Origin of the sequence: Cupriavidus basilensis OR16 (genome assembly GCF_000243095.1) — a bacterium.
GTDB lineage: Bacteria > Pseudomonadota > Gammaproteobacteria > Burkholderiales > Burkholderiaceae > Cupriavidus > Cupriavidus basilensis_D.
Genome location: NZ_AHJE01000076.1, coordinates 1 through 51,333, shown reverse-complemented (window position 1 = coordinate 51,333; position 51,333 = coordinate 1). Strand labels below are relative to the sequence as shown.

Below are 51,333 nucleotides of genomic sequence, written 5' to 3'. Positions count from 1 at the left end.
ACAACTACCTTGACACACGCCGCGAGACAAGAAAGTAGGTCGCCGCCCCGCAGGGGGGGTGAAACTGCCGTTGAAGTTGTCTTTGACCTTAAGCCGTTGAAGCTGAAGTTGCAGCTGAAGTTACACCCACACCCACTAAACTCCCCCCGCAAACCCCGCCAAATACCGTACCCCGTTCACAGCCCGGCTCCCATACCACGAAACCATCTCCCCATCGATCAGCAGGACCTCCTTCCCAATCTGCCGCTCCAGCGCATCGACATGCGCCTCGGTAAACCGATAGGGCTCGCTGGAGAGCAGGACAAGGTCAATCTCCCGCACCAGCGCATCGCTCCACCGGAAGCTCGGATACCGCGTCTGCGGCGTATTCGGCCGGCTGCAATCGCCATCGGCACAAGCTTGCGGCATAGCCTGCGCCGAAGGCCACGTCTGCCAGTTAACCAGTGCCAGCATCTGGCTAATATAGGTATCGCGCGACACTGTCATCCACGGATCCTGCCAGATCGCATACAGCACCTTGCGCGCGGGCCACTGCCGGGAACGCACCTGCGCCAGTTCGGCATTCAGCGCCTCGCATAGCGGCTCAGCCTGCGCAAGGCGGCCGAAGACGCCTCCAAGCAGCCGGTAGAGCGCCAGGTTGTCCTCGGGTGCGCAGGGGTGCGTGACGATCACATGCGGTACAAACGCGCGGATCTCGTCCACCGTCTCGCGCCGGTTCTCGTCGATGTTGACCACCACGTGCGTGGGCGCCAATGCCCGCAGGCGCTCAAGATTGACGTCCTTGGTGCCGCCCACCTTGGCAACGGCGCGCACGGCGGGCTGGGGATGGATGCAAAAGCCGGTGCGCGCGACCATCAGCGGCCCCAGCCCGAGCGCAAACAGCAGCTCGGTGACGGAGGGCACCAGCGAGGCAATGCGTACCTCGCCCGTGGCCGGGCGATGCAGGACGCCGGTCGCGTCCTGCCAGCTCATGGCTGGTTGTCCTGGCTACCTCGCTGGCTGCGCGGCTTGCGCGGCGCGCGGGAGAAGATCGCGTCGTAGAGCCAGCGCGGCATCAGGTGCAGGATGGAGGCGACCACGCCCATCTGCCACGGGACCACCGCGAAGCGGCGCCCTGCGGCAATAGCACGCACCGCCTTGCGGGCGAATACGTCGGCGTCCATCAGGAAAGGCATGCGATAAGGGTTGTGCTCGGTCATCGGCGTGCGGATGTAGCCGGGCGCGATGGTGACCACGCGGATGCGTTCGCGGCGCTGTTCCAGGCGCAGGCTCTCCAGCAGCTTGATCACGGCGGACTTGGAGGCGCTGTAGGCGCCCCCGCCCGGCAGGCCGCGCACGCCGGCCACGCTGGCGATGCCGACCAGCGTGCCGCGCCAGCCGCCGGTGCCCGGATCACGCTCGCGCATGGGCTGCATGAAGGGCTGGAAGGTGGTGAGCACGCCGAACCAGTTGGTGTCCATCACCATGCGGAAGGCTTCGAGGTCCTCGCGCTCGCTGGCGACGGTCCCCACCGACACGCCGGCATTGGCGATCACCACATCGGGGCAACCAAAATGATCGAGGAAATCCTGGGCGGCCCGCTGCATGGCGTCGGCTTCGCGCACGTCCGCAGAGTCCGCTCGACGCGCCGGTAAGGAAGACTTTCTGTGCTCGCATCGGGAGGGTCCAGGGGTAAGCGCAACATGGTTCATGCCGACCGACCCGCCCTGGTGCGCGCCGGACACCGCGGCGCCACGCCGGCGCCGGCGGTGCCGGTCGACCGCCGGTGGCCGTCAGCTGGCTCGCACATGGCGAGCCGCAAGGCTGGCGGCCGCAGCCCGGGAATTACATCTTCTTGTCCCGCACCTGGCTGACCAGGTAATCCATGGTCTGGATGGCCGTGCCCTTGGTGCCGGCGATGGACGGCGAGGTCACGTACTTGCCCTGTACCACGATGGTCGGCACGCCGTCGATCTTGTAGGCGTCCGCGATCTTGTTGGCACGTTGCGAGTTGGTGGTCACCGAGAACGAGTTGTAGGCGTCGAGGAAGGCCTTGCGGTCGATGCCGTTCTTGGCCATGAAGTCGGCGATCTCATTCGGGTCCAGCATGCGCTTGCGGTCGACGTGAATGGCGTTGAAGACCTTGGTGTGCATGGCGTCCAGCTTGCCGATGGCTTCCAGCGCGTAGAAGATCTTGGTGTGCGGCAGCAGGTCGTCGCGGAAGGCAACCGGCACGCGCTTGAAGATGACATCCTTGCCCTGCTTGCCTACCCAGGCCTCGAGCTCGGGCTCGAAGTCAAAGCAGTGCGGGCAGCCGTACCAGAAGAACTCGGTGACTTCGATCTTGCCCGGCGCGACGGGCTGCGGCGCTTTCAGGACCTGGTATTCCTTGCCCGAGGTGGGCGCGGCGGCCTGGGCGGGCACGGTCATCAGGAAGCCGGTCACAGCGACCAGCGTGGCGAACAAGGCGGCGAGTTTCTTCATGTGGCGCGGCTTTCGAGAATGGGCAATTAGCGTATGACAGCGGCGGTGCGATCCGGTTCAGCGGATCGCACCGGGTTGTTACTGCTTGGTAAAGCGGATGACCGAAGCTTCGAAGCCCGACGCCTGCAGCCGGTCGCGCGAACGGTTCATGTCGTCAATCTTGTTGAACGGCCCCAGGCGCACGCGATAGAGCTTGACGCCGTTGACGTCGCGCTCGGTAACCTTGGCTTCGAACCCCTGCATGGCCAGGTTGGCCTTCTGGCGATCGGCGTCGTCCTGCGAGCGGAAGGCGCCTACCTGCAGCAGGTAGCCGACCTTGTTGGCATCGGCCTGAGCGATCTCGGCGATCGGGTCGGCGACGGGCTTCTCGGCCGGCTTCTCGGCTGGCTTTTCCGCCGGTTTCTGCGCGGGCTTGTCGACCGGCTTGTCCGCAGGCTTGTCCACGGGCCTTTCAGCGGGCTTCTCGATGGGGCGTTCCGCGGGCCGGTTGACGGCTACCGGCGGCTGACGCTCGGCCGGTTTCACTGTCGTCGGCGCCGGGCCGGCGGGCTGCTCGGGCTCGGCGGCTGGCCCGACGGGCTTGGCCGGCGTCTTGCTCCACAGCGGCTTGTTGGGATCGCTCGGGGCTTCCTGCGCCGGAGCGGGCAGGTTGCTGACGACATTGCCGGGCTCGGCCGGCTTCTGCGCGCCCTTTTGCTGGAACGGCGCCGGCGACTTGGTGATGTACAGGGCGACCACTACTGCGATCGCCAGGCCGACGATCAGGCCCAGCACCAGTCCCAGGAACGTACCTCCGCGCTGCGGGGCGCGGCTGGCATTGCGCGGGGTGCGCTTGCGTTGCTGTTGCATGAATTCCTCTAGCGTGATGGCGCGATTATAGAGCCTGCGCCGATCCCGGCATTACTGTCTGTGGTCTGGGCGATACGCGTGCCGTGCCGGGGCTTGCCCCCGGCACGGCACCGGCATGGCTTACATGCGCTGCGGCGCAGAGACACCGATCACCGCCAGCCCGTTGCGCAGCACCTGGCGGGTGGCGGCCAGCATCGCCAGGCGAGCCAGCTTGACCGCCTCGTCATCCACCAGCACGCGGTCGGAGTTGTAGAAGGCATGGAAATCGCCCGCCAGGTCGCGCAGGTAAAAGGCGACCGCATGCGGCGCCAGTTCCGTCGCCGCCGCCGCCAGCATGTCCGGGAAATCGGCCAGGCGCTGGCCCAGCGCGAGTGCCTGCGGGGTGGCGCCGGCGCCGGTCACGGGCGCCAGGTCGATGCCTGCCAGGGCGGGCAGCTTGGCCTCCCAGTCCGCACCGCCCCAGGATTCGAAGATCGAGCAGATGCGGGCATGGGCGTACTGCACGTAATACACCGGGTTCTCGTCGTTCTGCTTGAGGGCCAGGTCGACGTCGAAGATGAATTCCGTATCGGCCTTGCGCGACAGCAGGAAAAAGCGCACGGCGTCGCGCCCACGGGTGAAGTGCGCGGGCCAGTCGGCCACGCCGGCTTCCAGGCAGCCGCGGATGGTCTCGCCGCCTTCCGCGCCGTTGCTCCATTCGATCAGGTCGCGCACGGTCACGTAGGAGCCGGCGCGCTTGGAGATCTTGACCTCCTCGCCATTCTTCATGACGGTGACCATCTTGTGCAGGATGTAGTCGGGGTAGCCGTTGGGGATGCCGATGTCCAGCCCTTGCAGGCCGGCGCGCACGCGCGCGATGGTGCCGTGGTGGTCGCTGCCCTGCACGTTGATGACCTTGGCGAAGCCGCGCTCCCACTTGCTGGTGTGGTAGGCCACGTCCGGCACGAAGTACGTGTAGGTGCCGTCGCCCTTGCGCATGACGCGGTCCTTGTCGTCGCCTTCGTCGGTAGTGCGCAGCCACAGCGCGCCCTCGTTCTCGTAGGTCTTGCCCTTGGCCACCAGCGACTGCACTGCGGCCTCGACGCGGCCGTCGCTGTACAGCGAGGATTCCAGGTAGTAGCGGTCGAACTTGACGCCGAAGGCCCGCAGGTCGATGTCCTGCTCGTTGCGCAGGTAGGCCACGGCGAACTTGCGGATCGATTCGATGTCTTCGATGTCACCGGAGGCCGTCACGGCGTCGCCGTCGGAGGCGCGCACGGTCTTGCCAGCCAGGAAGTCGGCGGCGATGTCGGCGATGTAGTCGCCGTTGTAGGCCGATTCCGGCCAGGCGGCGTCACCCGGCTTGAAACCACGCGCGCGTGCCTGCACCGAAACGGCCAGGGTCTGGATCTGCACGCCGGCGTCGTTGTAATAGAACTCGCGATGCACGGCAAAGCCCTGCCAGTCCAGCAGGTTGGCCAGCGCATCGCCCAGTGCCGCCTGGCGGCCGTGGCCGACGTGCAGCGGGCCGGTCGGGTTGGCGGAGACGAACTCGACCAGCACCTTGCCGTGCACGCCCTGCTCCTTGGCGCCGTAACGGTTGCCCTGCTCCAGCACCGCGCGCAGCACGTCGGCCTTGGCGGCCGGCGTCAGGCGCAGGTTGATAAAGCCGGGGCCGGCGATTTCCAGGGCAGCCACCAGCCCGGCGGTACGCGCGTCGGCCTTGACCGCATCGACGATCTGCTGGGCCAGTTCCCGCGGGTTGCGCTTGAGCGTGCGGGCAACCTGCATGGCGAGATTGCAGGCCAGGTCGCCGTGGGCGGCGACCTTGGGACGCTCGAAGACGGCGTCGGGCAGGGCGGCGTCGGCCGGGGCGATTGCGCGCACCGCGTCATTGAACGCAGCGGCAAGATTGGTGGTCTGAACTGGCAGCATGGATGTCGTGGCCCTGAGGCGGTTGTCTGGTGCCGTCGCGGCGGTTCTGCCGCGGCGGCACCGTCACGGGCGGCATGTGGAGGCCGCGCCGCGTGGCAGGCAATGAATTGCAGAACGCAGAATTTTATCAGGTGCTATGCTGACATCATGCAGCAAGCCCAAAACCGGCTGTTGCGAGTCCCTTGCCCTGTGCCGGGACAAGCCGCGCGGCCATGGTTTTCGCCCATGTACTTCGCTGTACGCCAAGGAAAGGAAATATCATGCTGATTACCTTCAAATCCCACGCGGCGCAAGACCTCATCATGATGAGGGACCTTGCCGTCACGCTCCTGGGGATTATCGGCAAGCACCTGGGAGAGCGCGGCGTGATCACCACCGAGGAACTGCCCCGCTGCATCCATAAGCTGGAAGCCGCGGTGACGGATACCAAGAAGGTGCACCCGGCGGAATCATCGGTCCACCCCGGCAAGTATGAAGAGGACGAGGAAGAGCCGCTGCACCTGGGCCAGCGCGCCTACCCCTTCCTCGACATGCTGCGCGCATCCCAGCGCGAGAACACCGAGGTGATGTGGGGGGTGTAGGCAGCGCGCCGAGTCCGCGTAGATAGAAAATAGAAAGCAAGGTAGCCAGCCGGCTGCCTTGCCGGCCCTTCCGCTCCTCCGTTTTTCACTCCCTGCTTCTTGTCCGGCTTTTTCGCCCCCGCTTTTTCGGCCCCCCCGCTTTCCGGCCCGCCTGGTTTCCGTTCCCCTGCTTGCTCGCCCCTCCGCAAAAAAAATACCCGGCCGATGTTTCGGGCCGGGCGTGCCGGATCAGGGAGGGGATCCGAAAGGGGAAGGAATGGTGTTTCAGGGCGCGGAAAATGTGATTAGTGAGACGCGCGCAGCATTGCCAGCAAGGCTGGCGCCGTAGCGCCAGGCTTTGTCCAGCATGTCCGCGAGCGCGTCGGCGTGTTCTTCCATTGGGTCGGGCTCAATGCCTCGGTCAATCGCCGCGGGCGCGTCCGTTAGCCGCCAGCAGCAAGGCGACGAAAGCGCCCGCCGCCGCCGCGATGCCGAGCGCCGTCAATGGCGACGCCACCACGCGCTGCTGCACGCCGTGCACGGCGTAGCCGACACGCTCGCGGGCACGGCTCTTGAGTTGGTCGGCCAGCGCGCGTGAGCGGTCCTGCAACCGGCGCCCGGCTTGCACGGCCTCGGACGAACCTTCGCGCCCCAGCACTTCCATGGTTTGCTCGAGCTGGGCGATCAGTGCCCCGACCTCGCCGGCCACTGGCCCGGCGGCTTCGCGGGCGGCGCCACGCGTATCGCGCACGGCATGCCGGATCTGCCGCACCGTGCTTTCGGCCTGATCAGTCAGGTGATTCACTTCTTTTCGGATCTTCGGATTGTTGGTCAGCATCGGCTTATCTCCGTTTCGTCTGTTGACACGCTGTGACTGGGTTCGTGCTAGCTAGGTGCCAGGGCGCGCCGCGCCTGACACCTAGCGCCTGACCAGGCTGATCACGAAGGTCACCAGCGCAACCACCAGGAAGATGAAGAACAGCATCTTGGCAATCTCCACCGCGCCTGCCGCGATGCCCCCCCCCCAAAGCCAAATACCGCGGCGATCAGGGCGATGACAAAAAACACGAGTGCATAGTGCAACATGGCGATAGCTCCCAAAGTGGATTGGGCTGGCGGTGGCCCGGTGGACCGATGGCTATGGCCATTTCACCCCCTTGAACACGGTCACGCCCAGGACAAGGAACAGCACGAACAGCACCAGGAAGATGAAGAACAGGATCTTGGCAATGCCAGCCGCGCCGGCAGCAATACCTGTGAATCCCAGCAAGCCGGCGACCACGGAAACCACTGCAAGAATCAGCGCCCATTTCAGCATTGACGTTCTCCCTCTTCCCGAGCTGGCTTGGCGCAACGGCGCGCAAGCTCATGGAACCATGGTAGAAAGCGGACCTCCCCGCGGACACCGCAGCCGCACCGATTCGCTTGTCAGCCGATTCCTACAGCGCTAGCGCCGGCGCGGCCTAGCGGGCCATGCCTGCGGGCAGCAGGTTGACCGGGGAGCGTCAATGTGCTTCCATCGACGCCGAGAGGGTGCGTGTCGCGCCAGGCATCCGATATCGGGAAATGAACATGTTCACGCAGTCACTGTTGCGCTCGACCTTGCTCCTGGCGGGCGGCATCGTGCTTACCGTGGCGGTGCTGATCGCCTCCGAGGCGGGCAACATCCGCTTGCGCCAGGGCTATACGCAGGTCATCCAGTCGCAGCAGGTCCAGGGCCAGATCACCTCCCTGCTCGGCGAACTGGTCAACGCCGAAGCCGGCCAGCGCGGCTTCCTGCTGACCGGCAAGGAAAGCTACCTCCAGCCGTACTACCAGGCCGTGCCACGCATCAATGCGCTGTTGAGCACGCTGCGCAACCGCTATGCGGACGACCCGGAGGCGCTCAAGGTGTTCACCCAGGCCTCCACCGCCGTCAACCGCAAGCTGACCGAGATGGACCTGACGCTGATCTATGGCAAGCGCGACGTCGAGGTGGCGCTCGACCTGGTACGCACGGACTTTGGCAAGCAGACCATGGACAACGCGCGGCGCGGGCTGGAAGCCTTGCTCCAGCGCGAGGCCGCATCGGTGTCGCGAAGCCTGGAGTACGCCGACCGCGATCTCGCGCTGTCGCGCTACGGTATCGGCCTGCTGACCGCCGTCAATATCGTGCTGCTGATCGTGGTGGGCTTGCGGCATTCGCGACGCATGGCCGATTCGGAGGCCGCGCGCAGCGAGCTCGAAGAAGAAAGCGCGCGCCTGGATAACATGGTGCGCTCGCGCACGCGCCAGCTGTCCGCGCTGGCCTCCCACCTGCAGCGCGTGACCGAGGATGAGAAGACGCGGCTGGCACGCGAGCTGCACGACGAACTGGGTGCCATCCTGACCGCCTCCAAGCTCGACATGCACTGGGTGCGACGCCGCATCCAGGACACGCATCCGGACGTGGCGGAAAAGCTCACCCGCGTGATGCTGCATGTGGACCAGGGAATCCAGATCAAGCGCCGCCTGATCGAGGACCTGCGGCCCACCGTGCTGCTTAATCTGGGACTGAAGGAAGCCATTGGCCAGTTGGTGGAGGAAGTGGCCACGCGCAACCAGTGGGAGGCGGATGTGCAGCTGGTGGAGACGGTGCCACCGCTGCGCGACGACGCGGCCATCGCGCTTTACCGCATCGTGCAGGAGTCGCTCACCAACGCCAGCAAGTACGCCGAAGCCAAGCGCGTGTCCATCAAGCTCGATTGCGCCGACGGCGTGCTCTTGCTGGCAATCAGCGATAACGGGCGCGGGCTGCCGCCGGACTACGAATCGCGCCGCTCGGTGGGGCACCATGGCCTGCTGGGGATGGAGCAGCGCGTAATCGCCCTGGGTGGCACGCTGGAGCTCCAATCGGAACCCGGCGCCGGCGTCACCATCCGGGTGAAGGTGCCGCTCACCGACGCCATCGTGGCGCCGCCGCGAGACGAAAATGACGGGCTGGACGGTTTGGGCGACCCCGGCGAGCAGCCACAGGACGAGCCCAACAGCACGCCGCCGGTCAGCTGAGAGGCTGAGACGAGAGGCTGAGACGCCGAGAAAAGGAAAGGGGCTCGACGGGAGCCCCTTTCCTTTCATTTTGTCAGCCTGCCGCGCTACCGGCACCGCAGTTGGCACCTTACATCTTCTGCTTGGCGCTTTCGGCGGCGCCCTGCATTTTCTCGCCACCCTTCTCGATGTCCTTGCCGGCACCGGCCATTGTGTTGCAACCGGCTACCAGGACCATGCCTGCCAGGGCACACAGCGCCATCAGCTTCCTCATGATTCTCTCCTTGCTCTAGGTTGACACGGTCGTCGATGCGGATTCAGCGACCTGCCCGCGCATACTCCTCGATCACCCGGAACACCTGCTCCAGCTCGAGCGACTTGTCAAAGAAATAGTCCGCGCCGGCCTCGGCGCACTGCCGCCGGTAGGTAGGTACCTGGGCATGATTGGTGTACACGATGCGGATGCCCGACACCTCGGTTTTCTGCAAGGCGCGCAGTACATTGATCCCGTTGCCTTGCCGCAACTGCAGGTCGACGATGACGACCTCGTACTTGCCCGCCTGGCAGAGGCGCAGCGCGGTGCTTTCGGTATCCGCCCAATCCACGACTTCTATAAACGGAAACGCGTTCAGGTACTCAAGCAACATACCCCGCAGCACCGCTGAGTCCTCGATTAGAAGGACCCGCAGCGCTCGATTCGAAGGGGCCGCAGCTTGATCCGACATGATTCCATGGTAGCAACAGAGTATGGAGGGAGACTATCGGCGTCCGTCCTACAGCAGCGTCAGGCAAACGAGGCAGAATGCCGCGCATTGCGGCTTTGCCCTTGCCGCGCCTACTCCACCAGGCCGTTCTTGATCGCGTAGTAGGTCAGGTCGGCATTGGTCTTCATGCCCATCTTTTCCAGGATGCGCGAGCGATACGTGCTGACCGTCTTGACGCTCAGGAACAGCTCCTCGGCGATCACCGAGACCGACTGCCCGCGCGAGAGCTTGCAGAAGATCTGGAACTCACGCTTGGACAAGGTCTGGTGCAGCGGCTGGTTGGTGGGCTTGTCCAGCCCGCCGATGAGCAGGTCCGCCACGTTTGCGCTGACATAGCGCCGGCCCTGGGCCACGGTGCGGATGGCCTTGACGAGATCATCGGGCGCGCTTTCCTTGGTCAGGTAGCCGGAAGCGCCCGCGCGGATCAGGTTGATGGCGTACTGGTCTTCCGGGTAGGTGGAGAGAATCAGCACCGGCAGGTCGGGATGGCGCTGGCGCAGCAGCTTGAGCACGTCGATGCCGTTGCGGTCGGGCATGGAGATATCGAGCACCACGACATCGAACTCGAGTTCGCGCAGCCGAGTCATGACTTCGTCGCCGCTGGCAGCTTCCCCTTCCACCTGGATATCAGGCTCGTCGGAAATAAACTGCCGCAGACCGGCGCGCACGATCTGGTGATCGTCGGCGATCAAAACGCGAATCATGGATGACTCCCTGGGCATGAGCACCAGCTCTCGGGCGCGGCCGGGCTAATGCATTGTAGTTCTTGCAAAGCCGCGCGACTGTCGGTGTAAGGCTGACACGCTCCCTGCTGGCCGCGCCATAAAAAAAGGGACGGGGTGGACCCGTCCCTGTGTTCCAGCATGCCGGTCTTGCCGGTCTGGCTTACTGGACCTTGGCCGCCGCACCGGCGTCCGCGCTGGCGTCGGTTGCCGGCTCGCCCTTCTTGGTCTTGGTGTGGCTGCCGTGCTTCTTGGTCTTGGCGGTCGACTTGGCGTGCGTGTCGGTGGCGGCATCGGCGCCAGCCTTGGCGTCAACACCCTTGTCGGCGCTGGCCGAAGCGCCCAGGCCAGCGTTCACACCCGCGCTGGCGGCTGCACCCTTGTCGGCAGGCGCGCTGATCGCGGGCGCCGCCATGGCGCCGGTGGCGCCAGCCTTCGCATCAACGCCGGTTCCTTGTGCCATTGCCAGCGAGGAAGCGGCAGCGATCGAGAGAGCGGAAAGGGAGATCAGCAGTTTGTTCATGGAGAGGCTCCTAGCAGTTTGCGCCGCTGCGAAACATTCGCTGCGGTGTTCACTTGATGTGAGCCCTCAGTCTAGGGACGCAGAGCCGCGCGGTCTGTTAGGAGATGTAATGCCTTGTAAGGAGTGGTGAAGAACTTATAACGGCACATGGATGCGCGTGCAGAGGCTTTTCCCTGCTTGCCCAATGGCTTGCGGCGGCGCGGCGGCACAAAATGCGGCCGCGCCAGCATGCAAGCGGTTACAGGTTTGGCGCGAGCGCGCGCTCCAGCACGCTGCGTTCTTCGCCGCGGCGCGCCACCATGTCGTCGAGCTGGTCCTGGCCGATCTTGCCAACCGAGAAGTACGTGGACTCCGGATGCGCCAGGTAGAAGCCGCTCACCGAGGCCGCGGGCGTCATCGCCAGCGAGTCGGTGATGCCCATGCCGATCTCGGCCGTATTGAGATAGTCGAACATCGGGCCCTTGACGGTATGCTCCGGGCAGGCCGGATAGCCAGGGGCCGGACGGATGCCGCGATAGCCTTCGGCGATCAATTGCTCGTTGCTCAGCACCTCGGCGGCGTCGTAGCCCCACAGATCCTTGCGCACGCGTTCGTGCAGGCATTCGGCGAAGGCTTCAGCCAGGCGGTCGGCCAGCGACTTCAGCATGATCGCGCTGTAGTCGTCGTGGTCAGCCTCGAACTGGGCTTCCTTCTTGTCCACGCCGATGCCGGCGGTGACGGCGAACACGCCGATGTAGTCGGCGATGCCGCTGTCCTTGGGCGCGACGAAGTCCGCGAGGCAGCGGTTGGGCCGCATCACGCCGTCGATCACCGGGCGCTCGCTTTGCTGGCGCAGGTTGTGCCAGGTCAGCGCGACCTTGCTGCGGGTCTCGTCGGTATAGATCTCGATATCGTCGTCGTTGACCGTGTTGGCCGGCAGCAGCGACAGCACGCCGTTGGCGGTCAGCCAGCGGCCCTGGATCAGGCGCGACAGCATGGCCTTGCCGTCCGAGAACACGCGGCGGGCGGATTCGCCGACGATCTCGTCATTGAGGATGTCGGGGAATTTGCCGGCCAGGTCCCAGGTCTGGAAGAACGGCGCCCAGTCGATGTAGTTGGCGAGCTCCGTCAGGTCGTAGTTGCGGAAAATGCGCCGGCCGATGAATTTCGGCTTGGGCGGCACATAGGCGCTCCAGTCCACCGGCGTCTTGTTGGCGCGGGCCTTCGCCAGCGACACCATCGGCGTGGCCTTCTTGTTGGCGTGCTGATGGCGGATGCGCTCGTAGTCGGTCTTCAGCTCGTCCAGGTACCTGGCCGCGCCATCGTCCGACAGCAGGCTCGATGCCACGCTGACCGAGCGCGAGGCGTCTGGCACGTAGACCACCGGGCCTTCGTAGTGCGGCGCGATCTTGACCGCGGTGTGCACGCGCGAGGTGGTGGCGCCGCCGATCAGCAGGGGGATCTTCTTGATGCGGAAATAGTCATCGCGCTGCATCTCCGAGGCCACGTAGGCCATTTCCTCGAGCGACGGCGTGATCAGGCCGGACAGCCCGACGATGTCCGCGCCCTCGACCTTGGCGCGCGCCAGGATCTCGTTGCACGGGACCATCACGCCCATGTTGACCACTTCGAAGTTATTGCACTGGAGCACCACCGAGACGATGTTCTTGCCGATGTCGTGCACATCGCCCTTGACCGTGGCGATGACGATCTTGCCGCGCGCCTTGACTTCGCCGCCGGCCTCGGCCAGCAGGCGCTTTTCTTCTTCGATATAGGGCAGCAGGTGGGCCACGGCCTGCTTCATCACGCGGGCGCTCTTGACCACCTGCGGCAGGAACATCTTGCCGGCGCCGAACAGGTCGCCCACGATGTTCATGCCGTCCATCAGCGGGCCTTCGATCACCTCGATCGTGCGGCCGCCGCGTGCTTCCACCTGCTGGCGCACTTCCTCGGTGTCTTCCACGATGAAGGTGGTCAGGCCATGCACCAAGGCATGCGACAGGCGATCGGCCACCGGCACCGGGTTCTCCGGCGTGCCGCGCCACAGCAGGTTTTCTTCGCGCTTGGCGCCGCCGCCCTTGAAGCGGTCGGCGATTTCCAGCAGGCGGTCGGTACCGTCCTGGCGGCGGTTGAGCACTACATCTTCCACGCGCTCGCGCAGCTCGGGGTCGAGCTGGTCATACACGCCGAGCTGGCCGGCGTTGACGATGCCCATGTCCATGCCCGCCTTGATGGCGTGGTACAGGAACACGGTGTGGATGGCCTCGCGCACCGCGTCGTTGCCGCGGAACGAGAACGACACGTTGGACACGCCGCCGCTGACCTTGGCGTACGGCAGGTTCTGCTTGATCCAGGCGGTGGCTTCGATGAAGTCCACCGCGTAGTTGTTGTGTTCTTCGATGCCGGTCGCCACCGCGAAGATGTTCGGGTCGAAGATGATGTCTTCGGGCGGGAAGCCGACTTCATTGACCAGGATGTCGTAGCTGCGCTTGCAGATCTCGGTCTTGCGCGCGAAAGTATCCGCCTGGCCCTTCTCGTCGAAAGCCATCACCACGGAAGCCGCGCCGTAGCGGCGGATCAGCTCGGCGTGATGGCGGAACTGCTCCTCGCCTTCCTTGAGCGAGATCGAGTTGACCACGGGCTTGCCCTGCACGCACTTCAGGCCGGCCTCGATCACTTCCCACTTGGACGAGTCCAGCATGATGGGCACGCGCGCGATATCGGGCTCGGAGGCGATCAGGTTGAGGAACCTCACCATGGCCGCCTTGGAGTCCAGCATGGCCTCGTCCATGTTGATGTCGATGATCTGCGCGCCGTTCTCGACCTGCTGGCGGGCTACCACCAGCGCCTCGTCGAACTGGCCGTTCAGGATCATGCGGGCGAAGGCCTTGGAGCCGGTGACGTTGGTACGCTCGCCGACGTTGACGAAGAGCGTGTCTTCATCGATGGTGAAAGGCTCGAGGCCGGACAGGCGCATCGGACGCGGCGGCAGGGTATCGTTGGTCATGGCTTGATCTTGTTCTGTGGGCTCGCGATGCATGTTCAGGCGGCGGCGCGGTACTGGCTGGGCCAGGCGCGCGGCTTCTTGCTGGCCACGCGCTCGGCGATGGCGGCGATGTGCTCGGGCGTGGTGCCGCAGCAGCCGCCCACCAGGTTCACCAGGCCGGACGCGGCGAACTCCTCCACCAGCGCCGACGTGACCTCCGGGGTTTCATCGAAACCGGTATCGCTCATCGGGTTGGGCAGGCCGGCATTGGGGTAGCACGATACGGCCGCATCGCAGATCTTGGCCAGCTCGGCAATGTACGGACGCATCAGCGTGGCGCCGAGCGCGCAGTTCAGGCCGAAGGTGATCGGGCGGGCATGGCGCAGGCTGTTCCAGAACGCTTCCACCGTCTGGCCGGAGAGGATGCGGCCGGAGGCGTCGGTGACCGTGCCCGAGATCATCACGGGCAGGCGCTCGCCGGTGTCCTCGAAGAGCTGGTCGATGGCGAACAGCGCGGCCTTGGCGTTGAGCGTGTCGAAGATGGTTTCCACCAGGAACACGTCGGCGCCGCCTTCAAGCAAGCCCTTGCCCTGCTCGTAGTACGAGTGGCGCAGTTCCTCGAAGGTCACGTTGCGCGCGCCCGGGTCGTTCACGTCCGGCGAGATGCTGGCGGTCTTGGGCGTAGGCCCGAAGGCGCCGGCCACGAAGCGCGGCTTGTCGGGCGTGCTGTACTTGTCGCAGGCTTCGCGCGCCAGCCTGGCGGCAACGACGTTCATCTCGTACGCCAGGTCCGCCATCTTGTAGTCTTCCTGCGCCACGCCCGTCGCACCAAATGTATTGGTTTCGATCAGGTCGGCGCCGGCAGCCAGGTACTGCTCGTGGATCTCGCTGATGACCTGCGGGCGGCTCAGCAGCAACAGCTCGTTGTTGCCCTTGACGTCGACATGGTGCCCGGCGAAACGCTCGCCGCGGTAATCCGCTTCGGTCAGCTTGTAGCGCTGGATCATGGTGCCCATGGCACCGTCCAGGATCAGGATGCGCTCGCGCAGCAGGGCGGGCAGGTTGGCCGCCCGGGTGTAGGGGCGCGCGGGAGGAAGCGAGGCGGAACGTGGGGCGGCGCTCATGTGGGGCTCGACAGCAAGAGAAAAGACTGCGATTTTATCAGTTACATCAATGGTTTGCGGAATATCGGCAGCCGCCGGCCGGTGCCGCCGGCGACGCTCGCGGGTTGCCGCGCGACACCGCCCGGCCCTACACTGGGACACATTCCCCACATTGCCATCAACGGAAAGCCTTGCCCATGCAACACCTCAGCCCCGGCGACGCGCAGACGCTCCTCAGCGAGTCGCCCGACGCGCTCTTCATCGATTGCCGCAGCGAAATGGAGTACCTCTTCGTGGGGCACCCCAAGGGGGCGCATAACGTGCCCTGGAACGATGGCCCGGACTGGGAGGTGAACCCGCATTTCGTACAGTCGGTGAAGAAGCTCGCGGGACAGGCCTCGGCACGCCCGGTGCTGCTGATCTGCCGCAGCGGCAACCGCTCGACGGCCGCCGCGCGCGCCCTGGAGGGCGCCGGATTCTCCACCGTCTATAACGTGCTGCATGGCTTCGAAGGCGACCTGGACGCCGAGCGCCACCGCAACACCCTCAACGGCTGGCGTCACGCCGGGCTGCCCTGGGAGCAGTATTGAATGGCCGGAAGGCGGCCGGGAACGGATCCTGAAAGCAAGAAGCCCGCGCCATGCGCGGGCTTCTTGCTATTTTCTCCATGGGCTGGCTCGCCGGCCCGCCACTCGGCGGAAAGCCGGCAACGGCAGCCGTGGCGCCTAGTGCATCACTAGCGGGTGAATCATCACTGTGTCGAACTTGCCAAGGAAATCATCCACCTCTTCCACCGACGGCTCGCTTTCGATCAGACGTGTCACGTCCGCGCGAAAGCTCTCGGCCATCTGGCCACCGAGGAAAATCTCGCGTTTCAGATTCTTGTCCACGATTTCATAGCCGCCAGAGGCAAGAGGCGCATGCTCGACATCCGCACCAAACTCGACAATGCAGTAATTGTCGCTGTTGTAGATCATTTGCATGGCATACCTCCTGGCTGTCATGGGTCAAGCGGCGGGCGACTGATTATTTCGATAACCGGCACACTGGCCGGTTGCCCTCCGCGATTTCACCTCCAAGCTGAGGGTGTTTGCCGGGTTTTCAAGTTCTGCTTAGGCAAACCGCGAGTTTTAAGCGTTCCCTCACTACATTGGGCAACGGCCGTCCCAGCAAGTTCTTGAGTTTGGTGGGAAAGATATCGCCCGCTGTTCTGCCGCTGATCGCCACGTTTGGTTTCAGGGTATATCGCACTGTGCGCCGCAAGCCGCGTTGCCAAGAAACGCATCCAGCACCGCATGAAAACGATCCGCCTGCTCGATATGTGCAAGGTGCGCGGCATGCGGCAGGATTTCGAGCCGGGCACCGGGAATCGCGGCGGCGATCTCGCGTGCCATCTCGGGCGGCGCTCCCAGGTCCTCCTCGCCGGCCACTACCAGAGTAGGACAATGAATGCGCGAAATCGCCCCGACCAGGTCAAATGCCATGATGGCCTGGCCGGTTCCCACGTAGCCGTGCACGGGCGTGCCCAGCAGCATCTCGCGCACGCGGGCCGTTTCCTGCGGATGCGCGCCCCGGAACGCCGCGCTGAGCCAGCGCTGCATGGTGCTGTCGGCGACGCCCGCCATGCCGTGCGCTTCCACATGGCCGATGCGCTCATGCCACATTGCGTGGGCATCCAGTGGCGTGCGGTTGACGGTGTCGACCAGGGTCAGCGACAACAAACGCTCGGGGTAGCGCACAGCCGCAGTCTGGCCAATCATGCCGCCCACCGAGACGCCGACGAAATGCGCGGCCGGCACCTCCAGCGCATCCATCAGGCAAGCCACGTCATCGGCCAGGCGGATCATCGAGTAGGCGCCGATCGGCGCATCGCTCTGGCCGTGCCCGCGCAGGTCGTAGCGCAGCACGCGATAGCGCGGCGCCAGGTGGCGCGCCGTGGCGTCCCACAAGGTGTGATTGGCGCCCAGCGCATGCGCCAGGACCACCCAGGGGCCGTCGCCCCCGTCGATGCGAACCTGCAGACGCACGCGGCGGGTTTCGGATGGTGGCAGGGTGGCGCTCATGACGGGTCTCCGGATGTTGGTGAAAACACGGTGAACCACAGCGGCGGCCAATGCCGCGGCTTGCGGACGGCTTGAGTACGGCTTGAGTACGGCTTGCAGACTCCTCAGTGCAACGATTCGCTATCGCGATAGACGAGCTCGATCTGGGTGCCGTCAGGCTCGGTCTGGCGCAGCTTCACCGGCATCCATTGCAGCGGCTGCGCCAGCCATACCTCGACGCGCCGGCGATCGTTGGCATGGCGCGGCAGGCGCACGAAGTGCTTGGCCCGTACCGTGCCATGACCTGTATCGACATCCTCGTCCCCCACATACTGCACCTGCATGGGCTCCAGGTCACGCGTATCCGCCACATCGAAGGTTTCCGTCGCGCCGGGCGTGGCATAGCGCTGCGGATTGCCCCGCACCAGCCCCACCAGTTGCAGGAACACGCTGAATCGGTCCTGGCCCGCGGCCGGCAACGGCTCTTGCTTGCCGCGCCCCTCGAAGACGAGCGTGCCGGCGGCGCGATCGAAGTGCGCTGTGGGCGCCGGCTCGGCGCGCGCAGCCGGCGCCCGCTTCGGTGCGACCGGGGCCGGGTGCGGCGGCGCGATGGGCGCCGGTGGCGCCGGCGGCGGCAGCAGGATGGCTTCAAGCGGCGGCGGCGCGGTCGGGTCCCGCGGCAGCCCGGGCATATGCAGCAGGCCCAGCACCGCCAGCAGGTGGCGGCCAGCACCAGCGCAAGCGCAACCGCCCAGCGCAGGCGGCGCGGGGTCGGCTTACGGGGAAGGGCCGTTCGGCCCGCTCGTCGGGCTGCCATCAAGATAACCAAGCTCCGAAGAAATCTGCCGGGCAATATCGCGTACATGACGGTCGACCGCACCGCCCCATTCTGCATCGAATACGCTCTGCGCGCCCAGCACGATCAGGGCCATTGCCACGTGGCCGTTGGCGTCGAAGACCGGCATCGAGAACGCATTGATGCCCGGCAGCACGCCACCTTTGACGCGCGCCGCGCCGTGGGCGCGCACGTCTTCGCAGACCACGTCATAGTCGGCCAGCGAGCGCGGCAGGTCCGGAATATCGTCATGGCCGCGCTCCGCCAGTTCCCGTTCGACCAGCGGCCGCGTTTGTTGTTTCGGCAGATAGGCGCCGTACAGCCGGCCGGTGGCGGAGTTGAGCATGGGCATCACGTCGCCCAGGCGCAAGCTGACCGTGACCGGATGGCTGGATTCCTCCCAATGCACAATGGTCGGGCCGTGGTTGCCCCAGACCGCGATGCCGATGGTCTGGTCCATCTCGTCGCGCAATTGCGACAGGATCGGGCGGGCCTTCTTGACCGGATCGAGCCGGTTCAGGCCGGCGAGGCCCAGTTGCAGCGCGAAAGGCCCGAGGTCGTAGCGCCCGCCAACCGGGTCCTGCACCACCACGCCGAGCCGCTGGAAGCTGACAAGGTAGCGGTGCGCCTTGGCCGGGTTCATGTCGGCGGCGGCGGCGAGGTCGCGCAGCATCATGGCGCGCGGCGATGCGGCAAGCGCCTGCAGCAGCTTGAAGCCAACCTCGATCGACTGGATGCCGGAACGCAGCTTGGAATCGTCTTCTTCGAGTTCGGTCATGCGGCAACGGGTGGCAGTAAATTGAGAAAGTAACCCATGTATCACACCTGCGCTTGCGCGCGGCGGCGCCGATCACGCCGGCTGGGACATAAATTTACTATAGCGAAATCGATTTACCAATTTTTAAACCGTCGGTAGACTTTGGGCGCACAAATACAGGTCCGGGTGAATCGATCTCTTCGGCACCGGCCAATACCGGCGCGGGCATGCCGCCATCCCATCCAGATGGCGCGGCGCGGCCGCTTTCTACAGGAGACGAAGATGATCCGCCTTTTCCCCTTCGGCCAACGCCCTGCCCTGCCAGCATGGCGCGCCTGGGCCGCGCCGCTGCTGGCCGCGCTGACGCTGGGCGCCGCCGCGGTCCAGCCCGCCCGCGCCGCCGACAGTTGGCCCGCCCAGCCGATACGCTGGGTAGTGCCCTACCCGGCCGGCGGCGGCACCGACGTGGTGGCGCGCACGCTGGGCCAGGCCATCACGCCGGCACTGGGCCAGCAGGTGGTGATCGACAACCGCCCGGGCGCGGCCACCATTGTCGGTGCCGACGCGGTGGCGCACAGCAAGCCCGACGGCTACACGCTGCTGACCGCCGACACCGCCACCCTGGCGGCCAATCCGTCGCTGTACAAGAAGCTGCCCTACAACGCCGACAAGGATTTCGTGCATGTGGGGATGGTGGCGCGCTTTCCGCTGATCCTGGTGGCGACGCCGAACTTCCCCGCGCGCACGCTCAAGGAAGCCATCGAGTACGTGCAGAAGAACCCCGGCAAGGTGAATTTCGCCTCGCCCGGCGCGGGCAGCCCGCACCACCTGGCCATGGAGCTGTTCATGGACCAGACCAAGACCAGGATGACCCACGTGCCCTACAAGGGCGCCGCGCCGGCGGTGCAGGACCTGCTTGCCGGCCAGGTCGAGCTGATGTTCCTTGACCTGGCCTCCGGCCAGCAGAACGTGGTGGCTGGCAAGGTGCGCGCGCTGGGCGTGGCCACGCCCAAGCGCCTGACAGCCCTGCCGGCAGTGCCAACGGTGGCCGAAGCCGGCGTGCCCGGCTTCGAAGCCTATGCCTGGCAAGGCGTGGTGGTGCCGGCCGGCACCCCCAAGCCGGTGGTGGCCCGACTGAATGCCGAACTGGTGAAGGCGCTCAAGAGCGCCGACGTGCAGAAGCGCTTCGAAGGCATCGGCGTGGAGCCGGTCTCCAGCACCCCCGAGGAGTTCGCGCAGTACGCGCATGCCGAAGCCGAGCGCTGGGGCAAGCTGATCAAGGCCAAGGGCAGCACGGTAGACTAGCGGGCTGCTTTTTCTGCTTTACCTGCTTTCCCTGCTTTCCCTGCTTTTTTAACGTATTGCATACATGAAACTCGCCACCCTCAAGGACGGCTCGCGCGACGGCCAGCTCGTGGTCGTCTCGCGCGACCTGAAGACCGCCCATTTCGTCAACGATGTCGCCGGCAAGCTCCAGACCGTACTGGACGACTGGAACTTCTACGCGCCGCAGTTGCAGGACGTCTACGACGCCTTGAACGCGGGACGCGCGCGCCATCCCTTCGCCTTCGACCCCAAGGCATGCATGGCCCCGTTGCCGCGCGCCTACCAGTGGGCCGACGGCTCGGCCTACGTGAACCACGTGGAGCTGGTGCGCCGCGCGCGTGGCGCCGAGATGCCGCCGGAGTTCTGGACCGACCCCCTGATGTACCAGGGCGGCTCCGACGACATGATCGGCCCGCATGACGATATCGTGTGCGCCAGCGAAGCCTTCGGCATCGACTTCGAGGCCGAGATCGCCGTCATTACCGGCGACGTGAAGATGGGTGCCAAGCCCGAGCAGGCTGCCGACGCCATCCGGCTGATCATGCTGGCCAACGATGTGTCTCTGCGCAACCTGATCCCCGCCGAGCTGGGCAAGGGCTTCGGCTTCTTCCAGAGCAAGCCGGCTACCGCCTTCTCGCCAGTGGCGGTCACGCCCGACGAACTGGGCGAGGCCTGGCGCGAGCGCCGCGTGCACCTGCCCATGACCGTCCACTGGAACAGCAAGAAGGTGGGCGCGCCCGACTGCGGCACCGACATGGTGTTCGATTTCGGCCAGCTCATCGCGCATATCTGCAAGACGCGCAATGTGCGTGCAGGTAGCATTGTCGGCTCGGGCACCATCTCCAATGTCGACCGCAGCAAGGGCTACTGCTGCATCGCCGAGAAGCGCATGCTGGAGATCATCGACGGCGGCCAGCCGGTCACCGGCTTCATGAAGTTCGGCGACGCCGTCAAGATCGAGATGTTCGACGCGCAGAGCCGCTCGGTGTTCGGCGCGATCGACCAGCTGGTGTCCGCAAAGAACTGAGCCTGAGCTGGAACCCGCGGGCCATGCGCTTGCCGCTGGCCGCGCGGCGATGGGAGTGCTTATAATTGACCAACCGAACGGTTGGCTAATTGCCGCCGACTGCGCCAGGCAGCCACCGGCGGCGTCCCAGGCCGTTTCTCGCGGTCCGGCCCCCACGCGTCACCAAGGAATGGCCACGGCCATCGCTGCCCCATGACCGCAATCCCTCCGCAAGCGCCCCCGCCGTCTTCCGCCCCCAGTGCCGAGTCCCCCGCGGGCAACGCGCCGTTGTCGCCACGCTACGACCGCTACCAGGCGCTCACCCTGCGCCGGCACGGCCCCATCCTCGAGATCGTGATGGGCGCGCAACAGTCCGCCAACCGCAAGCTGGCCACCGCCGACGCCAATATGCACCGCGAGCTGGCGGAGATCTGGCGCGATGTGTCGGCCGATCCGGAGGTGCGCGTGGCGCTGATCCGCGGCGAAGGCAAGGGCTTCTCGGCAGGTGGCGACCTGTCCCTGGTCGAAGACATGGCCAACGACTTTGCCACCCGCACCCGCGTGTGGCACGAGGCGCGAGACCTCGTCTACAACGTGATCAATTGCGACAAGCCGATCGTGTCGGCCATGCACGGCCCGGCGGTCGGCGCCGGGCTGGTGGCTGGCCTGCTGGCCGACATCTCGATCGCGGCCAGGACCGCGCGCATTGTCGACGGCCATACGCGCCTGGGTGTGGCGGCGGGCGACCATGCCGCAATCGTGTGGCCCCTGCTGTGCGGGATGGCCAAGGCCAAGTACTATCTGATGCTGTGCGAGTCGGTGAGCGGCGAAGAGGCCGAGCGCATCGGGCTGGTGTCGCTGACCGTGGACGAGGATGAACTGGTCGAGCGCGCCTTCGATGTGGCGCGCCGGCTGGCCGCCGGGTCGCAGACGGCGATCCGCTGGACCAAGTACGCGCTGAATAACTGGCTGCGCATGGCGGGCCCGGCGTTCGATGCCTCGCTGGCACTGGAATTCATGGGCTTTGCCGGCCCCGATGTGCAGGAAGGCGTAGCCAGCCTGCGGCAAAAGCGGCCGCCGCAGTTCGAGTAACGCATGTAGTTCCGATCAATGCAGTTCCGCAGCCGGCGCCGCCGGCTGCCGACCCCGGAGGCGAGACCATGTTCGGCCAGATTCCAGATTTCACCAACGGCTTCGAGTTCCTCCGCAAGATGTGGGGCAGCGCCGCCGGCATGCCGGGCGGGCTGATGCCTGGCCTGCAGGCCATGACCCCGCCGATGAACCTGGAGGACGTCGACAAGCGCATCCACGATCTCAAGGCCGTGGAAGGCTGGCTGCAGCTCAACACCAACCTGCTGCGCACCACCATCCAGGGCCTGGAAGTGCAGCGCGCCACCCTGGTGGCGCTGCAGACCATCGGCACCGCGCTCTCGCCGGAGGCGATGCAAAACGCGATGGAGAACGTGGCGCGCGCGGCCAACTCGCCCAGCGCGGCACCCTACCAGCAACCCGCCGAGCCCCCGGCGGCCAAGCGCGTGTGGCCCGAGCCCACGGTCGAGGAAAACGAGGACGAGGAAGACAACGGCCCCGACGCGCCCGAAAGTAGCCGGGCGCAAGAGCCTGCCTCCGCGTCCGGCCAGGAGGGCGGCCAGGACGGCGCCACCCCGCCGGACGCCAACCTGTGGTGGGATGTGCTGCAGCAACAGTTCAACCAGATCGCCAGCAGCGCCGCCACGGCCAGCATGTCGCCGTTTGGAAATCTCGGCAACCTGGGCGCCTTTGGCATGCCAGGCATGCCTGGCGCGGCCACGCCCGAAGCCGCTCCCGCGCCTGCCGCCAAGCCGCAAGGCAAGGCGCCTGCCAGCAAGGCCAGGCCGGCCCACAAGCCGGCCAGCAAGGCTGCCGGCACCAAGGCTGCGGCTAAACCGGCCGCCAAGCCGGCCACCAAACCTGCGCCCAAGGCCACACGCCCGGCCGGCAAGAAATCCGCGGCGGCCAAGCCCGCCGAGCCGCAAGGCAACCCCGATGGCGTGGCCGATACTTCCGGCGAGCCGTCCTGAGCCTGAGCCGCACCCCAGCCACGCAATCCCCATGATCCCTCTTCGGAGCCAACGCCTGCAGTGAAGACCACCGCGCTGATCATGATGGGCGGCGGCGCCCGTGCCGCCTACCAGGCCGGCGTGCTGCGCGGCCTTGCGCGCATTGCCGCGCAGCACGGCTGCGATCGTGGCCGTATTCCCTTTGACATCATCTGCGGCACGTCGGCCGGCGCCATCAACGGCGCCGGCCTGGCGATCCATGCCGCGAACTTCCGCGCCGCGGCCGATAGCCTGGCCGCGCTGTGGAGCGGCATCCACGCCGAGGACGTCTACCGCACCGGCATCGTCGGCGTGGGTGTGTCCGGCGCGCGTTGGCTCTCCGCACTGGCCTTCGGCTGGGCCACCCGGCGCGCGCCGCGGGCGCTGTTCGACAACACGCCGCTAGGCAGCCTGCTCAGCGAGCTGTTCGACTCCGAGCGGGTGCAGGCCAGCCTGGACGCCGGCGACCTCCAGGCCTTTGCCGTGACGGCGCTGTCGTACACCACCGGGCGCCACGTCACCTTCTACCAGTCGCACCGCCGCATCCATCCGTGGCGCCGCAGCCAGCGGCTGGCCGTGGAGGCCAGGATCGGCGTGGACCACCTGCTGGCGTCGTCCTCCATCCCCTTCCTGTTCCCCGCGCTGCCGCTGGAACTGGAAGGGCACCATGAGTGGTTCGGCGACGGCACCATGCGCCAGATGTCACCCTTGTCGCCCGCCATCCACCTTGGCGCCTCGCGCATCCTGGCCATCGGCGCGGCCTCGCGCCAGCGTCCTGGCTGGTTCGACACCGTGCCGGCCGGCGGCTATCCGTCGCTGGCGCAGGTGGGCGGCCAGGCCCTGGCCAGCATCTTCCTCGACGGCCTTTCCGCGGACCTGGAGCGGCTGCAGCACATCAACAGCCTGCTCTCGCGCATGCCGGAGATCGCCAACGACAAGGAAGGCTGGCGCCCGGTGCAGGTGATGACGGTCTCGCCCAGCGAGCCCATCGAGTCCATTGCCGCGGAGCATGTGCAGCAACTGCCCCGCACCGTGCGCGCCCTGCTGACGCCGTTGGGCGGCACCGAAGCGCGCGGCGCGGCCTTTGCCAGCTACCTGCTGTTCGAGCCCGAGTTCACCCAGGCCCTGATCAACCTGGGCGAGAAAGACGCCCTGGCGCAACAGCACGAGCTGGCGGCATTCCTCTATGACATCATCCCGCCCGATCATGGCAACGACACAGACTCAACGCCCGCGCGGACGGTTACACTTGATGTCGAACCACCTGCCGGTGTGACTGCCTGAATGAATGGCACGGCAGGCTTCCCGCAATGCCGGGCCCGGATCAGAGCAACACATAAGGCTCTTTTCCCCGCCAGCAAAACAAGGGAAAGGCGCGGTATTCGCCCATAAATTGGGCATCGAGCAGGTTCAGCCGCAAACATCCCCATCCTTTGCGCTTAAAAAGGGCATTGGGAATAATTCGCATCTGGTAGAATCTGCCCGTAATTTCAAAGGCTTACCATGCTCTACCCCGAACTGTTCAAATCGCTGGAAGCGGTACGTTGGCACATGGACAAGGACATCCCCTGGGATTCCTTCGACGCGAGCCTGCTCACGGACGACCAGGCCAAGACGATCCGCATGAATGCCATCACGGAATGGTCGGCCCTGCCCGCCACCGAGATGTTCCTGCGCGACAACCGCCACGATTCCGACTTTTCGGCCTTCATGAGCATCTGGTTCTTTGAAGAGCAGAAGCATTCGCTGGTGTTGATGGAATACCTGCGCCGCTTCCGCCCGGACCTGGTGCCGACCGAAGAAGAGCTGCACGCCGTGCGCTTCGAGTTCGACCCGGCCCCGCCGCTGGAAACCCTGATGCTGCATTTCTGCGGCGAGATCCGCCTCAACCACTGGTACCGCCGTGCCGCCGAATGGCACACCGAGCCGGTGATCAAGCAGATCTACCGTACCCTGTCGCAGGACGAGGCCCGCCACGGCGGCGCCTACCTGCGCTACATGAAGAAGTACCTGAACCAGTTCGGCGACAGCGCCCGCTCGGCCTTCGCCAAGATCGGCGTGCTGATGGCCTCCGCCCGCCGCACTGAAAAGCCGCTGCACCCGACCAACCTGCACGTCAACAAAGCGTTGTTCCCCAACGACACCATTCAGTCGCGCCTGCCGGACCCGGACTGGCTCGAGCACTGGCTCGACGAGCAGATCCGCTTCGACGAAGGCTGGGAGAAGAAGGTGATCGAGCGGATCCTGCACAACATGTCGCTGTTGTTCGAGCGCACTTTCGAGACGGTGCAGGATTTGAACCGGTATCGGAAGGAGTTGAATGTGCAGTTGCAGGCGGCGGCGGGTGGTGCGCAGCCGGCGCAGGCGTAAAGCTGGATTTTTGCTGGGGGGCTGGGTTTTGGCGCCTTCGGCGGGACGGGCCCCATCGGATGATGGGGTTTTGTTTTTTGGGGGGTGTTGGAGTTTGGGATTGGTGGGTTGTTGTTAGTTGTTGCGGCAACTGAAACTGCAAAATCGGCTTCAAATTCAATGGCTTAACTTCTTTGCCTACTTTCTTGGCGAGACAAGAAAGTAGGTCGCCGCCCCGCAGGGGGGGTGAAACTGCCGTTGAAGTTGCCCTTGACGTTAAGCCGTTGAAGCTGAAGTTGAAGCTGAAGTTGAAGCTGAAGTTGCAGCTGAAGTTGCAGCTGAAGTTGAAGCCCAACCCCCCCCCGACACCAATTGCGAAAACCCACCGCCCCAAAACGCATCGGCTTCCCCCCACCATGCCATCCTTCGAATCCAAGCTAGTCCCCCCCGATACCCCGCAAGCCCTGGCAGAAAAGCTGGCCACCCTGCCCCGCCCGCTGGTCTTCACTAACGGCGTCTTCGACATCCTCCACCGCGGCCACGCCACCTACCTGGCGCAAGCCAAGGCCTTGGGCGCCAGCCTGGTGGTCGGTGTCAATAGCGACGCCTCGGTACGCATGCTCGGCAAGGGCGACGACCGTCCCCTGAACCACGAATCGGATCGCATGGCGCTGATCGCAGCACTGGCCTCGGTGGATCTGGTCGTGATGTTCCGCGAGAAAACGCCGGTCGAGCTGATCCGGCTGGTGCGCCCGGACATCTACGTCAAGGGCGGCGATTACGACATCGACACGCTGGAAGAAACCCGGCTGGTGCGCAGTTGGGGCGGCCAGGCGCATGCCATTGCGTTCCTGCACGACCGTTCCACCACCAAGCTATTGTCCAAGGTACGCCAGGGCAGCTGAGCGAAGCAGCCAGCGCTGACGCGCGGCTCAGGTCTCAGGTGCAGGTCAGCAAGTCCTGCGCGCCATAGCGCTGGCGCATCTCGTCCAGCCGCGTGCGCAGTGCCGCGTCGGCGTTGTGCACGCGCAGCCACTGGCGCGTCAGCGGATGCGGCGTATCGGTCAGCACCGCGGTGCGCACGCCGTGCTCGCGCATATTGCGCCGGCGCAACTCACCGAGCTTGCGCTGCAGGTTCTCGCGCGATGCCTGCGCCGGCAAGGTGGACCCACCAGCGCGCCTGCTCTTGCCGCTCGAACTGTTCGACTCGCCAGGCGCCGGGCGGCGCCCCGGCCAGCTCATCGGCCACCTTGCGCACCATTTCCCCGTTGAAGCCGCCGATCTCGACGCAAGCCATGGCTGGCGCGGCGGCTTGCGTAGTGGCAGCGGTTGTTGCGGGCTTGGCGGCGGGTGCGGATGCCGGCCGTTCGTCGCTAGCCTGCGGCATCTGGCGGAAGCGTTCGGCGCGCACCTGCTGGGCGGCGCGTTCGGGCTCGCGCGCGCTTTCCATCCAGCCGGCCAGCGGCTGCGGGCCGAACGCGCCCAGCACCGCAGCCAGCAGCAGCGCGTTGACCGGGACCAGCAGGATTAAGAGGCTTCGTTGGAGCATTGGGGGCGATGCAGGGGAGGAGCGACGGGTGAGGAAAGCGATGTGATGTGATGCGGCTCAACCCGCTGTGCCGACCGGGCTTTGCGAGGCCATCACATGCAGGCCGAGCAGCACGAGATTATCGTGCATCTCGAACGGCATGGAGAGCGCGTTGGCCAGCACATGGCGCGCGCCGCCGGAGAGCAGGCAGCGGACCGGCCCGCGCTCGCACAGCGCGCGCCAGGTGCGCTCCACCGCACCGGCCTGCGCCGCCAGGCAGCCGGCGGCAATGGCATCGCGGGTGTTGTCTGCCCATGGGGTGGCCAGCCCGGCATCGCTCGCATCCAGGCTCGGCAACTGCGCGGTGTTGCGCGCCAGCGCGCCCAGCATCAGGTCCAGCCCGGGCAGGATCAGGCCCCCTTCGAAACGGTCCTGCGCGCTCACCACGTCGAGCGTGGTGGCGGTGCCGGCGGTGACGATCAGCAGCGCGCCTTCGGGGCGGTAGCAACGCGCGCCGATGCTGCCGATCCAGCGGTCGACGCCAAGCTGCGTGGGTTCCCGGTAGCCGTTCACGAGGCCGCCGAAGCGCGCACCCGAGCGTACCCAGTTCACACTGGTGCCGGCGCCGAACACGGTATCGAGCGTGGCTTGCAGGCTGGCCGCGATGGCCGGGCCGGCCACGTTGCTGACCCCCGCGCCGCCGTGCGGCCAGGGCGTGGGCAACGGGGCCTCGTGCAGCACGGCGCCGGACCAGGCCTCGTCGCACCAGGCCCATTTCAGGCGGGTATTACCGATATCGATCAGCAGTTGCGGCGCGCGCGGCATGCCGGCGGACGCGCCGCTCATGCGCCCGCCCCGTCGTGCGCCGGGCGCAGCGAGACTTCGCCGCTGGAGATGCGCTCCAGGCCAGCCGGCGTTTCAAGCAGCAGGTGGCCGTCGCCGTCCACGCCGCGCGCCAGGCCTTCGGCTTGCACGCGGCCGTCGTGCAGCAGCCGCACCGGCTGGTCGCGGTAGGCGTCGCGCGCGGACCAGCGGGGCGCCATCGGCGCAAAGCCCTGCGCCAGGAAATCCTCGCGCATCACCGCCAGCCGGTTCAGCACGGCAGCCAGCAGCACGGTAGGGTCGCAACCCGGCAGGAATTCGGTCACGCCGGCCAGGCCGCGCCCGAGCGCGGCTTCCATCTGCGCATCGCGCACCAGGTTCAGACCGATGCCGATCACCGCCCAGACCCGCTGCGGCCCGGCCGGCACCGATTCGATCAGGATGCCGGCCAGCTTGCGGCCGTCGATCTGCAGGTCGTTGGGCCATTTCAGGCCAACGGCGGCGCCCAGCCGCGCGTCGCAGTCGGCCAGCGCCTCGGCCAGCGCCAGCCCCACCGCCAGGCTCAGCCCGCTCAACTGCGAGGGCGCCAGCGGCAAGGGCAGCGCGACCGAAAACGTCAGCCCGGCCTGCCCCTGCCATGGACGGCCCTGGCGGCCGCGCCCGGCGGTCTGCCGGTAGGCCAGGCGCAGCGTGGCGGACTCGGCCCACGGCGCGGCGCGGCTGGCCAGCGTCAGGTCGGCGTTGGTGGAGCCTGTCTCCTCGACCACATCGAGCGCCCAGCCGCGCGCGGCGCCGGTGAGCGCGGCGCGCAGGCGGTCGGGGTCGATGCGCCAGGCTGGCGCGGGCGCAGCGGCCGCAGCGGCCGCAGAAGGCGAGTCTGGCATGGGCAAGGATTTGTCAGCGGGCATGCGGATCGACGATGGGCAGCAAAAATGGGACAAACTGCTACGCATTGTAGCCGTGCAAATCCAAGGCCGAGGCGCTCCGGACGCCCGCTGATGCTGCGGGTGGCATAGAATCGGGACTTGCCCATCACTTCCTCCCATCCTTTGGAAAGCCCTACCACGCCAGCCATTGAAGTGACGCGCGCGGACGGAGCACAAACCGTGCGGCTGCGCGGCGACTGGACGGCGCTTGCGCTCTCCGACTGCCATCACGCCAGCGCGCTGCGCAAGGAGCTGCACGCGATCGCCACGGATGCGCACTGGTCGATGGCGAGCCTCACCCGGCTCGACCATATCGGCGCGCAACTGATGTGGCAGGCCTGGGGCGGCAAGCTGCCCGAGAAGCTCGAAGCCAACGAAGCCCAGCGCCGCGTCTTTACGCGCATCGCGGGGCTGCGCCGCGAGAACTGGAAGAAGCACATGGTGGACCGGTTCAATCCGGTGACACTGTTAGGCGCCTCGATCCTGTCCATGTTCTCGCAGCTCGGCAACGGCGTGACCATGCTGGGCCAGCTGGCCTTCGACCTGCTGCGCCTGGCGCGCGCGCCGCAGCGCGGCCCGTGGCGCGAAATCTCCGCCAATATCTACAACGTCGGCTACAAGGCGCTTGGCATCACGGCGCTGGTAGGCTTCCTGATCGGCATCGTGCTGTCGTACCTGTCGGCCAACCAGCTGCGCACCTTCGGCGCCAGCATCTTCATCGTCAACATCCTCGGCATGGCGGTGATCCGCGAGCTGGGCCCGGTGCTGGCGGCCATCCTGATCGCCGGGCGCTCGGGCTCGGCCATCACCGCGCAGATCGGCGTGATGCGGGTCACCGAGGAGCTCGACGCGATGCGCGTGATGGGCATCTCGCATGGCTTCCGGCTGATCATGCCGCGCGTGATCGCGCTGGCCATCGCCATGCCGCTGCTGGTGGCGTGGACCGACGTGCTGGCGCTGACCGGCGGCATGCTGGCCGCCCACTTCCAGCTGGATATCAGCGCGGCCTTCTTCCTGCGCGCGCTGCCCGATGCGGTGCCGGTGGCCAACCTGTGGATGGGCCTCCATTTCGGCTTGCGCATCGAGCCCAACACGCGCAGCCTGGGCGAAGGCACCACCGCCTCGGTAGTGACCTCGATCACCGTGGTGATCGTGGCTGATGCCATCTTCGCCATCCTGTTCAAGGACATCGGCCTATGACTACCGCCACATCCGCCGCGGCCACATCCGCAACGCCGGCCTCCGGCATCGTGCAGCAGGCCCCGCGCACCACCGTGCTCGAGGTGCGCGACCTGGTCAAGCGCTTTGGCGAAGCAGTCGTGCACGACCACCTCAACCTCGATGTGTACCGCGGTGAAGTGCTGTCCATCGTGGGCGGCTCGGGCAGCGGCAAGACCGTGCTGCTGCGCCAGATCGTGGGGCTGGAGCGGCCCACCTCGGGCACCATCCGTGTGTTCGGCGAAGACCTGACCAAGCTCGACGCGGCCCGGCTGCAAGCGCTGCGCAACCGCTGGGGCCTGCAGTTCCAGCGCGGCGCGCTGTTCTCCGCGCTATCCGTGATCGACAACATCGCCCTGCCGCTGCGTGAACTTCGCACCCTGCCCGACGATCTCATCTGCTCCTCGTCGCTGCTCAAGCTGCAACTGGTGGGGCTGTCGGCGCGGGATGCGGACAAGATGCCGTCCGACCTGTCCGGCGGCATGATCAAGCGCGTGGCGCTGGCGCGGGCCCTGGCCCTGGAGCCCGAGCTGGTGTTCCTGGACGAGCCCACCGCCGGGCTGGACCCGATGGCCTCGGACGACTATGTGGCGCTGATCCGCGAACTGCGCCACGAGCTGGGCCTGACGGTGGTGATGGTGACCCACGACCTCGACACCCTGGTGGCGCTGTCGGACCGCGTCGCGGTGCTGGCTGACCACAAGGTCCTGGCCGCGCTGCCGATCCGGGAACTGGCGCATGTCGACCACCCGTTCATCCGCGAGTATTTCCTGGGCGAGCGCGGGCAGCGCGCCATGCAGGCGCTCCCGGCATTGCCGGGCGCAACGCGCGAGGCAATGCATGCGCCAGCACCCGCAGGCCCGCAATCTGGAGAAGCATGATGGAAAACAAGTCACACGCCTTCCTCGCCGGCGTGTTCACGATCGGCCTCGCCATCCTGGTGCTGTTCTCGATCTTCTGGTTCAGCAGCGACCACGCGGTGCGCGTGCCGTATGACCTGATCACCCGCTCCACCGTCAACGGGCTGGGGCCGCAGGCCGACGTCAAGTACCGCGGGCTGGACGTGGGCAAAGTGGTATCGATCCGCTTCGATCCCAGCGTGCCGGGCCAGATCATCGTGCGCATCAGCGTCAACCAGGACACACCGATCACCCACACCACCTATGCCACGCTCGGCTTCCAGGGCGTGACCGGGATCGGCTACGTGCAGCTCGACGACACCACCGCGCAGGAAGGCGGCGCGCCGTCGCCGCACCTGGCCACCTCCTCCAAGTCGGTAGCGCGCATCGCCATGCGGGCCGGCTTCTTCGAAGAGCTGGAAAAGCGCGGCGACACCTTGCTCACGCAGCTGGAGACGATCATGGGCTCGTTGACCGACATGTTCCAGGCCGACAACCGGCGCGACCTGATGGAGGCGATCCGCTCGGTGCACAAGACCGCCAACGACTACTCGCAACTGGCCAGCTCGATCGCGCCGGCCGTGCGCCAGCTGCCGCAGGTGACCGAGAACCTGAACGCCACGCTGGCCTCCACGCGGCGCCTCACCCAGGAGCTGGCCAGCCCTGGCGGGACCGTGATGCGCACCATCGACCGCGTCGGGCGCGACCTGCAAGGCGCGGCGGATTCGGTGCAGTCGGCCGCCGGTGGCGTCTCGCAAGACACGCTGCCGCAGGTCAACGGGCTCGCGCGCGATGCGCGCCAGACCATGCGCAGCATCGATCGCGCCGCCAGCCAGTTCAACGACAGCCCGCGCAGCGTGCTGTTTGGCGGCCCCGCCGCCGTGCCGGGCCCGGGCGAGCCCGGCTTCCAGGCCCCCTGACGCGAACCTGGGAGCCCTCATGCCGCGCACCTATGCACTCGCCGCACGCGCACCACGCCTGGCCCGCCAGGCTGGCGCTGCGAACCCTTCGAGCAAACCAAGGCACATCATGATGCGCAATGCCCAAACCCGGCCGGACGGACTCCACATGCCCGGCACCGCAGCCCTGCCGCGCCGGCTGGCCGCCGGCGTCGCGCTGGCCTGCCTGCTGCTGGGCGGTTGCGCCCTGGCCCCTTCCACGCCCGTCATCACCTACGATCTGGGTCCGCCGGCAGGCGCCGCGCCTGATGCCGTGCACCTGCCCAAGCTGCGGGTAGCGCAGACCGATGGCCCGACCTGGCTGGACGGCAACTCACTGTACTACCGGCTGCACTACGCCCAGGCTGAGCGCCTGCAGCCCTATGCCACGCAGCGCTGGGTGATGTCGCCGGTGCGCCTGTTCGACGACCGCCTGCGCGAAGCCGTGGCCTCGCGCGGGGCGCTGACCTGGTTAGGCGACACGACCGCGCCGGCGCTCAAGATCGACGTGCTGGAGTTCGAGCAGGTGTTCGACAGCGCCAGCGCCAGCCGCGGCGTGATCCGCGTGCGCGCCACGGTATTCCGTAGCGGGCTGATCGGGCAGAAGACCTTCGTGGTGGCGCAGCCCGCCGCCACGGCCGATGGCGCCGGCGGCGTCAAGGCACTGGCCACCGGCAGCGATGCCGCCATTGCGGCGATCCTGGACTGGGTGGCTACGCTGCCGCTGCAGTAAGCGGGCCGCGCATGGCATCGGCTCCCGCGCCGCTCGTCCCCCCGCCCCCCCCGCCGCGCCATTCGCCGCTGGCGCGGGTGGGGCTGCTGTGCTTCGCCTTGCTGGTGGTCTACGGCAGCCTGTACCCGTTCACGGGTTGGACCGACAACGGCATCTCCCCGCTAGCCTTCATCACCGCGCCCAAACCGCGCTACCTGACCGGGTTCGATCTCATCACCAACGTGCTGGGCTACTGCCCGCTTGGCGCGCTGGTGGTGCTGTCCCTGCACCCGCGCATCTCCGGCCTGCGCGCCGTGCTGCTGGCGCTGGTGGCGGGCACGCTGCTGTCGGGCACCATGGAAGCGCTGCAGACCTGGCTGCCCAACCGCATCTCGTCCAATATCGACCTGATGACCAATGCGCTGGGCGCCCTGCTGGGCGGCGCCGTGGTTGCGCCTTTCTCGCCGCGCTGATCGATCGCGGCTCGCTGCGCCAGTTGCGCATGGCCTGGTTCGAGCCGCACGCCATGCGGCCAGACGACGTACAGGGACAGCAGCTGCTGGAGTCGCTCGTCACCGGATGCGCCTGGGTCGGCACCGGCCTGTTCGCCTCGGCCGCCATGCGCAGGCACGCGCCCATGCTGCGCATCCTGGCAGCCCTGCTGGCCGGCGCGCTGCTGCTCAAGGCCGTGGTGGCGGAGCTGCAATTCCCGGACGACAATGCCTTCAACTGGCTCTCCGAAGGCGGCCGCTTTGCCCTGCTGACAGGCTCGCTGGTACTGGTATTGCTGTTGCGGCTGCCGCGCTGGCTGCGCGGCGCGCTGGCGCTGGCCACGCTGATGGTGCTGGTGATGTTGTCCAACCTGCTGCCCGCCAATCCGTACTCCTGGATCTCGGAACAAGGCTGGCGGCTAGGCCGCTTCATCCACTTCAACAGCCTGTCGCAATGGCTGGGGTGGATGTGGCCATTCGCGGCGCTGTTCTACCTGATCTGGCGCTTCGAGCAATTCCAGCTGGATCGCCGCAGCCTGCGGCGCGCGCGGCGCAAGGCGAAGCGGTTGGCGGCGGCGCGCGCAAGTCATGGCGACGGTGATGGCAACAAGCGCTAGGATTGCCACACCACCGGGCGCCTGAGCCGCACCTCAGTGCGTCTGGCCGCCCTGCTCGCGAATATCGGTGGCGGTTGAGAGCGCCGTGGCCACCGCGCAGCGGATGCCTTCGGTCATCAATGCCAGCGACAGGCTGGGCTGCCCCGGATGGCGCGCCGCCTGCTCAGGCAAATAGGGAATATGGATGAAGCCGCCACGGATCCCGGCAGGCACGCCTTGCGTGGCAAGCAGGTGCATCAAGCCGTAGAACACGTGGTTGCACACGAAGGTGCCCGCGGTCTGCGACACCGATGCGGGCACGCCGGCCGCGCGCATGTCGCGCACGATGGCCTTGATCGGCAGGCTGGAAAAATACGCCGCCGGGCCTTCCTCGGCAATGCGGGTGTCGACGGGTTGCGCGCCGGCGTTGTCGGCAATGCGCGCGTCGTCGACGTTGATCGCCACGCGCTCCACCGACATCTCCGGGCGCCCGCCCGCCTGCCCCACCGCGATCACCAGCACGGGATTGATCGCGTCGAGCAGGTCGGCCAGCGCATCGTTGGCCGCGCCAAATACGCAGGGCAGCTGGCGCGCGACGATGATCGCGGCGTCCAGGTCATCGGGCCCGTTGCCGATGCGCACGCCGTCGAGCGCGCGCACCGCTTCCCAGGAAGGATTGATGGGCTCGCTCTCGAACGGCTCGAAGCCGGTCAGCAGCACGGTACGCATGGCAGGGACTCCCGGCCCAAGGCCCGGTTGCCCGGGCCTTGGGCCAATCATTCGCGGTTGGCCCGCGTTCTTACATCAGGAAATACAGCAGCAGGATATTGGCCACCAGGATCATCAGCGCGGTTGGCACCTGCGCCCGGATCACGGCGTTCTTGTCGTCGAGTTCCAGCAGCGCGGCCGGCACGATGTTGAAGTTGGCCGCCATCGGCGTCATCAGCGTGCCGCAGTAGCCGGAGAACATGCCGATAGCCGCCATCACCGCCGGGTTGCCGTGGAACATGTTCACCAGGATCGGCACGCCGATGCCACCGGTCATCACCGGGAAGGCGGCAAAGCCATTGCCCATGATCACGGTAAAGAGCGCCATGCCCACGCAGTACACCACCACGGCCACGAGCTTGTAGTCCATGTTGATGTAGGCCGTGGTCAGGTGCGCCACCGCCTTGCCCACGCCGGCATCCGCGAACACCAGGCCGAGCATGGCCAGCATCTGCGGCAGCACCAGCGCCCAGCCCAGCGACTCGGTCAGCCGGCGCGATTCGCGCACGCCCTGCACCACCGTGTCGCGGGTGAGCCAGCACGCCACGCCCAGCGCGGCCAGGCAGCCGATGCCGAGCGAGACGAAGGTGACGTTCTTGGGATCGAGCAGCGCCAGGCCGGCGACCTTCACGTCCTTGAACAGCAGCGTGCCGATCACGGTCACCACCGGAATCAGCAGTGCCGGGATGAACAGCTTGTTGCCCAGGCGCTTGGCCGAGGCGCGGCGCTCGCCCTCAGGCAGCGTGCCGTGCTTGCCGTGGCCAACGCCGCCAAAGCCCGCGACCAGCGCCATCACCACGGCGCCGATGCCGACGATGGCCGGCGGCAGCTTGTCGCCGATGAGGAAGACCAGCGCATACAGCGCCCAGAACAAGCCCGTGCTGAGCCGGCGCGGATGGTCGCGGTCGGCGAAGGTCATCAGGGCCGTGATGGCCAGCACCAGGCCGGCGAGCCAGTAGAGATAGTCGATGGAAATGATCATGGCTTACTCCCCGCTCTTGGCCGCGGCGCCAGTGCCTGCCGTCGCGGCGGACTTGCCGCCCACTTCACGTTCCAGCCACATGTCCAGGCGCTTGAGGCGCACGGCGTGGATCAGGAAGGCGCAGATCGCGGTGGGGATGCCCCACACGGCAATATGCAGCGGTTCCACGTCGATGTTGGACGACAACAGGAAGGTGTGCATCAGCGCGATGGCGCCGAAGGCCACGAAGATGTCTTCGCCGAAGAACAGGCCAACGTTGTCGGTGGCCGCGCAGAACGCCAGCACGCGCTGGCGTACCGGCTCGGGCAGCTTGCCGAAGCGGGTCTCGGCCGCGCCTTCAGCCATCGGCGCCAGCAGCGGACGCACCATCTGCGGATGGCCGCCGAGGCTGGTCAGGCCCACCGCGGCGGTCAGCTCGCGCACGCCGAGGTAGACGATCAGCAGGCGCCCGACCGTGGCCGACGCGATGCGCGAGATCCACGCCTGCGCATGTTCGCGCAGGCCGTGGCGCTCGAGCAGGCCGATCACCGCCAGCGGCAGCAGGATGATGAGCGGCAGGTTGCGCGTCTTGACGAACGCGGTGCCGATTGCCGTAAAGATCTGCATGACCGGCATGGTTGCCGCCAGCCCGGTGGCGATGGCGGCAAGCGCCACCACCATCATGGGATTGAAGCGCAGCACGAAGCCGAGGATGATGATGCCGACCCCAACTAGGGGCCAGAGGTTGACTGCCTGTTCCATGAGAGACACCAAGAGAGTGTGATGGAGGCGAGTGCCCTCGCGTCGCGTCATGCTGCTCGACGCCGCGAGGCACAGTGAAAGCCGGAAATCCTGGGGGCGCATCCGTTAGGTGCGGCGTGCCCTCAGACTCCGGCGCGGATTGCGATGCCTTCGGCGCCGAGCCGCTCGCGGATGCGGCGCGCAAAGGCAAGCGCGTGTGCGCCGTCGCCGTGCAGACACACGGTTTCGGCGCGAATCGGTACATAGGTGCCGTCGATGGCGCGCACGCGCTGCTCGCGCACCATCTCCAGCGTCTGGCCCAGGGCCACGTCTTCGTCCTCGTGCAGCGCGCCGGGCGTGCCGCGCTTGACCAGCGAGCCGTCGGGGTTGTAGCCGCGGTCGGCGAAGACTTCTTCCTTCACCCTGAGGCCGGCTTCGCGCGCGACCTTCACCATGACGCTGCCGGCCAGGCCGAAGAAGACCAGGTCGGAATCGAAGTCGCGCACCGCGCGCACGATGGCGTCGGCCAGCTTGGGATCCTTGGCGGCCTGGTTGTAGAGCGCGCCGTGCGCCTTCACGTGGGCCAGTTGCCCGCCCTGCGCGCGCACCAGCGCCGCCAGCGCGCCGATCTGGTAGAGCGTGTTCGCGTACACCACCTCGGCGTCGAGCTGCATCTCGGTGCGGCCGAAGTTCTCGCGGTCGGGATAGCTCGGATGCGCGCCGATGGCGACGCCCTGCTCCAGCGCCCACTTCACGGTCTGCAGCATGGTGGCGGCGTCGCCGGCGTGCCAGCCGCAGGCCACGTTGGCCGAGCTGATCAGCCCCAGCAATTCGCGGTCGTTGCCGCAGCCTTCGCCGAGGTCGGCGTTCAGGTCGATATGCATTGCGTTACTCCTCACCGGTCGTGCGGCTTGTCTTGAGGTTTGGGGGGTGCGTTTGCTGCTCGTCACGCCGTTCAGGCCACTGCCGCGACAGCGCGGGTGCGCGTGCGCCGCCGCGAGGCGATCGCCATGCCGTCGCCCTGCCACTGCAGGGCCTGGTCCAGTTGCTGCAGGTAGCGATCCAGTTCGGCCTGCGCGGCGGCGGCCCCATCCAGGGTGACGCGCACAAAGCGCACCGGCGCGCCCAGCGGCACCTGCGCCAGGCGCCACAGGTCAGCGCCGATCACCACGCCGATCTTGGGATAGCCGCCGGTGGTCTGCGCGTCGGCCATCAGCACGATGGGCTGGCCGGCCGGCGGCACCTGGACCACGCCCGGCAGCACGCCATGCGAGAGCAGGTCGGCCGCGCGCTCGGGCTGGCGCGCAAGGGCCGGGCCCTGCAGGCGCAGGCCCATGCGGTTGCTGTTGGGCGTGACGACCCAGTCGGACTGCCACAGCGCTTCTTGCGCGGCGGCGTCGAAATCCTCGTACTCGATGCCGGGCAGCATGCGGATCGGCATGGCATCGCCGAGCTTGTTCACCGGCAGCGCCCAGGATGGCGCCTGCACGCCCAGCCAGTCGCTATCCTCGGCCACGCCGGGCCGGCCCGCATCAAGGCGGTCGCCTTCATGCAGGGCGCGGCCACCCAGGCCGCCAAAGCCAGCCTTGAGGTCGGTGCTGCGCGATGCCATCACCGGCGCCACGGCGATGCCGCCCGCCACGCACAGATAGCTACGGGTGCCGCCCTGCGCCGCCGACAGCGTCAGCGTTTCGCCGCGGCGCACATCGAAGGCATGCCACGACCACACCGGCACGCCGTCCAGGTTAGCCCGGCATTCGGCGCCGGTCAGCGCGACGCGCATGTCGGCATGAAAGCGCACGGCCGCGCGGCCCAGCGTGAATTCGATGGCGGCGTCGCCCGCCGGATTGCCGAGCAGGCGGTTGCCGATGGTGAGCGCGACGGTGTCGAGCGCGCCGGCGGTGCCCACGCCAAAGCGGCGAAAACCGGGACGGCCAAGGTCCTGGACCGAGGCGAGTGCGCCGGGTCGGGTGATCTCGATCATGCGTGGGCCCTCCGCGCGGCTGCGCCGACGGGGACGGCAACAGGGACTACGTGTGCTGGGATGCGGTTCATGGCAGCAAGGCCTCGACGACGAAGCGCACGGTATCTCCCGGTGCGAACAAGGACGGCGGATCGCGGTCGGCCACGAACAACTCGCTGGCCGTGTGCCCGATCAACTGCCAGCCGCCAGGGGCGGCGGCCGGGTAGATGCCGGTCTGCTCGCCACCGATGCCGACCGAGCCTGCGGGCACGGACAGCCGGGGCTCACGCCGGCGCGGCGTGGCCAGCGCTGGGTCCAGGCCGCCCATATAGGCAAAGCCGGGCTGGAAGCCGAGGAAGTAGACGACATACTCGCCGGCGCTGTGGCGGCGTACCACTTCCTGCGCTGTGAGGCCGGTATGCGCCGCGACTTCGGCCAGGTCTGGGCCATGCTCGCCGCCGTAGCGCACGGGGATCTCGACCAGCTTGCCGGTGGCCTCGCGCGCTTCGCCGGAAGCCCAGGCGAGCTTCAGGTTGCGCTCCAGCGCTTCGGGATCGGCTTCGCGGTCGAACACCACGGTGAGATTGTTCATGCCCGGCACCGCATCGACCACGCCGCGCCACTCGGCCGCGCGCTGGGCCATGGCCCACATACGTCGCTGTACATCGAGCGAGGCCGGCGGGGGCACGCTGCACAGCAGTGCTTGCTCGGCCAGGCGGTGAACGGAACATCGGGTCATGGGCGGCACCAGCGGGGGGACCTGTCTTGCAGTGTAGGCGGGCGCGCTGTACTAGTCAGGCGCGGCGCCGGCTGCAGCCGGTCCGAGGGTGAGATCGTTATTTCATCGACGATTTATCGATAAATTAATAATAACCAAACAATAAGATGCTGTGGCTAGGTGTTGACCCTAGGCATTCGGTGCTGCGTCTTCATGCGGGATGGCGCTGGCGCACCGCCCCGGTGCGGGTACCCGGCGCGGCGATTGCATCCGGTGCAGGAGCGCTCGGCGCGGCTCTCGCGCCGCACCGGTCCTGCTCGATCCGGGTGCGTGCGCCCCGGCCGGGCTGGGCATGGCAAGGGCGAAAGAATTTCCGGGAAATGCGCGCATCCGTGGCGCGCATGCAACGGCAGGGCGAAAAAAAACCGGCCGGTGGATACCGGCCGGTCGTCTCGACGGGCTGATGCGCGCCGCGGCGCGCAAGGCTGGGACTCAGGCGAACCCGGCCTTATGCGCCTGCTCGTCCGCGTGGTAGGAGCTGCGCACCATGGCGCCCACGGCGGCATGGGTGAAGCCCATCTTGTAGGCCTCGGCCTCGAACATCTTGAAGGTGTCCGGATGCACGTAGCGCATCACCGGCAGGTGGTGGCCCGACGGCGCCAGGTACTGGCCGATGGTCAGCATGTCGATGTCGTGGGCGCGCATGTCGCGCATGACTTCGAGGATTTCCTCGTCGGTCTCGCCCAGGCCCACCATCAGGCCGGACTTGGTGGCCACGGTCGGGTTGCGGCGCTTGAACTCCTGCAGCAGCTTGAGCGAGTGCGCGTAGTCGGCGCCCGGGCGTGCCTGCTTGTACAGGCGGGGCACGGTTTCCATATTGTGGTTCATGACGTCCGGCGGGCCGGACTGCAGGATGTCCAGCGCCTTGTCCAGGCGGCCGCGGAAGTCCGGCACCAGCACTTCGATGCGGGTGACCGGCGACAGTTCGCGGGTCAGCGTGATGCAATCGACAAAGTGCTGGGCACCGCCGTCGCGCAGGTCGTCGCGGTCGACGCTGGTGATCACCACGTAGTTCAGCTTGAGCTGGGCGATGGTGCGGGCCAGGTTGCCCGGCTCGCTGGCATCCAGCGGATCGGGGCGGCCGTGGCCCACGTCGCAGAACGGGCAGCGGCGGGTGCACTTGTCGCCCATGATCATGAAGGTGGCAGTGCCCTTGCCGAAGCACTCGCCGATGTTCGGGCAGCTGGCTTCCTCACAAACCGTCACCAGGTTGTTGGCGCGCAGGATGTCCTTGATCTCGTAGAAGCGCGAGCTGCCAGTGGCCGCCTTGACGCGGATCCATTCGGGCTTCTTGAGCTTCTCGGCCGGCACGATCTTGATGGGGATGCGCGCGGTCTTGTCCGCCGACTTCTGCTTGCGGGTCGGGTCGTACTGCTCCGCCTGGGGTTGCGGGGCTTCGCTGGAAGTGGCGATCAGGGCGTCGCTCATAGTGTTCTCCGCACGCGCGGTGCGTGCATATTCGGCTGGATGACTAGGTGGCCAGGGCCGCGGCGGTATGCCGTTGGGCTGCCAGGGCGCGCTCTTGCGCCTCGGCCAGCACTTCACACAGCGCCGCCGCAAGGCGCCGCGCGATATCGGCTTGTTGTGCCGCGGTCACGGGCAGGCGAGACGCACCCTGCGCATCGGCCACCACGAAGGTAGCGCCCGCCGTTGCCATGTCGACCGTTTCCAGGCCGGCATAGCCGCAGGGGTTGATGCGCAGGAAGGGCGCGAGGTCCATCTGCACGTTGAGGCTGACGCCGTGATAGCTGCAGCCATTGCGGATCTTGAGGCCGAGCGCGGCGATCTTGGCGCCCTGGTGCCGGCCTTCGGAAAGGTAGATACCAGGCGCGCCGGGCTTGCGTTCGGCTGCGAGATTATACGCCGCGAGCGTATCCAGCACGGCCTGCTCGATCGCATGGACGAGCTCGCGCACCATCAGGTGGCGGCGCCGCAGGTCGAGCAAGAGATAGGCCACGACCTGCCCCGGACCGTGATAAGTGATTTGCCCGCCACGATCGATCCGCACCACGGGGATCGTCTCGTCGGGAGCAAGCAGGTGTGCGGGATCTCCCGCCTGGCCAAGGGTGTAGACCGGGGGATGCTCGACCAGCCAGATCTGGTCGGGGGTGTCGGCGGTGCGTGCGGCGGTAAAGGCACGCATCGCGTCAAAACAGGGCGCGTACGCTTGCCGGCCCTGCTCGATGACTTTTATCGGTTGCATCCCGGCAGTGTAGCGAAAAGGGGCGGATCTCACAGGAGGCCGCCCCTTGTTCGGTGTGTCTTCGGTGTGTCTTCGGTGTGTCTTCGGTGTGTCTTCGGTCTTTACGGCGTGGCGCTTGCGTCCCTGCCTGCTGGCCGCGAATGGACCAGCCGCAGATGGCCGCGCGCGCAGCCACCCGCATCTGCCTGCGTTGGCTCAGGAGGCCGTGACCTGGTCCTGGTTAGGCGTCCACTCGGTGCCTCGAACCAGGCGCCGCGCCATGCGTGCCACCAGGTGCGACACGCTGGTCGCCGGCCGGCGGGCTTCGGCGATCAAGGCCAGGCGTACCGGCTCGGCCGCGCGCGGGTCCACGCTGAGGGTGATTTCGTCGCCGCTGTTGAGCAGCAGGCTGCCGCCGCAACGCAGCCAGTAATCCTCCGAATCGCCTTCGCGGGTCACCCAGACGTCGGTCCCCGTGGCCTCTTCCACGCGCAGGCGCTGGCCGGCGTGGATGGAAAGGGAGGTAACTTCGCCCGGGCTCAGGGTGAACAGGGTCGTTGTGAGCAATGTTTTCATGTTGGGCATCCTTCGCTGACATCGTCGGCTGCCTCGCCCGCTTGCCCGGAATGGGCGGCCGCCGATCCGCTCAGCCCTGGCGGGCTTATGCTTGGTCTTGCCTGGTACTGGATCGGCACCGGTGCGGGTAGCGCCCCGATGCATTGCATTCTAGTGATTGCCGGGCCCCTTCCAAAACGATATATTTTCCTTGTTCTTGTTAGGTAAGCTCACATAAGACGAGGTGGACGATGGCGCTGAAGGGAGCATGGGAGAGAGATTTGCCACGTGGCTGGCACCGCGAGCTGCCGCGCCTGCCGGGGCTGACCGCGCTGCGCGCGTTCGAGGCGGCCGCCCGCCACGAGAGCTTTTCACGCGCAGCCACCGAGCTGTTCGTCACTCACGGCGCGGTCAGCCACCAGATCCGCGCGCTTGAGGAAGAGCTGGGCCAGGCGCTGTTCGAGCGCAACGGCAAGCGCGTCAGCCTGACCCCCGGAGGCCGCGCCTACGCCGGGCGCGTGCGCGAAGCACTGCTGGAGATCGCCGACGCCACCCGTGCGCTGCAGGCCGGCAACCGCGACAAGCGCCTCACCATCAGCACCATGCCATCGTTTGCCGCGCGCTGGCTCACACCGCGCATCGGCAGCTTTATCGAACAGCATCCCGAGCTGGACGTGGAGTTGCTGTCGTCCAACACGCTGGTGGATTTCGGGCGCGAGGAAGTCGACATCGCGCTGCGCATGGGCAGCGGCGACTATCCCGGCCTGTATGTGGAGAAGCTGCTGGACGATGTTTTCTTTCCGGTCTGCAGCCCGGCCTTCAACGGCGGCAAGCTGCCGGCGCGGCCGCAGGAAATGAAAGGCATGTCGCTGCTGCGCGGCGAGGGCGATCCGTGGAAGCCGTGGTTCGAAGCAGCCGGGCTGGACTGGCCCGAGCCGCGCAAGGGCCTGCTGCTGGAAGACTCCTCGCTGCTGCTGCAGGCAGCCGCGGCCGGCCAGGGCATTGCACTGATCCGCTCGTCGCTGGCCTATAACGACCTGCTGTCGGGGCGCGTGGTGCGGCTCTTCGATGTGAGCATTACCTGCCCGTGGCTCCTCTACTTCGTCTGCTCGGCCGGCATGCTGGAGGCGCCCAAGGTGAAGGCCTATCCCCTGTGTGCCTTGTCGTAGACCTTGGCCAGGTGCTGGAAATCCAGCGCGGTATAGATCTGGGTGGTGGCCACGCTGGCGTGGCCAAGCATCTCCTGCACCGCGCGCAGGTCGCCCGAGGATTGCAGCACGTGGGTGGCAAAGGAATGCCGCAGCATGTGCGGATGCACGTCGGTCGGCACGCCGGCCCGGATCGCCTGCTGCTTGATGCGCAACTGCACCGTGCGTACGGGCAAGCGCCGCCCGCGCACGCTCAGGAACAGCGCGTGCGCGTCATCCGGCAGCGCGCCGGGGCGCAACAACGCCGTGCGTACCGCCAGCCACGCGCGCAGCGCTTCCATGGCCTTGCTGCCAACTGGCACGGTGCGCCGCCGCGCGCCCTTGCCGATCACCGTGGCCTCGGCGCCGTCCATGTCGATCCAGCCGGCGGAGCGGTATTCCCCATCCTCGGTATAGCGCACGTCGAGCTGCACCAGCTCCGACACGCGCAGGCCGCTGGAATAGAACAGCTCGTAGACGGCCTGGTCGCGCCGGCCCTCGGCGCCATCGCCCGCATTGTGCGAGACCAGCGCCACCGCATGCTCCACCGACAAGGCCTTGGGCAGCCGGTGCCCGGATTTAGGTGCGCGCACCCCATCCACCGGGTTGGCCTCCACGCCCAGGCCATGGCGCGCGGCCCACAGGTAGAAGCCACGCCACGCCGACAGCGTGCGGGCAATGCTGGTGCCAGCCAGGCCGCCGCCGTGCATGCGCGCGGCAAAGGCGCGGATATGGTGGGTCTGCAGCGACAACAGCGCCGTGCCCCGCGCATGGCGCGCGGCGTGCGCCTGCAGCACCGACAGGTCGCGGGCGTAGCTGGTCAGGGTATGGACGGCCAGCTTGCGGCTGCTGGCGAGCCAGTCTTCCTTGCGCGCGGCCGGTTTCTTCGCCGCCGGCGAAGCGGCCTTGCGCGCCCGGCTCGGGTCCATCAGTCGCGCAAGCGGTTCAGCGCGGCGCCGGCGACTTCGCCGATCTGTGCCAGGTAGGCCGTGCCCATGCCCTCGTGGAAGCGGCGTGGCTCCGGCGAGCCCAGCACCAGCAGGCCAAAGGCCGCGCCGAGCGTGCCGGCTTCGCGCGCGGGCACGCGCAGCGTCACCATGGCCAGCGAGGCGATATCGTCGCGCTCCAGCCACGCGGCGGCCTCGAAGCCGCTGTTGGCACCGCAATACGGCGCGCGCAGGCCCTCGGCAAACAGGCGGACGTCTTCGCTCGCGCCCTGGGTCACTTCCATATGCGCGTAGCTCTCGGCCACGCTCCACAGCTTGAGCGCCACGCCGGGCACGTCGAACACCTGCTGCAGCCCGTCCTGCACGGCATACGGCAGTGCATGCGAGTCCGCCTCGGCCAGCAGGCGCAGCTGCCAGGCGTGCATGCGCTGCTGGGTGCGGTCGTTGTCATGGCCGTGGCGAACCAGGTCCGCCAGCTTCAGCTCCAGGCCCTTGTTTTTCTCGCGCAGGATTTCCATCTGACGCTCCTGCAGCGACACCGCGCGGTGGCTGTGCGGGCTGGTGAGCTGCACCGAGGCCAGCAGTTCTGCGTTGTCTTCGAAGAACTGGGGATTGGTCTGCAGGTAGGAGGCAACTTCTTGGGCGTTCATTGGCGTCGACTGGATTGTTTGGGGGGCAGTGTAGCAAAAGGTTTGTTGGGGATGGGGGGATGGGGGGAGGTGGTGCTTTCTTTGAGCGGCGATGGCTTTTGCACCCAAGAGCGTACGACCCCCAACTCCCGATGCAACGCCAAATACTCCAACGCCAACTTATGCCTGGGATCCAGATGAATCATCGGCATTGCATGCTGATGCGACTCCCGGATCTTCACAGACGACGACAGCCGTGAGTTCAACACCGGCAACCCTTCGCTGACCAGTTCCTCCACCAGCTGCAGCGGCAAGGTGGCCCGCGGCTGGAACTGGTTGATCACGATCCCTTCGACTTCGAGATCCGCGTTGTGGTCATGCTGGATCTCCTTCACGTTGTCGAGCAGCGTATAGAGCGCACGGCGCGAGAAGTCGTCGCAGTCGAACGGGATCAGGCAGCGTTCCACGGCGATCAGCGCGGAGCGGGTGTAGAAGTTCAGCGCGGGCGGGGTGTCGATGTAGATGGCGTCGTAGGACGCTTCGAGCTCCTTGAGCGAGTCGCGCAGCTTGTAGATCTTGTAGCGGGATTCGAGCTTGCCATGCAGCGTGTCGAGCTCGGGATGGGCGGGCATCACATCGAGGTTCTCGAACGGCGTAGCGTGGATGAACGCGGTGACATCCAGCGGCTTGAAGCTGTATGTCAGCGCGGTCTCGAAGAAGTCAGCCACGGTCGGGGTGGCTTCGGCGGCGTGCGCGCCGAGCAGGTACTGGCTGGAATTGCCTTGCGCATCGAGGTCGATGACCAGGGTGCGCAGGCCTTCGCTGGCGCTGATGGCCGCCAGGTTGCAGACGATGGTCGACTTGCCGACTCCGCCCTTCTGATTGAATACGACGCGCCGCATTTGAGCCCTTGGATGTGAACGTTCCAAAGGAAAGAGGATACCTTAGCGAGATGTCATCTCAGCGGCCAAATCGCACGTCAGGCTATGTTTGTATCAGCCGCTTTTGCCGCGAGATACTCATCAGGATCCCGATGCCCATGCCCAGCGTCACCAGCGCCGTCCCGCCATAGCTCATCAGCGGCAGCGGCACGCCCACCACGGGCAGGATCCCGCTCACCATGCCCATGTTCACAAAGGCATAGGTAAAGAAGATCAACGTGATCGACCCCGCCAGGAGCCGCGAGAACAGCGTCGGCGCATTGGCCGCGATGTACAGGCCGCGGAAGATCAGCAGCAGGTAGAGCACCAGCAGCACAGCATTGCCGATCAGGCCGAACTCTTCGGAGAACACGGCGAAGATGAAATCGGTGTGTTTCTCGGGGATAAACTCGAGGTGCGTCTGCGTGCCCTTGAGCCAGCCTTTGCCGAACACGCCGCCGGAGCCGATGGCGATGATGGACTGGATGGTGTGGAAGCCCTTGCCGAGCGGGTCGGTGGTGGGGTCCAGCAGCGTGCAGATGCGGTGTTGCTGGTAGTCGTGCAGGATCGGCCAGTTCACACCGGGGGCGCACATATCGTGCTCGAAGCTGACGAGCGCGGTGATGGCGACCACCACGATGGCGAGCAGCGGCAGGATGATCTTCCACGACAGGCCGGCGAAATAGATCACATAGAGGCCGGCGGCCATCACCAGCAGGCCGGTGCCAAGGTCGGGCTGCTTGGCGATCAGGCCCACGGGCACGCCGAGCAGCACCATCGCCAGCACAAAGTCGAACCACCTGACCGAGCCCTCCCGCTTCTGGAAGTACCACGCCAGCATCAGCGGCATGGCGATCTTCATGATCTCGGAGGGCTGGATCACCATGCCGACGTAGAGCCAGCGGCGCGCGCCCTTGCGGATCAGGCCGAACATCGCCACCGCGATCAGCAGGGCCACGCCGACCGTGTAGAGCGGCACCGCCACCCGCATCAGCGTCTGGGTCGGCAGGAAAGCGATGACCCACATCACCAGGTAGGACAGCAAGATGTTGCGCAACTGGTCCTCGACCCGGCCGGGCATGTCGATGGCGGCCGAGTAGAGCGCCACGATGCCGGTGGCGAACAGCAGGAAGACGATGAGCGCGAGCGGCTTGTCGAAGCCGGTCAGGGCCGTCTTGATGAACGATAGGACGCGGCGGCGATCCATGGCGCGTCTCCTTCAGCGTGAAGCGTTGCCGCCGGCCGCGGCGGGCGCGGTTGCCGGTTTGGCGCGGGGTTTTGAACTGGCGGGCGCCACTACTGGCGTCGCGGCCGGAGCGGGAGGCGGCGCCGGCCGGCTGTGGCCGAGGGCCTGTGCCATGCGCTCGTCCAGCGTCTGCACCGCCGAGGCGGGCGCGATGGCGGCGGGGTCGATCACCGGCGCCACCACGGCAGAGGCGGCCGTGGCGGACGCACCGGCCCGGGCGGCTACCCGGGTTGCCGGCACGCTGGCGCCCTCGCTGGTGGCGGCGGCTTCGCTGGCGCCCATGACGGTGGCGCTGGCAATGCTGGCGGTGTGGCCGGTGGTAAACACGCTGGGCGTATCCACGGGCGGCTTGCCGCCGGCGCGCTCGGACGCGGGCGGGGCGAGGTTCGCCAGTTCTTCCGGCCACTTGCCCGTCAGATAGTAATCCATCACCTTGCGCGCGATCGGCGCGGCCACGGCGCCGCCGAAGCCGGCATTTTCCACGATCATCGCCAGCGCGATCTTCGGGTTGTCGGCGGGAGCGAATGCGGTATAGAGCGCGTGGTCGCGCTTGCGTTCGTCCAGCGCGTGGTGGTTGTACTTCTCGTTCTTGCCCATCGTGAAGGTCTGCGCCGTCCCGGTCTTGCCGGCCGACTCATAGGCAGCCCCGGCGAACGCGCGAGCAGCCGTGCCCGAGTGCGTCACGCCGACCATGGCGCGCTTGATCACGTCGATATCCGACTGCTTGAGCGGCAGGCGGTAGCTTTCCTTGGGCACGGTGAGCTCGCGCTCGCGGCTGACCGAATCCTCCACCGCCTTGACCAGGTGGGGCTTCATGGCGACGCCGTTGTTGACCAGGATGGAGGTGGCGTTGGCCAGTTGCAGGATGGTGAAGCTGTTGTAGCCCTGGCCGATCCCCAGCGAGATGGTCTCGCCGTCATACCACTTCTGCTGCTCGGGCTTGCGGTAGGCGCGGCGCTTCCAGTCGGTGGAGGGCAGGATGCCGCGGCTCTCGCCTTCGATGTCGATGCCGGTGATCTGGCCAAAGCCCAGCGGCTTCATGAAGTCGTGGATGGCGTTGACGCCCATGTCGCGCGCCAGCATGTAGTAATAGGTATCGCACGACTGCACGATGGACGCGTTCATGTCCACCCAGCCGTGGCCGCCCGGCTTGTCGTCGCGGAAGGTGTGGTTGCCCAGCGTGAACGAGCCCGGATCGTGGAAGCCCCATGCCGCGGTGCGCTTGCCGGTGGTGAGTGCCGCCAGCGCCATGAACGGCTTGTAGGTGGAGCCGGGCGGGTAGGTGCCGCGCAGCGGACGGTTCAGCAGGGGCTTGTCGGGCGAGCCGTTGAGCTCGTTCCAGGTATTGGTGTCGATGCCTTCGACGAACAGGTTGGGGTCGTAGGTCGGCTTGGAGACGAAGGCCAGGATGTCGCCGGTGGCCGGCTCGATCGCCACCAGCGCGCCGCGCCGGTCGCCAAAGAGCGCCTCGGCCAGTTGCTGCAGGCGGATGTCGAGCGACAGGATCAGGTTGTTGCCGGGCGTGGCGGGGGAGGTGGACAGCGTGCGGATGGGGCGTCCGCCCGCGCTCACCTCCACTTCCTCGAAGCCGGTCAGTCCGTGCAGCTCGGTCTCGTAGCTTTGCTCGATGCCGATCTTGCCGATGTAATTGGAGCCCTTGTAGTTGTCGGCGTCCTTGTGCGGATCGTACTTGGCGCCTTCGGCGCTGTTGGCCTCGTCCATGGCCTCGATGCGTTCCTGGTCACGCTGCGAGATGCGGCCCAGGTAGCCGATCACGTGCGAGGCCGACTCGCCCATGGGGTACTGGCGGAACAGCCGCGCGCGCACGTCCACGCCGGGAAAGCGGAAGCGCTGGGCGGAGAAGCGCGCCACCTCCTCATCGGTGAGCTGGCTGCGGATCGGCAGGCTCTCGAAGCTGCGCGATTCTTCCATCAGCCGCTTGAAGCGGCGGCGGTCGCGCGGCTGGATGTCGATCAGATGGGAGAGTTCTTCAATCGTGTTGTCGAGCGTGTCGGACAGCTTGGACGGCGTGACTTCCAGCGTGTAGGCGGAATAGTTGCGCGCCAGCACCACGCCGTTGCGGTCCATGATGATGCCGCGGTTGGGCTCGATCGGCGCCACCGAGATGCGGTTGTCCTCGGCCTTGGCCGAGTACTGGTCGTGCTTGTACCACTGCAGCCAGAGAAAGCGCGTGAACAGCAGGCCGAAGCAGATCACGGCAAACAGGCCCGCCGCCGCTACGCGGATGCGGAAGCGGCCGAGCTCCTGTTCGACATTGCGTATTTCGGTCATGGTACTGCGTCAGCCTTGCGGTTTGCCGCGCACCCAGGGGGTGACGTCGGCGCTGCGGCGCTGCGGCGCCAGCAGCATGCCGGTGGCCAGCGGCCAAAGCAGCGCTTCGATGCCAGGCGCCAGCAGCAATGGCCAGCCGGGCAGTGGCGCGCCCATGGCCAGGCGGATCAACACCGGCACCGCATGGGCGATGAACAGCAGCGGCAGCACGTGCAGCGCCTGGGTATAGACCGTGAACCACAGCACGCGGCGATGGATGGTGATGGCGAAGTACGCCAGCAGCGAGTACGCCATGGCGTGCTCGCCCAGCAGGCGCGCGTCATGCACGTCCATCAGCAGGCCGAGCGCGAACGCCACGCCCATGCCGACCTTGCGCGGCTGGTGGATGTTCCAGAACACCAGCACCAGCGCCACCATGTCCGGCACCCACAGCGTGGTGCCCCAGGGCATCAGGTTGAACAGGAAGGCCAGGACGAAACTCAACGCGATAAACGCGGGGTTGACCGGGCGCAGCAGGTATTGGGGATTGGTCAACGCTTGGGCTCCTTGGCGGGGGCGGGCGGGTCCGCGGGCTTTTCGGCCGGCTTGTCAGCGGGCTTTGCCGCGGGCTTCTCGGCCGGCCGCTCTCCGGAGCGCTCGGCATCCCGCACACCCGGGCGGTCCGCCCTGACGCTGCGCGCTTCCTTGGCGTCGCGCGGGCCATCGATGGACTCGCGCGGCGGCAGCTGCGCTTCGTAGCGGATCACCAGCAACTGGCGGTGCGAGCGCACGCCGGCCACCGGTTCGCAGTACACGCGTGAGAAGGCGGTATCGGCCTTGCGCTCGATCTGGACGATCTTGGCAACCGGCAGGCCCGGCGGGTAGGTGCCGTCCAGGCCGGAGGTCACCAGCAGGTCGCCCTGCTGGAGGTCGGCCGAGGCGGCCATGAAGCGCAGGTCGAGCAGGCCGGCGCGAGCGCCGCCGAAGGCCACGCTGCGCAAGCCGTTGCGCACCACCTGCACGGGAATGGCCTGCTCCTTGTCGGTCAGCAGTGTGACTTCCGACTGGAACGGCGAGACCCGCGTGACCTGGCCGATCACGCCGCGTTCATCGATCACGGGGTAGCCCGCGCGCAGGCCGTGCTGGCTGCCACGGTCGATCACGATGCGCTGGCTGTAGGGGTCGCGGGCGTCGTACAGGATCTCGGCCGCCGTCACCGGCGTGGCCGACTGCTGCACCAGGCCAAGCAGCTTGCGCAACTGGCTGTTCTCGGCTTCGAGCTGGGACTGGCGTACCGAGCCTTCGGCCTCGGTCACCATGCGGCGCTTGAGCTCGCGGTTCTCGCTGGCGAGGGCGGCGGATGACTGGGCATAGTCGAAGGTGGCGCGCAGCGCGTCGCGCGGCACCAGCACCGTGCGCTCGACCGGCATCAGGACCGTGGCGGCAACCTGGCGCACGGCGCGCAAGGCGTCAAAGCGCGCATCGACGATGAGCAGCGCCAGCGCGATCGTCACATAGAAGACGAGGCGCGCAACGGCGGAAGTGCCCTGCTTGAAGAGCGGCGGCGGAGTGTAATCCATTTACCCGTGCGCTGGCAGAAAGGTCCCCGGATGCCGCAGGCACGACGGCGCCGCGGCACGCCAGCCGGGGTGGCTGGGGCGTCGCGGCGCGGTGTGGTGCACGGGGGCGGGCCGGGTCGGGAGAGTAGCGCGGCAAGGCGCTGCCCCGACCAGGTAGTCCGGCAGGCCGCGTCGCGCCACGTGCGATTCCTCTGCTTACGCTTTATTCGTAAGAAAAGATGCTGCCGAGCTTGTCCATGCGTTCGAGCGCCATGCCGGAGCCACGCACCACGCAGGTCAGCGGGTCTTCGGCGACCAGCACCGGCAGGCCGGTTTCCTCGGCCAGCAGGCGATCCAGGTCGCGCAGCAGCGCGCCGCCGCCGGTCAGCATCATGCCGCGCTCGGCAATATCGGCGCCGAGTTCCGGCGGGGTCTGTTCCAGCGCGATCTTGACGGCCGACACGATCTGGTTGAGCGGATCGGTCAGGGCTTCCAGGATTTCGTTGGACGACACCGTAAAGGCGCGCGGGATGCCTTCGGACAGGTTGCGGCCCTTGACTTCCATTTCGCGGACTTCGGAGCCGGGGAAGGCCGAACCGATGGCCTTCTTGATGGCTTCGGCGGTTTGTTCGCCGATCAGCATGCCGTAGTTGCGGCGGATGTAGTTGACGATGGCTTCGTCGAACTTGTCGCCGCCAACGCGGACCGAGCCCTTGTAGACCATGCCGCCCAGCGAGATGATGCCCACCTCGGTGGTGCCGCCGCCGATATCCACCACCATCGAGCCAGACGGCTCCGACACGGGCAGGCCGGCGCCGATCGCGGCCGACATCGGCTCCTCGATCAGGTACACCTGGCTGGCGCCGGCGCCCAGCGCCGATTCGCGGATGGCGCGGCGCTCGACCTGGGTCGAGCCGCACGGCACGCAGATGATGATGCGCGGCGAGGGGCGCAGCAGCTTGGTGTCATGCACCATCTTGATGAACTGCTTGAGCATCTGCTCGGTGACCGTGAAGTCGGCGATCACGCCGTCTTTCATCGGGCGGATCGCTTCGATGTTGCCCGGCACCTTGCCCAGCATCTGCTTGGCTTCCTTGCCTACCGCCTGGATCGTCTTCTTGGCGTTGGGCCCGCCTTCCTGGCGGATGGCGACCACGGACGGCTCGTCAAGGACGATGCCCTTGTCACGCATATAGATCAGGGTGTTGGCGGTGCCGAGGTCGATCGCGAGATC

General features: G+C 66.8%; 52 protein-coding genes and 3 pseudogenes. 16 read left to right on the top strand and 39 right to left on the bottom strand.

What is annotated here, in order from left to right; translation table 11 throughout:
• Positions 1 to 135: 135 nt before the first annotated feature.
• The 5 genes from OR16_RS26115 to argS all read right to left on the bottom strand — a co-directional run bounded on the left by OR16_RS26115 (position 136) and on the right by argS (position 5,226).
• Entirely contained in the window at positions 136 to 972 is an 837-nt protein-coding gene (locus OR16_RS26115; protein ID WP_006161319.1) for a helical backbone metal receptor, read from the bottom strand.
• Positions 969 to 1,724, bottom strand: a complete 756-nt coding sequence (locus tag OR16_RS26110) for an SDR family oxidoreductase (RefSeq protein ID WP_081488887.1) — start codon at positions 1,722 to 1,724, stop codon at positions 969 to 971. The genes OR16_RS26115 and OR16_RS26110 overlap by 4 nt, the downstream gene beginning before the upstream one ends.
• 100 nt (positions 1,725 to 1,824) lie before the next feature.
• On the bottom strand, positions 1,825 to 2,463 hold the full coding sequence (locus OR16_RS26105; RefSeq protein ID WP_006161317.1) for a thiol:disulfide interchange protein DsbA/DsbL: 639 nt from the start codon (positions 2,461 to 2,463) through the stop codon (positions 1,825 to 1,827).
• Positions 2,464 to 2,541: 78 nt separating this feature from the next.
• Complete coding sequence (locus OR16_RS26100; protein WP_006161316.1) at positions 2,542 to 3,312, bottom strand: SPOR domain-containing protein; 771 nt, start codon at positions 3,310 to 3,312, stop codon at positions 2,542 to 2,544.
• Between the two features lie 120 nt (positions 3,313 to 3,432).
• On the bottom strand, positions 3,433 to 5,226 hold the full coding sequence (gene argS / locus OR16_RS26095; RefSeq protein ID WP_006161315.1) for an arginine--tRNA ligase: 1,794 nt from the start codon (positions 5,224 to 5,226) through the stop codon (positions 3,433 to 3,435).
• 260 nt (positions 5,227 to 5,486) lie between these two features.
• Between argS and OR16_RS26090 the strand changes: the two genes are divergently transcribed.
• On the top strand, positions 5,487 to 5,807 hold the full coding sequence (locus OR16_RS26090; protein ID WP_006161314.1) for a DUF1840 domain-containing protein: 321 nt from the start codon (positions 5,487 to 5,489) through the stop codon (positions 5,805 to 5,807).
• 400 nt (positions 5,808 to 6,207) lie between these two features.
• Here the strand turns inward: OR16_RS26090 and OR16_RS26085 are convergent, their stop codons facing one another.
• The 3 genes and pseudogenes from OR16_RS26085 to OR16_RS26075 all read right to left on the bottom strand — a co-directional run bounded on the left by OR16_RS26085 (position 6,208) and on the right by OR16_RS26075 (position 7,104).
• Positions 6,208 to 6,624: a hypothetical protein gene (locus OR16_RS26085; RefSeq protein ID WP_006161313.1), complete on the bottom strand. Its 417-nt coding sequence runs from the start codon at positions 6,622 to 6,624 to the stop codon at positions 6,208 to 6,210.
• Positions 6,625 to 6,705: 81 nt separating this feature from the next.
• Positions 6,706 to 6,872, bottom strand: a pseudogene (locus OR16_RS41820) (DUF1328 domain-containing protein).
• Positions 6,873 to 6,924: 52 nt separating this feature from the next.
• Positions 6,925 to 7,104 (bottom strand): DUF1328 family protein, encoded by a 180-nt coding sequence (locus tag OR16_RS26075; protein WP_006161312.1) that lies wholly within the window; start codon positions 7,102 to 7,104, stop codon positions 6,925 to 6,927.
• 254 nt (positions 7,105 to 7,358) lie between these two features.
• Here OR16_RS26075 and OR16_RS26070 point away from each other — a divergent pair, with 254 nt between their 5' ends.
• Complete coding sequence (locus OR16_RS26070) at positions 7,359 to 8,813, top strand: CHASE3 domain-containing protein (RefSeq protein WP_006161311.1); 1,455 nt, start codon at positions 7,359 to 7,361, stop codon at positions 8,811 to 8,813.
• Positions 8,814 to 8,922: 109 nt separating this feature from the next.
• Here the strand turns inward: OR16_RS26070 and OR16_RS26065 are convergent, their stop codons facing one another.
• The 6 genes from OR16_RS26065 to OR16_RS26040 all read right to left on the bottom strand — a co-directional run bounded on the left by OR16_RS26065 (position 8,923) and on the right by OR16_RS26040 (position 14,890).
• Entirely contained in the window at positions 8,923 to 9,066 is a 144-nt protein-coding gene (locus tag OR16_RS26065) for an entericidin A/B family lipoprotein (protein ID WP_006161310.1), read from the bottom strand.
• 43 nt (positions 9,067 to 9,109) lie between these two features.
• Complete coding sequence (locus OR16_RS26060) at positions 9,110 to 9,517, bottom strand: response regulator (RefSeq protein WP_043421142.1); 408 nt, start codon at positions 9,515 to 9,517, stop codon at positions 9,110 to 9,112.
• A 110-nt stretch (positions 9,518 to 9,627) separates the two neighbouring features.
• A complete protein-coding gene (locus OR16_RS26055; protein WP_006161308.1) occupies positions 9,628 to 10,260 on the bottom strand; it encodes a response regulator in 633 nt (210 codons plus the stop codon).
• Positions 10,261 to 10,441: 181 nt separating this feature from the next.
• Positions 10,442 to 10,801, bottom strand: coding sequence for a hypothetical protein (locus OR16_RS26050; RefSeq protein ID WP_006161307.1), 360 nt, complete (start codon positions 10,799 to 10,801; stop codon positions 10,442 to 10,444).
• A gap of 238 nt (positions 10,802 to 11,039) precedes the next feature.
• Positions 11,040 to 13,787 carry a methionine synthase gene (metH, locus tag OR16_RS26045; protein ID WP_006161306.1) on the bottom strand — a complete coding sequence of 916 codons (2,748 nt, stop codon included), beginning with the start codon at positions 13,785 to 13,787 and terminating at the stop codon, positions 11,040 to 11,042.
• A gap of 35 nt (positions 13,788 to 13,822) precedes the next feature.
• A complete protein-coding gene (locus OR16_RS26040; protein WP_006161305.1) occupies positions 13,823 to 14,890 on the bottom strand; it encodes a homocysteine S-methyltransferase family protein in 1,068 nt (355 codons plus the stop codon).
• A 176-nt stretch (positions 14,891 to 15,066) separates the two neighbouring features.
• Between OR16_RS26040 and OR16_RS26035 the strand changes: the two genes are divergently transcribed.
• Entirely contained in the window at positions 15,067 to 15,459 is a 393-nt protein-coding gene (locus OR16_RS26035) for a rhodanese-like domain-containing protein (RefSeq protein ID WP_006161304.1), read from the top strand.
• Positions 15,460 to 15,594: 135 nt separating this feature from the next.
• Here OR16_RS26035 and OR16_RS26030 read toward each other — a convergent pair whose 3' ends face one another.
• The 4 genes from OR16_RS26030 to OR16_RS26015 form a co-directional block, all read right to left on the bottom strand.
• Positions 15,595 to 15,852, bottom strand: coding sequence for a BTH_I0359 family protein (locus OR16_RS26030; RefSeq protein WP_006161303.1), 258 nt, complete (start codon positions 15,850 to 15,852; stop codon positions 15,595 to 15,597).
• 252 nt (positions 15,853 to 16,104) lie between these two features.
• Entirely contained in the window at positions 16,105 to 16,932 is an 828-nt protein-coding gene (gene pcaD, locus OR16_RS26025) for a 3-oxoadipate enol-lactonase (RefSeq protein ID WP_006161302.1), read from the bottom strand.
• Between the two features lie 104 nt (positions 16,933 to 17,036).
• Positions 17,037 to 17,621 carry a DUF3108 domain-containing protein gene (locus OR16_RS26020; RefSeq protein WP_006161301.1) on the bottom strand — a complete coding sequence of 195 codons (585 nt, stop codon included), beginning with the start codon at positions 17,619 to 17,621 and terminating at the stop codon, positions 17,037 to 17,039.
• A 66-nt stretch (positions 17,622 to 17,687) separates the two neighbouring features.
• Entirely contained in the window at positions 17,688 to 18,524 is an 837-nt protein-coding gene (locus tag OR16_RS26015; protein WP_006161300.1) for an IclR family transcriptional regulator, read from the bottom strand.
• 261 nt (positions 18,525 to 18,785) lie between these two features.
• Between OR16_RS26015 and OR16_RS26010 the strand changes: the two genes are divergently transcribed.
• From OR16_RS26010 to rfaE2, 7 genes are all read left to right on the top strand, one after another.
• The gene (locus OR16_RS26010) at positions 18,786 to 19,808 is read left to right on the top strand and encodes a Bug family tripartite tricarboxylate transporter substrate binding protein (RefSeq protein WP_006161299.1); all 1,023 of its coding nucleotides are present in this window, start codon (positions 18,786 to 18,788) and stop codon (positions 19,806 to 19,808) included.
• A gap of 64 nt (positions 19,809 to 19,872) precedes the next feature.
• The gene (locus tag OR16_RS26005) at positions 19,873 to 20,856 is read left to right on the top strand and encodes a fumarylacetoacetate hydrolase family protein (protein ID WP_006161298.1); all 984 of its coding nucleotides are present in this window, start codon (positions 19,873 to 19,875) and stop codon (positions 20,854 to 20,856) included.
• Between the two features lie 192 nt (positions 20,857 to 21,048).
• Positions 21,049 to 21,927, top strand: a complete 879-nt coding sequence (locus OR16_RS26000; RefSeq protein ID WP_237717228.1) for an enoyl-CoA hydratase/isomerase family protein — start codon at positions 21,049 to 21,051, stop codon at positions 21,925 to 21,927.
• A 68-nt stretch (positions 21,928 to 21,995) separates the two neighbouring features.
• Positions 21,996 to 22,895: a PhaM family polyhydroxyalkanoate granule multifunctional regulatory protein gene (locus tag OR16_RS25995; protein WP_006161294.1), complete on the top strand. Its 900-nt coding sequence runs from the start codon at positions 21,996 to 21,998 to the stop codon at positions 22,893 to 22,895.
• An 81-nt stretch (positions 22,896 to 22,976) separates the two neighbouring features.
• Positions 22,977 to 24,197: a patatin-like phospholipase family protein gene (locus tag OR16_RS25990; RefSeq protein WP_081488888.1), complete on the top strand. Its 1,221-nt coding sequence runs from the start codon at positions 22,977 to 22,979 to the stop codon at positions 24,195 to 24,197.
• A gap of 219 nt (positions 24,198 to 24,416) precedes the next feature.
• A complete protein-coding gene (locus tag OR16_RS25985; protein ID WP_006161292.1) occupies positions 24,417 to 25,283 on the top strand; it encodes a hypothetical protein in 867 nt (288 codons plus the stop codon).
• Positions 25,284 to 25,678: 395 nt separating this feature from the next.
• Entirely contained in the window at positions 25,679 to 26,167 is a 489-nt protein-coding gene (gene rfaE2, locus OR16_RS25980) for a D-glycero-beta-D-manno-heptose 1-phosphate adenylyltransferase (RefSeq protein WP_006161290.1), read from the top strand.
• A gap of 34 nt (positions 26,168 to 26,201) precedes the next feature.
• Here the strand turns inward: rfaE2 and OR16_RS46390 are convergent, their stop codons facing one another.
• From OR16_RS46390 to OR16_RS25965, 4 genes are read right to left on the bottom strand one after another with little or no spacing between them, the layout of a single operon-like run.
• Entirely contained in the window at positions 26,202 to 26,423 is a 222-nt protein-coding gene (locus OR16_RS46390; protein WP_237717227.1) for a hypothetical protein, read from the bottom strand.
• On the bottom strand, positions 26,377 to 26,811 hold the full coding sequence (locus OR16_RS25975; protein WP_237717226.1) for a hypothetical protein: 435 nt from the start codon (positions 26,809 to 26,811) through the stop codon (positions 26,377 to 26,379). The genes OR16_RS46390 and OR16_RS25975 overlap by 47 nt, the downstream gene beginning before the upstream one ends.
• 57 nt (positions 26,812 to 26,868) lie before the next feature.
• The gene (locus OR16_RS25970; RefSeq protein ID WP_006161288.1) at positions 26,869 to 27,636 is read right to left on the bottom strand and encodes a type III pantothenate kinase; all 768 of its coding nucleotides are present in this window, start codon (positions 27,634 to 27,636) and stop codon (positions 26,869 to 26,871) included.
• Positions 27,633 to 28,496, bottom strand: coding sequence for a biotin--[acetyl-CoA-carboxylase] ligase (locus OR16_RS25965; protein WP_006161287.1), 864 nt, complete (start codon positions 28,494 to 28,496; stop codon positions 27,633 to 27,635). Before OR16_RS25965 ends, OR16_RS25970 begins: the two co-directional genes overlap by 4 nt.
• A 165-nt stretch (positions 28,497 to 28,661) precedes the next feature.
• Here OR16_RS25965 and OR16_RS25960 point away from each other — a divergent pair, with 165 nt between their 5' ends.
• The 5 genes and pseudogenes from OR16_RS25960 to OR16_RS25940 all read left to right on the top strand — a co-directional run bounded on the left by OR16_RS25960 (position 28,662) and on the right by OR16_RS25940 (position 33,413).
• Entirely contained in the window at positions 28,662 to 29,738 is a 1,077-nt protein-coding gene (locus OR16_RS25960; protein WP_043421157.1) for an MlaE family ABC transporter permease, read from the top strand.
• Positions 29,735 to 30,637: an ABC transporter ATP-binding protein gene (locus OR16_RS25955; protein ID WP_006161283.1), complete on the top strand. Its 903-nt coding sequence runs from the start codon at positions 29,735 to 29,737 to the stop codon at positions 30,635 to 30,637. The genes OR16_RS25960 and OR16_RS25955 overlap by 4 nt, the downstream gene beginning before the upstream one ends.
• Positions 30,634 to 31,575 carry an MlaD family protein gene (locus OR16_RS25950; protein ID WP_043421138.1) on the top strand — a complete coding sequence of 314 codons (942 nt, stop codon included), beginning with the start codon at positions 30,634 to 30,636 and terminating at the stop codon, positions 31,573 to 31,575. Before OR16_RS25955 ends, OR16_RS25950 begins: the two co-directional genes overlap by 4 nt.
• A gap of 148 nt (positions 31,576 to 31,723) precedes the next feature.
• Positions 31,724 to 32,326: an ABC-type transport auxiliary lipoprotein family protein gene (locus tag OR16_RS25945; RefSeq protein WP_043421155.1), complete on the top strand. Its 603-nt coding sequence runs from the start codon at positions 31,724 to 31,726 to the stop codon at positions 32,324 to 32,326.
• A gap of 11 nt (positions 32,327 to 32,337) precedes the next feature.
• Positions 32,338 to 33,413 (top strand): annotated as a pseudogene (locus tag OR16_RS25940) (VanZ family protein).
• A 33-nt stretch (positions 33,414 to 33,446) separates the two neighbouring features.
• On the opposite strand, the gene pcp reads toward OR16_RS25940, so the two are convergent.
• From pcp to OR16_RS25895, 9 genes are all read right to left on the bottom strand, one after another.
• Entirely contained in the window at positions 33,447 to 34,121 is a 675-nt protein-coding gene (pcp, locus tag OR16_RS25935; protein ID WP_006161278.1) for a pyroglutamyl-peptidase I, read from the bottom strand.
• 70 nt (positions 34,122 to 34,191) lie between these two features.
• Positions 34,192 to 35,142: a DUF979 domain-containing protein gene (locus OR16_RS25930; protein ID WP_006161277.1), complete on the bottom strand. Its 951-nt coding sequence runs from the start codon at positions 35,140 to 35,142 to the stop codon at positions 34,192 to 34,194.
• A gap of 3 nt (positions 35,143 to 35,145) precedes the next feature.
• Positions 35,146 to 35,883, bottom strand: coding sequence for a DUF969 domain-containing protein (locus OR16_RS25925; RefSeq protein WP_006161275.1), 738 nt, complete (start codon positions 35,881 to 35,883; stop codon positions 35,146 to 35,148).
• 122 nt (positions 35,884 to 36,005) lie between these two features.
• Positions 36,006 to 36,746 carry a 5-oxoprolinase subunit PxpA gene (gene pxpA, locus OR16_RS25920; RefSeq protein WP_006161274.1) on the bottom strand — a complete coding sequence of 247 codons (741 nt, stop codon included), beginning with the start codon at positions 36,744 to 36,746 and terminating at the stop codon, positions 36,006 to 36,008.
• Between the two features lie 71 nt (positions 36,747 to 36,817).
• A complete protein-coding gene (locus OR16_RS25915) occupies positions 36,818 to 37,846 on the bottom strand; it encodes a biotin-dependent carboxyltransferase family protein (protein WP_006161273.1) in 1,029 nt (342 codons plus the stop codon).
• 67 nt (positions 37,847 to 37,913) lie between these two features.
• Complete coding sequence (gene pxpB, locus OR16_RS25910; protein WP_043421137.1) at positions 37,914 to 38,564, bottom strand: 5-oxoprolinase subunit PxpB; 651 nt, start codon at positions 38,562 to 38,564, stop codon at positions 37,914 to 37,916.
• 471 nt (positions 38,565 to 39,035) lie between these two features.
• Positions 39,036 to 40,031, bottom strand: a complete 996-nt coding sequence (lipA, locus tag OR16_RS25905; protein ID WP_006161271.1) for a lipoyl synthase — start codon at positions 40,029 to 40,031, stop codon at positions 39,036 to 39,038.
• 43 nt (positions 40,032 to 40,074) lie between these two features.
• Complete coding sequence (gene lipB, locus OR16_RS25900; protein ID WP_043421135.1) at positions 40,075 to 40,806, bottom strand: lipoyl(octanoyl) transferase LipB; 732 nt, start codon at positions 40,804 to 40,806, stop codon at positions 40,075 to 40,077.
• A gap of 195 nt (positions 40,807 to 41,001) precedes the next feature.
• Positions 41,002 to 41,361 carry a DUF2917 domain-containing protein gene (locus tag OR16_RS25895; RefSeq protein ID WP_006161269.1) on the bottom strand — a complete coding sequence of 120 codons (360 nt, stop codon included), beginning with the start codon at positions 41,359 to 41,361 and terminating at the stop codon, positions 41,002 to 41,004.
• Positions 41,362 to 41,591: 230 nt separating this feature from the next.
• On the opposite strand from OR16_RS25895, the gene OR16_RS25890 reads away from it, so the two are divergent.
• Positions 41,592 to 42,509 carry a transcriptional regulator GcvA gene (locus OR16_RS25890; RefSeq protein WP_050983115.1) on the top strand — a complete coding sequence of 306 codons (918 nt, stop codon included), beginning with the start codon at positions 41,592 to 41,594 and terminating at the stop codon, positions 42,507 to 42,509.
• Here OR16_RS25890 and OR16_RS25885 read toward each other — a convergent pair.
• From OR16_RS25885 to OR16_RS25850, 8 genes and pseudogenes are all read right to left on the bottom strand, one after another.
• A complete protein-coding gene (locus tag OR16_RS25885; protein WP_006161266.1) occupies positions 42,485 to 43,456 on the bottom strand; it encodes a tyrosine recombinase XerC in 972 nt (323 codons plus the stop codon). The two genes, OR16_RS25890 and OR16_RS25885, sit on opposite strands and share 25 nt — an antisense overlap.
• Entirely contained in the window at positions 43,456 to 44,124 is a 669-nt protein-coding gene (locus OR16_RS25880) for a DUF484 family protein (RefSeq protein ID WP_006161265.1), read from the bottom strand. Before OR16_RS25880 ends, OR16_RS25885 begins: the two co-directional genes overlap by 1 nt.
• A 122-nt stretch (positions 44,125 to 44,246) precedes the next feature.
• Positions 44,247 to 45,005, bottom strand: a pseudogene (locus OR16_RS25875) (ParA family protein); the annotation flags it as partial.
• Between the two features lie 82 nt (positions 45,006 to 45,087).
• Entirely contained in the window at positions 45,088 to 46,230 is a 1,143-nt protein-coding gene (rodA, locus tag OR16_RS25870) for a rod shape-determining protein RodA (RefSeq protein ID WP_006161262.1), read from the bottom strand.
• A gap of 12 nt (positions 46,231 to 46,242) precedes the next feature.
• Positions 46,243 to 48,561 carry a penicillin-binding protein 2 gene (mrdA, locus tag OR16_RS25865; protein WP_006161261.1) on the bottom strand — a complete coding sequence of 773 codons (2,319 nt, stop codon included), beginning with the start codon at positions 48,559 to 48,561 and terminating at the stop codon, positions 46,243 to 46,245.
• Between the two features lie 9 nt (positions 48,562 to 48,570).
• A complete protein-coding gene (gene mreD / locus OR16_RS25860) occupies positions 48,571 to 49,095 on the bottom strand; it encodes a rod shape-determining protein MreD (RefSeq protein WP_006161259.1) in 525 nt (174 codons plus the stop codon).
• Positions 49,092 to 50,120 carry a rod shape-determining protein MreC gene (gene mreC, locus OR16_RS25855; RefSeq protein WP_006161258.1) on the bottom strand — a complete coding sequence of 343 codons (1,029 nt, stop codon included), beginning with the start codon at positions 50,118 to 50,120 and terminating at the stop codon, positions 49,092 to 49,094. The genes mreD and mreC overlap by 4 nt, the downstream gene beginning before the upstream one ends.
• Before the next feature lie 202 nt (positions 50,121 to 50,322).
• Positions 50,323 to 51,333, bottom strand: a 1,011-nt coding sequence (locus OR16_RS25850) for a rod shape-determining protein (RefSeq protein ID WP_006161257.1), incomplete at its 5' end; no start/stop codon positions are given.

Coding starts and splice junctions, on each gene's coding strand:
- OR16_RS26115 (WP_006161319.1), bottom strand. CDS start 972: ATGAGCTGGCAGGACGCGACCGGCGTCCTGCATCGCCCGGCCACGGGC.
- OR16_RS26105 (WP_006161317.1), bottom strand. CDS start 2,463: ATGAAGAAACTCGCCGCCTTGTTCGCCACGCTGGTCGCTGTGACCGGC.
- OR16_RS26100 (WP_006161316.1), bottom strand. CDS start 3,312: ATGCAACAGCAACGCAAGCGCACCCCGCGCAATGCCAGCCGCGCCCCG.
- argS (WP_006161315.1), bottom strand. CDS start 5,226: ATGCTGCCAGTTCAGACCACCAATCTTGCCGCTGCGTTCAATGACGCG.
- OR16_RS26090 (WP_006161314.1), top strand. CDS start 5,487: ATGCTGATTACCTTCAAATCCCACGCGGCGCAAGACCTCATCATGATG.
- OR16_RS26085 (WP_006161313.1), bottom strand. CDS start 6,624: ATGCTGACCAACAATCCGAAGATCCGAAAAGAAGTGAATCACCTGACT.
- OR16_RS26075 (WP_006161312.1), bottom strand. CDS start 7,104: ATGCTGAAATGGGCGCTGATTCTTGCAGTGGTTTCCGTGGTCGCCGGC.
- OR16_RS26070 (WP_006161311.1), top strand. CDS start 7,359: ATGTTCACGCAGTCACTGTTGCGCTCGACCTTGCTCCTGGCGGGCGGC.
- OR16_RS26065 (WP_006161310.1), bottom strand. CDS start 9,066: ATGAGGAAGCTGATGGCGCTGTGTGCCCTGGCAGGCATGGTCCTGGTA.
- OR16_RS26060 (WP_043421142.1), bottom strand. CDS start 9,517: ATGTCGGATCAAGCTGCGGCCCCTTCGAATCGAGCGCTGCGGGTCCTT.
- OR16_RS26055 (WP_006161308.1), bottom strand. CDS start 10,260: ATGATTCGCGTTTTGATCGCCGACGATCACCAGATCGTGCGCGCCGGT.
- OR16_RS26050 (WP_006161307.1), bottom strand. CDS start 10,801: ATGAACAAACTGCTGATCTCCCTTTCCGCTCTCTCGATCGCTGCCGCT.
- metH (WP_006161306.1), bottom strand. CDS start 13,787: ATGACCAACGATACCCTGCCGCCGCGTCCGATGCGCCTGTCCGGCCTC.
- OR16_RS26040 (WP_006161305.1), bottom strand. CDS start 14,890: ATGAGCGCCGCCCCACGTTCCGCCTCGCTTCCTCCCGCGCGCCCCTAC.
- OR16_RS26035 (WP_006161304.1), top strand. CDS start 15,067: ATGCAACACCTCAGCCCCGGCGACGCGCAGACGCTCCTCAGCGAGTCG.
- OR16_RS26030 (WP_006161303.1), bottom strand. CDS start 15,852: ATGCAAATGATCTACAACAGCGACAATTACTGCATTGTCGAGTTTGGT.
- pcaD (WP_006161302.1), bottom strand. CDS start 16,932: ATGAGCGCCACCCTGCCACCATCCGAAACCCGCCGCGTGCGTCTGCAG.
- OR16_RS26015 (WP_006161300.1), bottom strand. CDS start 18,524: ATGACCGAACTCGAAGAAGACGATTCCAAGCTGCGTTCCGGCATCCAG.
- OR16_RS26010 (WP_006161299.1), top strand. CDS start 18,786: ATGATCCGCCTTTTCCCCTTCGGCCAACGCCCTGCCCTGCCAGCATGG.
- OR16_RS26005 (WP_006161298.1), top strand. CDS start 19,873: ATGAAACTCGCCACCCTCAAGGACGGCTCGCGCGACGGCCAGCTCGTG.
- OR16_RS26000 (WP_237717228.1), top strand. CDS start 21,049: ATGACCGCAATCCCTCCGCAAGCGCCCCCGCCGTCTTCCGCCCCCAGT.
- OR16_RS25995 (WP_006161294.1), top strand. CDS start 21,996: ATGTTCGGCCAGATTCCAGATTTCACCAACGGCTTCGAGTTCCTCCGC.
- OR16_RS25990 (WP_081488888.1), top strand. CDS start 22,977: ATGATGGGCGGCGGCGCCCGTGCCGCCTACCAGGCCGGCGTGCTGCGC.
- OR16_RS25985 (WP_006161292.1), top strand. CDS start 24,417: ATGCTCTACCCCGAACTGTTCAAATCGCTGGAAGCGGTACGTTGGCAC.
- rfaE2 (WP_006161290.1), top strand. CDS start 25,679: ATGCCATCCTTCGAATCCAAGCTAGTCCCCCCCGATACCCCGCAAGCC.
- OR16_RS25975 (WP_237717226.1), bottom strand. CDS start 26,811: ATGCTCCAACGAAGCCTCTTAATCCTGCTGGTCCCGGTCAACGCGCTG.
- OR16_RS25970 (WP_006161288.1), bottom strand. CDS start 27,636: ATGAGCGGCGCGTCCGCCGGCATGCCGCGCGCGCCGCAACTGCTGATC.
- OR16_RS25965 (WP_006161287.1), bottom strand. CDS start 28,496: ATGCCAGACTCGCCTTCTGCGGCCGCTGCGGCCGCTGCGCCCGCGCCA.
- OR16_RS25955 (WP_006161283.1), top strand. CDS start 29,735: ATGACTACCGCCACATCCGCCGCGGCCACATCCGCAACGCCGGCCTCC.
- OR16_RS25950 (WP_043421138.1), top strand. CDS start 30,634: ATGATGGAAAACAAGTCACACGCCTTCCTCGCCGGCGTGTTCACGATC.
- OR16_RS25945 (WP_043421155.1), top strand. CDS start 31,724: ATGCCCGGCACCGCAGCCCTGCCGCGCCGGCTGGCCGCCGGCGTCGCG.
- pcp (WP_006161278.1), bottom strand. CDS start 34,121: ATGCGTACCGTGCTGCTGACCGGCTTCGAGCCGTTCGAGAGCGAGCCC.
- OR16_RS25930 (WP_006161277.1), bottom strand. CDS start 35,142: ATGATCATTTCCATCGACTATCTCTACTGGCTCGCCGGCCTGGTGCTG.
- OR16_RS25925 (WP_006161275.1), bottom strand. CDS start 35,883: ATGGAACAGGCAGTCAACCTCTGGCCCCTAGTTGGGGTCGGCATCATC.
- pxpA (WP_006161274.1), bottom strand. CDS start 36,746: ATGCATATCGACCTGAACGCCGACCTCGGCGAAGGCTGCGGCAACGAC.
- OR16_RS25915 (WP_006161273.1), bottom strand. CDS start 37,846: ATGATCGAGATCACCCGACCCGGCGCACTCGCCTCGGTCCAGGACCTT.
- pxpB (WP_043421137.1), bottom strand. CDS start 38,564: ATGACCCGATGTTCCGTTCACCGCCTGGCCGAGCAAGCACTGCTGTGC.
- lipA (WP_006161271.1), bottom strand. CDS start 40,031: ATGAGCGACGCCCTGATCGCCACTTCCAGCGAAGCCCCGCAACCCCAG.
- lipB (WP_043421135.1), bottom strand. CDS start 40,806: ATGCAACCGATAAAAGTCATCGAGCAGGGCCGGCAAGCGTACGCGCCC.
- OR16_RS25895 (WP_006161269.1), bottom strand. CDS start 41,361: ATGAAAACATTGCTCACAACGACCCTGTTCACCCTGAGCCCGGGCGAA.
- OR16_RS25890 (WP_050983115.1), top strand. CDS start 41,592: ATGGCGCTGAAGGGAGCATGGGAGAGAGATTTGCCACGTGGCTGGCAC.
- OR16_RS25885 (WP_006161266.1), bottom strand. CDS start 43,456: ATGGACCCGAGCCGGGCGCGCAAGGCCGCTTCGCCGGCGGCGAAGAAA.
- OR16_RS25880 (WP_006161265.1), bottom strand. CDS start 44,124: ATGAACGCCCAAGAAGTTGCCTCCTACCTGCAGACCAATCCCCAGTTC.
- rodA (WP_006161262.1), bottom strand. CDS start 46,230: ATGGATCGCCGCCGCGTCCTATCGTTCATCAAGACGGCCCTGACCGGC.
- mrdA (WP_006161261.1), bottom strand. CDS start 48,561: ATGACCGAAATACGCAATGTCGAACAGGAGCTCGGCCGCTTCCGCATC.
- mreC (WP_006161258.1), bottom strand. CDS start 50,120: ATGGATTACACTCCGCCGCCGCTCTTCAAGCAGGGCACTTCCGCCGTT.